The following is a 57,671-nucleotide window of genomic DNA, read 5'->3' as shown; positions in this document are numbered from 1 at the left end:
AAAGTTCATATTTTCTCGGCGTCAAGATTTGCATCGCTAAGCGGTCCCCTTCCATCCCATAAGCATACCAACTCGTAACACCGAACCCCTTTTCCCTAATTTGTTGGGTGAACTTAATGTCCGGATTGGAGGAGGTTACATTCACAACGATATATCCGAGCGCGAGCTTTTCTTCAATCATGGAACCGACAATTACACCAAGTCCAAACCCGAGCGCATAGGCAATCAGGTTCTGGATCTCATTCAAATTGTCAAGCACTAACCCTAACCCGATGACATAGATGACAATTTCGAACATACCTACTAAAGCCGCGATATAACGCTTGCCTTTTAATGTAAAAATCATCCGCACTGTAAACATTGATACATAGACGACATTGATTATAAAAATAATTGCCACCATAATTAACGCATTTTCAAGCATCGCAATCCCCCTCGAAAACATCATTCTTTCTTCTTACTTTTCAATTAGTTCCAACTTAAAATCCCCAACCGCATCTTGCACATATAAATCTGTAACGGAAGTCGAATAGTTATGAATCACTGCTTGGAACTCGAGATTTCTTTCCGGCACACGGACTAAAAAATCATTTTTATATAGTTCCGTCGTCACGTCATGATAGTCGTCACTATGAACTTTAAAGTCAAAAGCGATAAATTTCCGTATCTTTCCTTTATCTTCCCTAATTTCCTCTTTAACATTCTGCGCATCTAGTTTCAATTCATTCAGAACAACTTCCATGACTTATCCGCTCCTAACTTATTCTTTATTCGGACCAAATACACGTCGATCTATTCCTGACTCTTGACCGCGCAATCGCTTCCTCAAACGCTTGACCCAATTCTTAGCCAACAATTCACAGGAAGCTAGTTCGTCTGCGAGCCGTAAGTCATCTTTATAAAAATGCATCACTTCATTCGCAGCTTGAACAGTCCACTGTGGATAAGGGCGCTCCACTAAGTCAATTGGACTATCCGCTTTGACATTACCTTCTTCAAGTACACGGAAATACCAGCCTGTCCTTCCTGTATTCTGAATCTGGAGAGCGAGATCAAGAATCTGAAAACGGCGTGCCGGTCTCCAGCATGGCTGTCGGGGCTGTGAAACCTGAATCACCGCATCACCGACCTTGTACGTATCACCAATACATACACTGAATTCATCCATTTCCAGCACAGCAAAGTTCTCTCCCATACCTCCCATTACGAGATCTTCATGGTCATATTTCTCCTGCCAGTATGTATAATGCTTGATCGGATAGCAAAAAACAGCCTTCTCCATTCCGCCGTGATTCTTCTTATCGCCAACTTCATCGCCTATAAAACCAGTTTTATTAAGCCAGATCGGCCCTTTTGTTTCACCTTTAAAAATTCCTGTTTCCCATTGCCTTTCTAATGGATTTTCCGCATTTTCTTTACCTACCCGCTGCACTTTACCGATAAACAATTTATGTAGATGTGGCTCCTCCATTGTTTCACCTGCTTTTCCATGATATTATTAATTTTATTCTATATGAAAGAATGTTAGAAAGAAACCGAAAGACTTGGAGGTATAGATATGGCTGTAGAAAAGGCAATATTTGCAGGTGGCTGTTTCTGGTGCATGGTAAAGCCGTTTGATACATGGGAAGGCGTTCATAACGTAATCTCCGGTTATACGGGTGGCCAGGTGGAAAATCCAACCTATGAACAAGTGAAAACAGGGGAAACTGGCCATTACGAAGCAGTTGAAATCACGTTCGACCCTGAGATAATAAGCTATGATACAATTCTTGATTTATATTGGAAGCAAATCGATCCGACTGATGCTGGTGGTCAGTTCCATGATCGCGGCAGCCAATACCGGGCAGCAATTTTTCATACGACTCCAGAGCAAAAGGAGAAGGCTCAACAATCAAAGGAAAAGTTAGCAGAAAGTGGAATTTTTAAGAAACCGATTGTAACGGAAATCCTTCCAGCAACTCGTTTTTACCCGGCAGAAGAATACCATCAAGACTTCTATAAAAAAGAAAAAGAAGTATATGAGAAAGACCGGACAAAATCTGGGCGAGATGATTTTATCGAAACCCATTGGAACGTTATGACTGAAAACTAAAACAGAGGCTTGGGAAATTCAATCTTCTCAAGCCTTTTTCTTTTCTCTTTTTCCTTCTTCACACGCAGCAACAAATCCACGAAATATCTTTTTCGACACAGGATCTTTCATATGCTCCGGATGCCACTGGACTCCTAATGCAAAACGGTGAACTGTGCTTTCCACAACTTCAACAACGCCATCACGGGCTTTTCCGCTAATGATAAAATGCTTACCAGGCTTACGATTTGCCTGATGATGATAACTATTCACTCGAATCGTTTTCTCCTCGGCCAATCGATAGATCAAAGAACCCTTCATTAATTCGACTGCATGGATTGGTGCATAATTGGCAGCCTTTTGACTATGTTGGATCAGTTCACCCTTTAGCTGCCCGCAAATATCCTGATACATATCACCATCAGCCGCAAGATTCAACATTTGCGCCCCCTTACACACCCCAAATACCGGCTTATCCTTCGCTAATATTTCCCTTGTTATTTTCATTTCAAACGCATCCCGCTCTGGGATAAACGGACCAAGATTCAAATGGGGTTCTTCATTAAAGTAAATCGGATCAATATCATCTCCACCCGTTAGAAACAGTCCGTCAATCCGTTCAATCAGTTCATCGATCATATCTGAATTTGTTAAATAAGGCATCACAAGAGGAATTCCCCCCGCTTGTTCGATTGCGAGCATATTATTTTTCGTTATTTTATAATGCTTCTCATTTAATTCCATTCCCGGTACTACCCCAATTAAAGGTCTCACCATCAATCCCTCCCTACCCTATATTGTATCATCTGATACTTTTAATTATTACTTATACAAAAAAAGCCGAACCTAATAGAGGCCCGACTTTTTGCATTGCATAAAAAACGGTAAAGTGAAACTTCATTCAGCGGGGGGTTCCTCCCCTCCCAACTGAATGTTAGTTGAACAGAATCAGGGATTTACGGACTGTATTATCCCCCACCTTGACATTTTGGTTTTCCCTCTTGTTTAGAGGTGGGGGTATTACAGACGTTAATACGTGGCTAAATTCCGCGATACCTAAAATTGCCAGCACCTTCACCTTTGTTCTTTAGCTTAAGAAAATAAAATACAATATAAAGGTAACGAATAATCCGTACATGATCGGGTGGATCTCTTTCGCTTTCCCCATTACAATCATCGTAATCGGATAGAATATAAAGCCAATCGCAATTCCTGTTGCGATACTATAAGTAAGAGACATCATTAGCACGATAAAGAAGGAAGGAACGGCAACTTCGAAACGATCCCATTCAATATTCTTAAGCTGTGACGCCATCATGACCCCGACAATCACCAATGCTGGAGCTGTAACTGCACTTGTTACAATTGCAAGAAGTGGGGAGAAGAATAAGGCCAACAGGAAAAGTCCTGCTGTTACGACGGATGTAAAACCAGTTCGTCCACCCGCACCAACACCAGCAGTTGACTCCACATAAGATGTCGTTGTTGACGTACCGACAACCGCACCGACAACTGTTGCTGTTGAGTCTGCTAGTAATGCACGACCAGCCCGTGGAAGTTTATTGTCTTTCACAAGACCAGCTTGAGTTGCAACCGCAACTAATGTACCAGCTGTATCAAAGAAATCAACGAATAAAAACGTTAAAATAACAATAAGCATCTCAACAGTAAATATGTCACCAAAATTAATGAATGCTTGACCAAACGTAGGTGCTAAGCTCGGTACTGTACCAACGATATCGCCAATCCCTTGTGGAACAGGAATTAAACCAAAGATCATCCCGACAATTGCCGTCAAAATCATTCCGTAAAAAATTCCGGCTTTAACACCTCTTATTAGTAAAACAACGGCCGCAATCAGACCAAATACTGTCAGCAACACATTCGGATCCCGCAAATTTCCAAGCCCTACAAGTGTCGCTTCATTTGCAACGACAATTTCTGCACTCGATAAGCCGATAAAAGCAATATATAAGCCAATCCCTGCACCTACTGCAAGCTTCAAATTTCCAGGGATTGCATTAATGATAATTTCTCTTAAACCTGATAAAGATAAGAAGATAAAAATAACTCCGGATACAAGAACTCCGGATAGAGCAGTTTCCCAAGGTATTCCGTATTGTAAAACAACAGTATATGCGAAGAATGCGTTCAAGCCCATTCCCGGTGCGAGTGCGACAGGATATTTCCCGAGCACACCCATTGTTAGTGTACCTACTGCGGCGGCTACTGCTGTTGCTGTAAATACCGCCCCCTCAGGCATCCCCGCAGCTGAAAGTGTTGCCGGGTTAACAAAAAGAATGTATGCCATCGCTAGAAAGGTAGTCAGCCCTGCAATGGATTCTGTTTTGTAGTTTGTGCCGAGCTCTTCAAACTGAAAATACTTTTTCATTCCACTTTTCCTCCTAAAATTGGAAAATGCGTTGCGAACGGAAAAATTTGCTTCTAATTGTCCCCTTATCCTTTTAAAATTAAATATATATAAAAATAAAAAACGCTCAGATAAGGAGCGTCTACCAAAGCACAAGAGTTGAATAATGACAGCAAAAAAAAAGCTTCATTACTCATCCTGCGTAGTCAAACCGTTTACGGTGGTTTGGTAGAGACTTTGGGCCATATTCCCGAAATTATACGCAATTTCATTTAATTATAAACTTATTCTACTCTCCTCGACAATATTTGTCAATAAAACCCGAATGTTATTTAATATTCCGCAATTAACATCCGTATTTTTTGTAATTTGGAGTTAAATTAAAAAAGAACCAAGACATTAAATTACCTGTCCTGGTTCTTCCACTTCCATTTAATTATTAGGATTCAAATCCTCGATAGAATCAATGTCCATATATTCTGGTACGACTAAACCGATTTTAGCGCCGACTAAATTTGGCCCCATGTCTACGATATCATCTTGATAAGTCTCATAGAATTCTCTGTGCGTAATTGGTAACCATGCTGCTAAAGTAGCATCTGCATCACCTGTAGCAAGGGATTCAAACACAATAGCAACATCCACTTCTGTTACACTTACGTCAAATCCTTTCTGTTCCATAGCTGCTTTTAACACTCCTGAAGCTGCGCGTTCCGAGTCCCATGGTGTAGACACAAGCTCAACTTCAACACCGTCCACATCCTCGACACCTTCTGACCAAGCAGAAACTCTATCTTCATTATCTTCTACCCATTGGGCAGCGATTTGATTGATATCATCACCGGTTTCTTCCGCTTCATACATAATCTCTTCCATATCTTCCACGTTCCATTCAAACTGTTCAATCATCTTGTAAGCTTCCGGTTGTTCTTCTTCAAACCCGAGTCTGCTCATCGAATGAATACTTTCTTCTCCACCATAAATCTCAAGCGGATCATCCAAATACTTCATATCTGGATGTGCCGCAAACATCCAATGCGGGTTCCAGCCAGTAATAACAATAGGCTCTTCATTCCGGATTGCATTATCAAGCTCCGTCATCATAGCACCAGTGGACGATAGTTCAACATTCCATCCTTGTAAACTATCATACTCTTCAATCGCTGCCTCTGTCGTTACAGAAATTCCTGCTCCTGGTTCGATACCTATAATCGTGTAATCGACCGCCTCACTATAATCAACTTCCCCATTACTGTCTGTACTGCCACTCTCTGAATCCGTACCTTCTTCTTTGTCACCACATCCTGCAAGCAGCAATGTAATTAAAACTCCTAAAATCAAACTTACATACTTAAACTTCTTGAAATCCAAATTTACACCCCTTATGTTAGTTTCGTTTCTCCTATTTAAATTTGTTTACTTCGAGAAACAACGTATAGGTTAAAAGTTTACCCTTCCAAGCCAACATACTCAAACCGCATATTCTCCGCATATACGGAGGTTTCACGGGATGGTTTTTCTTAAAGACTGTCTCAGACGGTTTATTCATTAAATTCTGCCCTTTTACTAAATTACTCAATGTACTTTGATTTTTGGAATGGTTAACCATGGACGCTCATCATCCCAGCGAACATTGACAGGAATTTTAAATGTTTCCGATAATAAATCATCCGTAAGCACTTCTTGTTTTCGTCCAGCCGCAACAATTTCACCATCACGGACGAGCAAGACATGAGAAATTGCTTCCACTATTTCTTCAATATGATGAGTAACATAAAGTAAATGACAATTCCGCTTATTAATATCATTCATCAATCCAAGCACTTCTTCCCGCGACAATACATCAAGCCCGGAACATGGCTCGTCTAATATCAAAATCTCAGGATCAGCCATGAGGGCTCGAGCGATTAACACCCGTCTTTGTTCCCCTTGCGATAAATCTTGATAATGTTTTCCGCTAACGTAGCGTAAACGTAAAGTCGATAGTAACTCATCCGCTTTTTCCCAGTCCTCTTGCTGCACTTCTTCATATAAACCGATGGAAGCAAATTTTCCGCTTACGACAATATTTTCGACTTTTTCCCGGTTCAAGCTCTGGGAAAATTGTCCAAGGGAATTACTGACATAACCGATTCGCTTCCTTAAATCTGGGATATTCGTTTTACCAAATTCATTTCCAAGAACGGAAACCCTGCCCGCTGTCGGATAATTATATCCTGTTACTATATTTAATATCGAGGTTTTTCCCGATCCATTCAACCCTAAAATGCACCAATGTTCCCCCGATTTCACTTCCCAATTGATATTTTTCAAAATCTCTTGCCTGTTCCTCCTCCAGATTACGTCTTGCAAATGGATAATGCTTTCCATTCCTGATCCCCTCCTCTATTCCGGTAATTTTAATATAATACTCCACATTGTAGGATATTTCTGAAAACAACTCAATAAATATGATGAGCCTAAGCAAGTGTCTAAAAAGTTATAAATTCAACTTTTGCAGCTGAAACAGTAAACTATCCCCTGGTATAATTAGTGAAACCAGCAATTCATTATAGTTATGGACACGATTCCAAGACTTCAATTGAGTGATTAGAGGGTTCTAATGAAATGATTGATAGTCAGTGGGAATCAATCGTATAAAATTTGTAAATGAGTTGAGAGTCTATCATTAAATCATGGCTCACAACTCATTTTTTCTGGATAATTCATTATAACCTCTTAAATCCTTACTAAAAATGATACCATATAATTAAAACTGTTTTACAAATACCAAAATAAAAACAAGGGGGAAGTATAACAATGAAACTAGGTCATGTAATTAAAAACAACAAACGATTGCTCAGTCTTAAAACAGAAGATGGGCTTTATAATTTAAGTGAAGCGGCCACGCAAAATAACTTGCCACTCCCACAAACGATCGATGAATTAATTCGTTCCGGCAAAGAAGGAGAAGAACAACTATCCCATGTCATTGCCGCTCTTGAAGCAAGTAAACAATCTTATTCTTTACATGAAAATGATGTTTCCTTCGACTCTGTTGTTCTCCACCCTGAAAAAATCTTATGTGTCGGATTAAACTACATCCCTCACGCTGAAGAAGCAGATATGGCGATACCAGAATCTCCTGTACTCTTCAGTAAATTTAATAATGCATTAACTGGGCACAAGCAAACGATTCCCTTACCTAGGTCCGCTAAAAAATATGACTATGAAGCAGAGCTTGTTATTGTGATTGGGAAAGAAGCCCGTAACGTTGCTGAAGATGAGGCCCTGTCTTATGTTTATGGATATAGTGTTGGAAATGATGTATCTGCACGGGATCTGCAAATGAAGACTGGTCAATGGCTGCTCGGGAAAACACTTGATGGATTTGCTCCAATTGGACCGTACCTCGTTACAAGTGATGCGATTGATCCAGCAAACCTGAATATTGAGTGTAAGATTAATGGCGAGGTTAGGCAATCCAGCAACACGAAACACATGATTTTCAATTGTGCAACGCTTATTAGTTATATTTCCCAATATATGACATTAAAGCCAGGGGATGTGATCTTCTCCGGTACTCCGGAAGGCGTTATTTTAGGATATACACCAGAAAATCAAACATGGCTGCAAGCTGGAGATGAAATGGAAGTAACGATTGAAAACATTGGAAGATTAACAAATAAACTTGTCGAGAATGAAAGGAGAGAATTCTAATCTATACATTAGCTTTTGATTTAGACGACACGCTCTATGACCGGGCACAACCCCTCAAGAAAGCCTTTCGAGAATTTATCCAAGAAGACCGAATCGATTTTTGGAAGTTCCATGAGATATTTCAGATTAATGGTGAGATAGCTTTCGTTAAGGAGAAGAATCAAATTTGGACGTTAGAACAATCACATATTTTCCGGATCAAAGAAACACTTAAACAATTAGGTGTAGAGATTAACGATGAACAAGCTATTATGTTTCAAAAAACATATGAACAGTACCAACAAGAAATCGAAGTCTATCCACTAATTATCGAAATTTTGGATTTTCTAATGAAGAAAGAAGTTTTAAGTATCATCATAACGAATGGACCCAAATTCCATCAGCGTAAAAAAATAAGAAATCTTGGTTTGGAAAAGTATTTTTCACCAGAAAAGATTTTCGTCTCCGGGGAGGAAGGCATTGCTAAACCAGACAAAGGAATCTTTGAACTAGCGGAAAATAGATTCCAACTTAATAAAGCAACAACTTGGTATATTGGAGACAGTTATTCGAACGATATTATTGGTGCTCGAGAAGCAGGCTGGAATTCCATTTGGTTTAACCCAAGAAATGAAAAATGTGAGAAAAATATCGCAACGAGCACGGTCTCTTCTACCTCAGAGCTTTTCGTTTGGATTAAAAGAATGTTTGACTAAAAGACTTAACGATATAAGTCCAATGGTTGACGGACATAAAAATAATCCCTCATGCACTTTAGCTGATAATTGAGGGATTATTCACCTAAGCTAGCTAGCCCCTCTTGACGGGGTTCAGTTGATTGTTACCGTAAACGTAACAGCATCTGCGGTCTTCTTTATCATATGTCTTTCTATAAAACAGCATGAATATTAACCGTTCAAAAAATTAAATACCACCCTATAATAACTTTTCCCTTCCACTTTTATTTCTCCGTTTTCAATCCCAACACATAAGCAGGCCCTTTCGTCACAACATCAACAACGATTGCTGCAATTTCTTCAGGACTTTCTCTTTCTTCTGAAACAATCCACCAAGTGATAACTCCTAAAATAGCGGAAACGATTAACTGTATCATAACATCCACATGTTTATTCGATGGAATGCCAGAAAACATCTCCCCTAATTGAGGAAGGAATTTTGTTTGTACTAATCCTATGAAATAATCTTTAATCAATCCTTCACAGTTTGATTGGATCATAACTTGGAAAAACCGGTCGTTGTTCTCCACACTTTTTAAAATATCCATAACAATAGAACGAAATGCTTCCGTATAAACAACACCTTTTCTAATATGCCTGATTGGTGAAAGGTGCTTGAGCATAATCTCATCCAAATTATCCTTCACACATTCTTCAAGTAGCTCGTATTTATCAGCGTAGTGTAAATAAAAAGTGACGCGGTTAATCATTGCTTCATCCGCTAGTTCTTGAATAGTAATCGCTTGGAAGTTCTTTTCTTCCATTAATGTTATGAGCGCTTGATTCAATGATTTTCTCGTTCGCTGTATTCGTAGATCTTGCCTTTTAGTCATGATTTTCACACCTTTATTAAACAAAAAGACTTATTTTGTAAAATAACTGACAAAGTGCCAACTATTGAATATTGAATAGCCTATCAAGTCTGTGCTACTTTAATTATACAACGTTACGTAATATAAACAACAGTTGTAAATTAATTTGGAGGTGGCTATATGATTGATGTAAGGAATGTAAAACAAACTTACGGCAAAAAGGTTATTCTACAAGATGTTACCTTTTCGATGAATAAAGGGGAAATTGTTGGATTGCTTGGACCGAGCGGATCTGGGAAAACAACACTAATCAAAGCATTAATCGGCATGTCGCGACCAACGGAAGGGGAAATCCGAGTACTAGGTATTAAACAACCATCCTTAAAACCTATGAAACAGATTGGGTATATGGCTCAATCCGATGCGCTTTATGAAGAGCTGACTGCTAGGGCTAATTTAGCTTACTTTGGAAGACTCTATGGTCTGGGAGGCAAAAATTTAAAAAAGCGAATTCAAGAATCTCTTTCCTTTGTTAATCTTGATTCAGAAACCAAGAAGGCTGTACAACATTATTCTGGAGGAATGAAGCGGCGGCTTAGTCTCGCTATTAGTTTGATTCATAACCCGCAGCTTATCTTTTTAGATGAACCAACCGTCGGCATTGATCCCGCATTAAAACGTGTTTTCTGGAATGAATTTCAGCGTTTACGTGATCAGGGCAAAAGTTTCCTAGTCTCGACTCATGTAATGGATGAAGCAGAACGCTGTGACCGACTATTAATTGTTTCTGATGGTAGACTGATTGATGCTGGCACACCTGAAGCATTAAAACAAACATACGGGACGATTGAGGAAGCGTTTTTGAAAGCAGGTGAAAATTTATGCAAATCTTAACTGTTGCCATTCGGGTCATCCAACAGGTGATCAAAGATAAACGTACGCTTCTCTTCCTGCTTTTAGCTCCTGTATTTGTGCTTGGACTTCTATACGTTATCATGGGAAGCTCTAGTGATGAACCGAATATTGGCATCATCGATCTTGAGCGATCATTACAGGAATCACTGGAAGCCGAAGCGCATATTATCGAGTTTCCCTCAGAAGAAGAAGCGTTACAAGCAATGAAAACTCAAGATATCGATGCATATTTTTATATGGAAGCTAACACACCTTATATTGAAATTGAAGGCGGCGACATTACGAAAAAATCACCAGTGATGCAAGCGATTCAAAGCTCCTTACAAACGTTTCAAAAAGAACGTGCGGAAGAAATGAAAGAAGACTTTGAGGTTATGCAAGATGAGTTAGCAATTGTACTCAAGAATATGCAACAACAAACTGGTCAATCGATCCCGATTGATTTTCCAGAAGTCGATTTATTAATGGAAGAACCTGAAATTAATTATTTATACCTCGATGAGAATGCTGATTTATTTGATCAAGTCGCACCTGCTTTAATGGGCTTTTTCATTTTTCTATTTGTCTTCCTTATCGCTGGGATTAGTTTTCTCAGGGAACGCACTTCCGGTACGTTGGAACGGACGCTTGCAACCCCATTAAAACGATCATCTATTGTATTCGGTTATTTTTTAGGTTTCTTTTTATTCGTTACGATACAGACTGTAATCATCCAAATTATGATTGTCGATATTCTGCATGTGGATCGACTTGGCAGTTACTGGCTATTGCTATTTATGAATATCATCGTCGCTACCGTCGCCTTATCATTAGGTTTATTACTGTCTACTTTTGCACGTACAGAGTTTCAGTTACTCCAATTCATTCCAGTGGCAGTAATACCACAATTCTTTTTCAGTGGAATTTTTGATTTATCGAACGCTCCTGGATGGGTAATGTTCATCAGCAAAATCATGCCGCTTTCTTATGCGACAGATGCTCTGCAAAATGTCATGATTCGCGGATATGACTTTTCCGACATAGCAAAAGATTTTATCGTATTAATCGGCTTTACAATTGTATTTATTTTATTGAATATGCTCGTTTTAAAACGGCAGCGAGCGGCTTAATATGCAGAGAATTTTCCCACCGTTTCCCTTTACCGAACTGAATGAATAATGTATTTTGTTTGGTAGATAGAAATGATTCATGATAATAAGGGGGAAACAATAATGGCAAAACAATTAGATGGGAAAACAGCCATCGTTACAGGGGCAAGCAGTGGGATTGGAACAGCAATTGCAAAAGAACTCACTAAGGAAGGTGCAAATGTCGTTCTTGCTGCAAGAAATGAAGAGAAGCTTGTGGAAATAGCAAAGGAGATTAACAAGAAAGATAAAATATTATGTGTTCCCACCGATGTAACGAAGCAAGATGATGTTGACTCCCTCGCCAAGCGTGCGAAAAAAGCGTTTGGTAATATTGATATCTACGTGAATAATGCTGACATGATGGGATCAAGTAGAGTTACAGAAGGAGATGTGACTAACTGGGATCAGATGATTGATATTAATATTAAAGGTGTTCTGTATGGCATTCACTCCGTCCTGCCCGATATGAAAGTAAGAGGAAGTGGCCATATCGTTAATATTGCTTCGGATTCTGGGTTTGAAGTGACGGAACGACTCACTGTTTATTGTGCGACGAAATTTGCCGTACGCGCCATCTCAGCAGGCTTGGAAAAAGAGCTTGCTAATACAGGCGTACGCACCACTAGTATTTCACCAGGCATGGTCGAAACACCCCTAAGTTCGAAAAGTCCATTTGAAGAAGGCAGGAAAAAATTAGCTCCTGTTGACATTGCTCGTGCAGTCGTGTATGCAGTAGCACAGCCTGATTACGTTAATGTGAATGAAGTTTTAATTAGACCTATTTAACTCAGGAGGTAGCTATAACAAGGGGACTACGTATGCCCCTTGTTTATTCTACACATACATCCTATTAGTTGATAAGCTCAAACGAGCAATTAAAGATTAAAACATCTCTATTCACTCCATTAACTTGGAAACGTGTCCGTTACTATTATGAATTACTGGTTTCACTAATGATATCAGAGCATAGCTAATGTTTCTGACTAATAAAGTTATTCATTACATGACAAGCAATTATTATTCCAATGAAGTTCATAAGCCTTCCGCTCCCCTTCCGGAGTTGGGTCCACAAAGATTCTTCCGCGATATTCAAAGCCAAACTTCTCAATCAACCCTTGTGTCCGTAAATTCTTCTCATGCGTATCGATCCGGAAATTCCGAAATCCTTGACTATAAGCTAATGTGAGCAAGTTGGAAAAGAGATAATTCGCAAGACGCATTCCTCTGAATTTATTAGAAATAGCTAACCGGTGTATCGTTGCATAAGGATGCAAGTCATTATTCCATGAGCCATCATGGATAATCTCATAGTTTGGGTCAGGGTCTGTCAGTAATGCAGCAGTCCCTGCAATTTCACCATTAACAATTAGAAGGTGACCATAGCCTTTTTCAATATCTTGAAGGATTGTTTCCTCGCTCGGATTTCCATTTTGCCATTGCTCACTGCCATCCGCTTTTAGTAACGCTCTGGCATGATTAATAATCATCATAATTTCTGCTAAATCTTGTTCTGTTGCTTTTCTAACAAAAATCGTACCCATCCTTTTACCTCACTCATTAAAATTTTCATTTTAAGTTAAGAATAAAGGCTGGACAGTTTTTGTCAACAAAATAATATTAAGAAAAGAGGCCCGAGAAAATAAAAACCAGCTAGAAGTCTCATTTTTTACTAGAGACCTCTAGCTGATTTAGGAAATTCTATCTGATTCAATTATAGGAATAAACCTGCAATCGTTGCAGATAGGATAGAAACAAGAATGGAACCAAATAGGAGTTTCAAACCGAATCTAGAAACGATACTCGCCTTCTCCCCGTCAATCCCTTTCACTGTTCCAGCGATAATTCCAATAGAAGAGAAGTTAGCAAAGCTTGTTAGGAAAACGCTGACGATTCCAATTGTTTTCTCAGACATGGTCTCCATCAATGGCTGGAATTCAAGCATTGCAACGAACTCATTCGTTACAATCTTCGTTCCCATAATAGACCCTGCTTCAATAATTTCACTCGGCGCAATCCCCATTAAGAAAGAAAGCGGTGCAAGGATATATCCTAGGATTTGTTGCAATGTTACACCTGCTAGGACTGATTCAATTAACCAGTTGACTAGCTCCAATGATGCAATAAATGCAATCAAGTTAGCCGCAACGATTAAAGCAATTTTACCACCATCGAGTGCACCGTTCCCCATCGCTTCAAATACACTCTTTTCTGTGCTGACATCTTGAACATCCACGACGTCCTCTTCTTTCGGCACATTAATTGGAGCAAGAATCGATGCAATGATTAAACCACCAAACATGTTCAATGGTAAGGAAACAAGAATATACTCTGCCGGCAAAATTTGGATGTAAGCTCCTACAATGGAAGCTGATACCGAACTCATTGCCGAAGCACTAACCATGTACAAACGATTAGCTGTCAAGTGGTGAAACTGTGCCTTAATCGCAAGTAAAGCTTCCGATTGTCCAAAGAAGATACTATTTACCCCGTTAAAGGCTTCAATTTTTGGAATACCGGTAACCTTAGACACCAAGCCTCCAACCCATTTAATAATCGTTGGTAAGATTTTTAAATAGTTTAAAACGGAAAGAAGTGTGGCAAAGAATACAATAAGCAATAGTACGTTAAAGAAGAATACGCCACCCTCTTGGAGTTCAAACCCACCAACAACGAATCCAATTCCTTCTTGTCCAAATTCAATCAGTTTGTTAAATACAGCGGAAATGCCATTAATAATCTTCGCTCCAATTTCCGTCGCGAACATAAACCACGTAATAAGTAGCTGTAAGGCTAGCATAATTCCAATACTTTTAAAATTAATGTTCTTCTTGTCATTGGAAAATAGATATGCTAATCCAAGGATAACGGCAATCCCTACGATACCTAGGATAATATCCATTATTTTTTCCTCCTTTATTAGCCGCTTCAGTGAAACAGCTTACATTAAATAAGAAATAATTCTAACTCTTTCCATTTATCTGTGAATGATTGGACGTCCTACAAGTATAGTGCTGAATATTGCTTCCAGAGATTCTGGAAGCGTAAAATATGCTTCGGTTTGAAATGGTTCACTCGCCCAATTTATACTCTTTTCCGCAATACGTTAAATGTTATTTGATCCGAACGGAAATAATTAATCGAATAAAGTACAGGTCGATTCGACTCATCAAAATGGACCTGTCGCAACACAAGAAGCGGCGTATGCTGGTCACAGTTCATAATTTTTGATATTTCGTCGTGATAGGCAATTGTATTGATCTGTGACCTGGCATGGTTGATTACAATCCCAGCATCACCTAAGGAGTTGAAAATTGATTCCTCTCTTAGTTTATAACCCTTATGAAGAATACTATCCGGAACTTTATCAATACAATAAACTAAAGGGACTTCATCTGCCGTCCGAACACGTTTCACTAGGAAAACCTGCTCGTCCTCCTCCAATTCCAACTCTTCTATATCATCCCGATGCGGTCCGACAATACCTGTAAATAAGATTTCTGTTCCTGGTTTTTTTCCTTCTCTTTCAATCAATTCAGTAATACTGAATAGCTCTTCGATGCCACCCTGGAATACAGGTACTCGATTTACGAATGTGCCAATCCCATGTTTACGGATAATAATATTTTCTTCTTCTAGTATTCGTAATGCTTCCCGTAATGTGTTCCTTGATACGCCAAGTGCCTTTGCCAAAGCTGTTTCGGATGGCAATTGTTCTCCCGGTTCAAGTTCACCATTGTTTATCTTTTCTCTGATTTGTTCGATAACAATCAAGTAACGCGGTTTTTGATAGTGACTTTTCAATGAGCGCTCTCCTCTCCATTTTCATATTGTATAGCATGGTCAGAACGCTTTCAATAGAAATTTAGATATTAAACCCAAAGGAAAATGATGGAAAATGATGGATAACTAAAATTACCAGCACGAGCCACGTCCACTCTGCGCCCAGCAACTATCAAACTTCACACTCCTCCAATCGATAAGTCAACATCAACTCAAAGAGAAAAGGAAGGCCGACTAAGAACGGGCCAAGGCCCAACATCGGCATACCCCTAAAGGGGCATGTTTCCTTTATCTCATTCCGGAGTGCTCCAGTTTGTACGTTGCTAAACGGGCGCTTACGCCTTTGTTTCTTTATATCGCTTGTAATACGAAATTAATAAGGAATAACAGGGTAATGATATATAGTGGCATGGATACTTCTTTGCGTTTGCCTACTGCAAGTTTTGCTAGTGGGTAAGCAATAAAGCCAAATGCTATTCCATCCGCGATACTGTATGTGAATGGGATCATTATTATAATGATTAGTGCAGGAAAGGCATCTGACAGATCCTTAAAATTAATGTTTTTAATATTAAGCATCATAAGTCCGCCTATTATAATTAAAATTGGCGATATTGCTGTGCTTGGAATTAACTTAATGACTGGAATGAAAAGAGATGCTACAAGAAATAGGAACCCAGTCACAATCGAGGTAATTCCTGTCCTGCCACCTGCTGCAATTCCAGCAGCTCCTTCAACCGTAGATACCGTAGGGCTTGTACCAAACAATCCGCTTAACATCGCTGATATGGAAACAGAACGGATAGCTGGGGTATACTGTTCATCCCGCTGTGCTTGTTTTAGTTGGCCACCTATCAGACCAATATTTTCAAACACGAGAACCATCGTCAGGGAAAATACGGCAATCCAAAATGTAATGGACATGATCCCATCGAAAGACATCGCATTGAAAACACCCGCATAATCAGCCAAGGATAAGTTAGCCCCTCCAGCTTGGTTAAAATCAATCAGGCCAAACATCCAGGCAATCATCGTTCCAACTAAAATGGTGATGAGGAAATGTCCCGGTATGTTACGGAGGAATAATCCAAGCGCTATAATAAATGTAAGGAAAAATGCTAATACTTCAGGGCTCCCGATATCACCAAGCGCAATGATGGAATGTTCCCCTCTCACAATAATATGACTCTTCTCTAAACCAATAAGTGCAAGGAACATCCCTAAACCAACCGTAATGGCCTCTTTTAACGCATTTGGAATCGACTGAGCAAGAATCGTCGCTAATCGTGTAAATGATATGAGAACAAAAATAATCCCCGCTACAAATACAACCGCCAATGCTTCCTGCCAGGTTAGTCCCATGGCATGGACGAACGTATACGTGAACATCGCGTTCAATCCCATGCCCGGAACAAGAATCAAGGGCACATTCGCACCGAATCCGACAATGAAACAGCCGACCATCGACGTTATAATTGTTGCCCAGACGGCACCTTCAATCGGAATTCCAGCATCCGAAAGTATCGTCGCATTTACAACAATAATATATACAATTGCAAAGAATGAGATCAATCCTGCTAGGATCTCTTGCTTTACATTTGATCCTTTATCATAAACTCCAGTTATTCGATTTAATTTATCTTTCACTCTGTCTACTTCCTTCTAAAATTCCCTCGGCCCGCCCAGTCGTTTGATCGTTATTCGGTGACAATTTTAATCCCGGAACTTGCGCCGATTCGACTAGCACCGGCATCTATCATAGCATGTGCATCTTCCTTACCGCGCACACCGCCAGAAGCTTTTACACCAATATCCGGGCCAACTGTTTCGCGCATAAGTTTCACATCTTCCAGCGTGGCTCCTCCAGTAGAGAAGCCAGTTGAAGTCTTCACGTAATCTGCGCCTGCTTTTACAGAAAGTTCGCAAGCTCGAACCTTTTCTTCTTCTGTAAGTAAGCTCGTTTCGATAATTACTTTGACAAGCGCTTTACCTGCCGCAGCATTTACAACCGCACGAATATCATTTTCAACTGCTTCATCGTTTCCAGCTTTCAACTCGCCAATATTAATGACCATATCCACTTCGGTCGCACCATTTGCAATTGCATCCTTTGTTTCAAATGCTTTCGTTTCCGGTGTGTTGGCGCCTAGTGGAAAGCCGATAACGGTACAAACTTCTACGTCAGTACCTTTTAATTGTTCCGCTGCTTCTTTCACCCAAGTTGGATTTACACATACGGAATAAAAGTTATATTCCTTTGCTTCCTTACATAAAGTTATGATTTGCTCTTTCACTGAATCAGCTTTGAGCAACGTATGGTCAATCATTTTCGCGATATTCTCTGTCATTTTCTCACCTCATCTTATTTATGGGAACTTGGTAAACGGCGTACGATGCCTCTAACTAATTTGAGGAAATCCGCTTTTACTTTTTCTGTCGTTTCCATTACTTCTTCATGGGATAATGGCTGGTCTAAGATTCCTGCAGCCATATTCGAAATACAGGATATTCCAAGCACTTTCATTCCGCTATGCTTAGCGACAATCACTTCCGGAACGGTAGACATTCCGACCGCATCCCCGCCTACTTGTTGCAGCATCCGAACTTCCGCTGGTGTTTCATAACTTGGCCCACTATTCCAGACGTAAACACCTTTTTGTAACGGAATTTCTAGGGTTTCAGCAACCTCTTCCATTAGTTCCTGATATTTACGATCATAGGCAGTTGACATATCCGGGAAACGGACGCCAAGTTCCGCATCATTCGGACCGATTAACGGATTTATTCCGACATTATTAATATGGTCCGTAATCATCATTAAATCTCCTGCTTCAAACGCTGGGTTCACTCCTCCAGCCGCATTCGTGACCATTACCTTGTCAATCCCTAGCTGCCTCATCACTCGAACCGGGAAGGTCACTTCATCTAAACCGTAACCTTCATAGAAATGGAAACGCCCTTGCATAGCAAGTACCGTTTTTCCTTCAAGTTCACCAATAACAAGTCTGCCAGCATGCCCTTCCACCGTCGAAACCGGGAAATTGGGTATATCCTCATACGTTATCTGTACCGGATTTTCTATTTCCTCCGCGAGTACACCAAGACCTGAACCAAGAATAAGACCAATTTCAGGACGTGCTGTCAATTTATCGTTAATAAACGTTGCAGCTGTTTCAATTGCTGTTTTATTCATGTCTCTCCCCCTCACTTTATTTCATTTAAAAAGCTTTGCCCGAACTTCGGACTTGTAACTTGAAAGTTGTCGGCGACCGTCTCGCCAAGATCGGCAAATGTTTTCCGTAACGGCAGTTCTTTTCCTACTGCTATTCCCTTATGATGGACGAGTAACGGAACATATTCTCTCGTATGATCGGTTCCATGATGGACGGGGTCATTTCCGTGGTCAGCTGTAATGATGAGTAAATCATCTTCTCTTAACTTCTCAAACACTTCTGGAAGTCTTGCATCATATTCTTCCAGCGCTTCTCCGTAGCCTTGAGGATTACGGCGATGACCATACTTCGCGTCAAAGTCAACTAGGTTTAAGAAGCTCAAACCAGTAAAGTCCATATCCATCGTTTCCAGTAATTTATCCATACCATCCATATTAGATATGGTTCTTAGAGATTCTGTTACTCCTTCTCCGTCGAATATATCGGAAATCTTACCAATTGCAATCACGTCATAGTTTGCATCTTTCAATTCGCTCATCACTGTCCGCCCGAATGGTTTCAAAGCATAGTCATGACGATTTGCTGTCCGCTCGAAGCTGCCAGGTTCTCCGATAAACGGACGGGCAATGACACGACCAACCATATACTCCGGATCATTCAATACTTCACGGGCATACTCACAGATTTCATATAGTTCCTCAAGCGGAACAATGTCTTCGTGTGCAGCTATTTGTAATACGGAGTCGGCTGATGTATAAACAATTAGTGCACCTGTATCCATATGTTCTTTCCCAAGCTCTTCAATAATCTCCGTTCCCGATGCCGGTTTATTTGCAATCACTTTCCTACCGGATTTCTCTTCTAATTTTTGAATGACTTCATCAGGGAATCCGTCCGGGAATGTACGGAACGGTGTATCAATGTAAAGTCCCATGATTTCCCAGTGTCCTGTCATCGTATCTTTTCCAGCAGAAGCTTCCTGCATTTTTGTATAATGTGCAAGTGGTTTTTCTACAGGCTCAATACCTCTTAGCTCGTGAATATTGCCTAGCCCTAATTTCGCCATATTTGGCATATGAAGCCCATCCATATGCTCGGCAATAGACCTAAGCGTATTCGCTCCTACGTCATTATATTTCTCAGCATCTGGGGCCTCACCAATTCCAACAGAATCCATCACAACAACAAATACTCGCTTAAATGTATGACTCATTAATCTTCACTCCTTTAAAAAAGTTGTTCTTTTATTCATAAATGACATCATAGATTAGGGGGTTTTTCTCTATCTTTTCTTTGGAAACAGAATAGGATCCATAAATCTTATCGATCACATCTTTTACATCTTCCCGGTTACTATGAATTGTCACAAGAGATTCGCCTTTTTTCACTTCATCACCGATCTTTTTATTCAGCACGAGTCCAACTGCTAAATCAATTTCGGATTCCTTCGTTAGACGTCCCGCTCCAAGTAAGCTTGCTGCAATTCCTATTTCATTCGCAATGATTTCTGATACAAAACCATCTTCTTTCGCTTCCACTTCAAATGTGTAGGAGCTCTTAGGTAGTTTTTCCGGCGCATCAACAATCGATGCATCGCCGCCTTGCGCTGTGATCATTGTTTTGAATGTTTCAATCGCTTTTCCTGAGTTGATTACCTCTTCAAGCATTTCTTTCGCTTGTTCAATGGAATCTGCTTTCTTACCGAGATAAACCATCCGGCTGCCGAGCTCAAGACAGAGTTCATGTAAATCAACTGGTCCTTCTCCACGTAATGTGTCAATGGCTTCTTTTACTTCAAGCGCATTACCAACTGCAAATCCTAAAGGCTGGTTCATATCCGAAATGACCCCAATCGTTTCTCTTCCAGCACCATTACCAATTTGTACCATCGCATGGGCTAATCTCTTGGAATCTTCCAATGTCTTCATAAATGCCCCAGAGCCTGTCTTCACATCAAGCACAATTGCATCTGCCCCGGAAGCAATTTTCTTACTCATAATCGAACTTGCGATTAAGGGGATCGCATTTACCGTAGCCGTTACATCACGTAAGCTATAAATCTTTTTATCAGCAGGTGTTAAGTTTCCACTTTGGCCGACAACAGCGACTTTGTTTTTATTCGTAAGTTCAATGAATGTTTCCGGCTCGATTTCAACTTGAAAGCCCGCAATGGATTCCAACTTATCAACCGTACCACCTGTATGACCTAGACCACGGCCGGACATCTTTGGAACAGGAACACCTACAGCGGCTACGAGAGGTGCAAGGATTAATGTTGTTGTATCACCTACCCCGCCAGTAGAGTGCTTATCGACTTTCACACCGTCAATTTCCGATAGATCGACTTGGTCTCCAGATTCAACCATCGCTTTTGTTAAATTTACCCGTTCTTCCGTCGTCATATCTTGGAAATAAACAGCCATTAGGAATGCGGACATTTGATAATCAGGAACTTCACCATTTGTATACCCTTCAATTACAAATTCAATTTCCTCTTTTGTTAATTCCAACCCATCACGTTTCTTCTCAAGAACATCTACCATTCTCATGTGGAAAGCACCTTCCTTTTTATATTATGTTTTACGATTCCAAATACTTTTATCCAACAAAGCAGCTAACTTACTTATAGGACGTCCAACAACTAATAATTAGAAAGCCCTTTCAGTCGTTCTACAACTAGTATATGATTGGACGTCCTACAAGTCAACTATTAGTAAATAAGCTTAAAGAATTTGTCACATTTAACAGATTCGGAGAAGGAAATATGAATCAATAATAACTATCCTTATACCAAGAGAGTTATTCTAATAAATAGTATCCTCCCCTTTCAACGGCTTAAAGTATTTTCTAACTAGCGATACAAATTTCAATAAGATTTGTTCAAGAAACTAGTTTCCTATCGGACTTCTACAAATCCCCACTTGAGAGCCTTTCTGATTCAAGATTCTTTTCACATTTACAATTGCATTCCCTTGATAAACCTGCTCTAAAATCATGGCTCTTGCCTTTATTTCTTGTTCGTTCTCCTGTCGCCCTTCTAACAATCCGCGAAACCAATTATTAATTACTCGTGGCGCTATATTCCCTGCAATAGACGATAATCGGTCATAGCCATAAGCTATTTTCTCCTCTAAATCTACCTCTCCACCTGCATAAAAATAAAATTCATTGCGCATGAGATGCTTTTTAATTGCTTCAACTTTTTCTTTAGCCCCGGCATCCTTAATTCCCAAGACTAATTCACACTTGCTCAATTCGAGAATACTACCAACGGAAAGATCGAAACCAGTTCTTTTCGGATTGTTATATAAAATGGTAGGTTTCTTACTTCGTTCCATAATACTCTTTGCATAGCTTACAGCTTCTTCCTGTGTCGGTAAGATATAGGGCGGAAAGCCAAGCATAACTCCCGCGATTTTTGTCTCTTGAATCCTTTCCGCAAGTTCCTCCGCTTTTTTCTGCCTAACGGAAGAAACACCGAATATGATTTCCATCTCGTTAATGAGTTCTTCTTCCTCTTCTAAGCGGTTAAGGAGTTCCATTTTCTCTTGCAGGTTTAAACTATGCTGTTCTCCGGTTGTTCCTGAAACAAGTACAGACTTTATCCCTTGTTTATAAAGGTTTCGTATATGGTTGATCGTTCCATCTAGATCCAGTGATTCATCTTCTAAAAAAGCTGTCGGTATGGCAATATGAAACTGTTCTTTCAGCATCCTGTTACCTCCATTTTCTAGTTATCGATAACGACATCCCGACCAGCGAGCACTCCCGTTATCACGATGATTATTCCAATCGCTATTAATACGATAATCGGTGCCGTCCAGCTGCCCATTACATCATAAAATCCCCCAAATGCAATTGGTCCCGTTGCGGCGATAAGATAACCAATTGATTGGGCCATCCCGGATAAATCAGAAGCTTCATAACCATTTCTAGTTCGTAATGTAAAGAACATCATCGATAAGCTGTAACCACTGCCACATCCAATCCCAATTAAGATAGCGGAAATGATGAGTATACTAAGATTGCTGCTAAATAACCCCGCTGAACCAAGGATGAAAACAATACCCGTGAACGCTCCTAATAATTTTTGGTTTTTCATTCGGTCGGCGAGCACTGGAATGATAAAGTTTACTGGAATAATGCCTAATAACATCACCGAGATGATCAACCCTGCCTGACTAAGCGAATAACCATGAGACTGTAAAATATCAGGCAGCCAGGTTAGTGGGGTAAAGTACATCAATGATTGAAAACCCATAAAAATTGTTACGTTCCAAGCTGTAGCAGAAGTCCACATTTTTGTTTTTTTCTGTTCGACATGTAAGTCTGGTTGGGGCTGTGGATTTCTTACTTGCGGATACCAAACAATGAGCGCAATTAGGATTAATGCGACCCAGATTCCCAAGGAAACTCTCCAGCCAAATCCTTCAATATTCGATAATGGCACACTAACCCCAGAAGCTAGTGCACCAAATATATTCATAAATATCGTATACAGACCTGTCATTAAGCCGATTTTAAAGGGAAAACGCATTTTTATAAGACCTGGAAGCAATACATTTCCAAAAGCAATCGTAATCCCGATCAGAGCGGTCCCAATAAATAATGTGCTAATACCATTAGCAGACCGAACAACAACCCCAAGACCTAATATCATCATCGCTAAAAATATCGTCTTTTCCATACCGAACCGGTTTGCGATTTTCGGTACAAATGGGGAAACAAACGCAAATGCCAGTAGCGGTAAAGTTGAGATTGAGCCCATTACCGAACTGCTTACGTCTAAATTATCGCGAATAACCGGCACCAGTGAGCCAATTGATGTGATGGGAACACGTAAGTTAGAAGCAAATAACATAATTCCTGCAACTAATAGAAGGCTGATTGTCTCATTTTTCCTTCTCTGTTCTGTACCTAATACCATTTTATTGCTGCCTCCAAGCTTCCTTTCATGTATCACGAACTTACTCTAACGCCTGTGACAAATCCTCTTTCAAGTCTTCTATATTTTCAATTCCAACAGAAACACGTAATAAATTAGCTGGTGCCATCGTTTTATCTTTTTCAACGGAGGCGCGATGTTCAATGAGACTATGTGTCCCGCCTAGACTTGTTGCACGTGTAAATATTTTTACCTTTGCTGCAACTTCCATTGCTTCTTCCTCGCCGCCTTTTACTTGGAAAGATAACATCCCACCGAATGAACTCATTTGTTTCGCTGCAATCGCATGCCCTGCGTGACTAGCAAGGCCAGGGTAATGGACCGCTTCGACTTTTGGATGAGCCTCAAGAAATTGTGCAAGTTCTAATGCATTTTCACAATGGACCCTCATCCTTGGCGAAAGCGATTGGACACCCCGGAGAGCCAGCCAACAATCAAACGGTGAAGGGACTGCACCTTTTTCATGCTGCCAAGCACGCAAATTTTTCAAATAGATACTATCAGACTTAGCCACAATTGCCCCAAGCATTAAATCACTATGACCTCCAATATATTTCGTCACTGAATGAAGGGAAAAATCAACTCCATATGAAAGTGGACGTTGTAAAGCTGGGGTTGGCCATGTATTATCGACGACTGTATAAGCCTCTGCTTTTTGTGCAATCTTCGTAATTGCTTCGATATCGACTATTTTAACAAGCGGGTTAGATGGTGTCTCCATCCAGACAAGACCCGTCGGCGCATCTTGTATCACCTTTTCCACTTCAGCAAGATTCGTCATATCTGCGATGGCAATATCGAATCTCTTTCCAATATCCGTCTCGGATATAAGTGCACGGATACCGAAATACATATCATCCGGCATCAGGCGTGGTAAATCTTGCGGCAGTGCCTCGATTATAGAGGAAATCGCTGCCATCCCGGAAGCATAAGTCACACAGTCAAAACCGGATTCAAGCGATGTCAGACACGCTTCCAGTGCTCGACGATTCGGATTATCCCCGCGACCATACATGAAATCATTTGTATACGAGCCATCTGCAGCTCGTTCATATGTAGTAGATAAATGAAGTGGACTCGTCACTGCCCCAGTTAACGGGTCTATTCCTCGTCCAACATGAATTGCCTTTGTTTCAAAACGCATATCATTTCCTCACTTTCAAAATTTTTGTTGTCTATTCATATAATACTATAGTAAATGGTGATATTTTTAAAGTTTCTGTTATTAATTACCTATATCGTTTGTTGGATGAATAAATTTGTCAGTAACCGAACTTCTGCAGACTGAAACACAAAAACACCCCACCAGCTCATGAGGCGGGGTTCATTTTGATTATCCTATGTTCTTTAAGAGTGCCTGGCACTTCCTTATAGTGAAGACTTATTATTAAATAAGTAATCCATCAAACTATTATAAATAGGTACTTGATCCGTGACCAAAAATACCGGTAGCATTGCGATCACAACAATTACCGTAAGATTAGCCAAAAAAAACTTTATCACTCCGTTTCCCAATGTTTTCATATAATTTTCCCCTTTCGGAATTTAGGGATAGTATAACACTATACGTTATGCGAAACAATACCTTTGTTCACATTTCTGTCACAAATTTAATACGTTTATTTTAATATATTCAATTTTTACCCGATTTAATTAAGGTTAAACAGATTTTTCAAAAAAAATGCCCCTACCATTAAATCGGTAAGGACATGTTTTCATGTTTTATCCTTTTATATTTAATACTTCACCATCTGTTAGTTCAATTAATTGGACAGGTGTCATTTGAAACACAGCTTTCGGATGCCCTGCGGCGCCCCATATATCTTCGTATTGAAGTAAATCTTCATCAATGATAACTTTAATCGTCGCATCCTGAATGACTGGTGACACACCGCCTATCGCAAAGCCAGTTTTTTCTTTCACAAATTCCGCATCTGCTTTTCCTAATGTTTCACCAATCAACTCACCTAAATGCTTTTCATTAATCCGGTTGGAACCACTGGCTATAACGAGCAATGCGTTGTCGGATTCTTTCAATTTAAAGACAATCGATTTCGCGATTTGCGCAACTTTACACCCTAGTGCCTCAGCGGCTTCCTTTGCGGTTCGCGTGCTATCTGCAAGCTCAATTACTTCATTGTCATATCCCTTCGCAAGCAGAGAATCTTGTACAACTTGCGCGCTTTTCTTTAATTTCCCCATTGTCTGTAATCCCCTCTTTTTATCTTTTATTATAACTAAATATTTGAAAAATATACAGAGGAAAAACTTCACTGCTCATTCTGGAAACTTTTTCTTTGATTTCCATTTCCATTGTCTCGAACAAGATTAAGAAAGACCTCTAAGGCCCTCGTCCGGAATGGAGATTTTGTAATAATCGAGAATTCTCGTAAGAGCGGGAGACCATCAATCCCGATAATTTTTAACTCTCCATAGCTCACTTCTTTTTGAATCCCCCACTTGGATAGCAGGCTAATTCCAAGACCGGCCGCTACCGATTCTTTAATCGGCTGGGTACTGCTAAAATGCATGAACCGGCAAGGATTAATTCCATAAATTTGAAAAAGCTTCTCTGTTGCTTCTCTCGTTCCAGATCCCTTTTCCCGGACAATCCATGTTTCATTTTCAAGATCACGATGCGTTAAACCTTCTTTACTACACAGTTTGCTTGTCGGGGAAGCAACAATAAACATTTCATCTTCAGCAAACGGTTCTATATGAACATCTTTCCTGTTAAAATGCCCTTCGACAATGCCTGCATCAAGTTGGTAGCCCGCAACTAAATCTGCAATCGTGACCGTATTTCCAATTGTTACAGTCGGTTCAATATCCGGGTAATTCCTCTTTAGCTCAGCGATCATTCGCGGCAGAACATATTCCCCAAAGGTATAGCTCGCTCCAATGGCTAGGGGACCATTGGCTTTATTCGTTAAATCGTCTACCAGGTTCTGCATCATTGTATATAAACCTAAAATTTCCTTTCCATAATGATAGACAATCTCACCCGCTTTATTTAAATGAACGTATTTGTTCGTCCTTTCCATTAAACGCATGCCGATTTGATCTTCTAATGCACGAATATATTGACTCACAGCAGGTTGTGTCATGTAATGTTCTTCTGCCGCTTTAGAAAAGCTTTTCTTTTCAGCAACGGTTATAAATAGTTGTAAATGTTTATCCATCATCTCGCCTCCTTACCTATTCATTTTTCTTTATTATAACTAATTACTTATGATAATCATTACTATATTTTATTTTTCTTATGAACTTTTCTTAGCTATGCTAAGAAAAGGAGGGGTTCCATGACGAACAATGCAAAATCATTTCCTTATTGGTTAGCTGGTATCGCATTTACCTTTTTTATTGCTTTACTCGGCTATTTATTGGCACTCGTACCAGGATTTAAGCCCGTTGGCCAATTGGCTTGTGCAATCATTATCGCTGTTCTTTACCGGCAACTATTTGGTTATCCGGAAATATTGCGGGCAGGTATTACATTTTCGACGAAGAAGCTCCTACGTTTCGCTATCATTTTATATGGACTGAAATTAAATATTAATACTATATTCCAAGATGGCATTGGATTGCTCTTGCGTGACGCCATTGTTATAGCCTTTGCAATTGGTCTCATGATGTTGCTAGCGAAAGCGTGGAAGGCAGATCAAAATATTTCATTTTTACTTGGAGTGGGAACTGGGATTTGTGGAGCTGCTGCCATTGCTGCGGTCGCGCCAATAATAAAAACAAAGGAGGAAGACACGGCAATCAGCGTCGGTATTATTGCATTAATGGGAACGATTTTCGCAATTGGATATACATTAATTAAGCCATTATTACCACTCACTGCAATTGATTATGGAATCTGGTCGGGAATCAGCTTACATGAGCTTGCCCATGTTGCAATCGCGGCAGAGCCAGCTGGAGAAGAGGCATTAGCTATGGCACTACTGGCGAAATTGGGTCGAGTATTCCTACTGGTACCGTTCTGCTTTCTTCTTATCTATTTTCTTAAATTCAAACGTAATGGGGAGCGGACACGGGAAAAGATAGAATTCCCTTGGTTCTTGCTCGGATTTATTTTAATGAGTATGTTAGGTAGCTATGTACTCGGTAGCATCTTCCCTGTTCCTGTGAAGCTTTTAGAAGGCGTGAGTACTGCAACAACCTGGATCTTGACAGCAGCCATGGTTGGCCTTGGATTGAATGTAAGCCTGAGAGATTTACGGACAAAAGCATTAAAACCATTCATTGCAATAGGCATCACTTCTATTTGCCTATCCATTGTTGCCTATTTTATAATTTAGAACTACTAAAAGCCATACAACACAAAAGCTGTATGGCTCCTTTTTCTACTCACCATTTATCCTACCTGAACCTATTTGATCAGGCATCTTCTAGCGGCAATGTTAACCCGAATGTATTTGTATCTTTCCCTTCCTTCCAACCAATATCTCCATTATGTCGTTCAATAATTTCTTTTGTTTCAGCCTCTGACACCTCTATATATATTGTAAGGAAAAAACTGTTATTTCATCTTTTCGAACTCCTGTATCATCAATTCATAATTCAAAGCACCCAAGGCTTTATTATGAATCGTACCGTCCGAATTGATCAAATAAGAAGTTGGGATCGGCTGAACGCGATACACCTCCGCAGCAGCATTCCCTTCATCGGTATAAACAGAAAAGGTGAGTCCATAATCATCGATAAACTGATGAACATCGTCAAGGCTCGTCTCTGTTTCAATTAAATTAACTGCAATAATTTTTATATCTGTATTCTGATGGAACTTCTCCATATCCGGCATTTCCGCACGGCAAGGCGGGCACCAGGTTCCCCAGAAATTCAGCATGACACGTTCCCCGCGGAAATCAGATAACTGCACCTCTTCCCCGTCCATTGTCTTCAATTTCACGTCAGGTGCCATATCACCGAAATCTAGCCCTTCCTCACCCTCCCCAGCACTCCCATTTACTGCGATATCGCTAGACACACTCGCACCTTCTTCACCGCTTGTTTCTATTTCAGACTCATCCACATCATTCTCCTCTACAGTTGCCGTATCAGAATCTCCGATAAATTCATAGACCGTCCAGCCAAACATGAGAACAAATACAACAATAAGAATTAACTTTTTCATCCCAAAAGCCTCCTAATATTATCCTAGTCTTGATAACCATGTATCATCAACAATATCAAGTAAGAAACCAGTAATTTGCGGCATCAGTCCTAAGAACAATACGAGCCCCATGAGAATCATGACGACCGCACCGACCTTCATAATGATGCCACTATGGCGCACAATCCATCTTGTGGAACCGAGGTAAAAGCTTAAGACAAGAAACGGCAACGAAAAGCCGACAACGTACATCACCGTGTAGAAAATGCCTTGTCCGGGATTACTAGCTGCTAGTAGTAAAATAGATCCGAAAATCGGTCCAATACATGGCGTCCATCCAGCCGCAAATCCAAGACCTATTAAAAATGTTCCAATGTAATTCGCCCGCTTTTTCGTATATTGAAAACGCCTTTCCTTCATCAAGCTTGGAATTGTAATCCAACCTCCAACAAAGAGCCCCATGAACATGATTAGGATGCCCGCAATCCGCTGAATAAACAACCCTGAATCTCCTATCAGCAATCCCTGCACCCACTGTCCAAACAATGACGCACTTGCTCCAAGGCTAATGAAGACAAGCGATACGGCAATTAGAAAGATTAAAGAATGACTAAGGATTTCTTTTCTGATTTTTGTATTTTTACTTCTTTGTAACTCTTTCACACTGATCCCTGTTATGTAGGACAGGTACGCTGGAAAAATTGGAAGTACACAAGGAGATAAGAATGATAACGCCCCTGCACCAACCGCAAGAAATGTGCCCGCAATCAATAGCGTATCTGCTTCAATTCCGCCCACGACGATCCCTCTTTCTTAAAATAATAACGATATTTATTGTAAAAAATAACCAAACAAACCAAGGTGCTATTATATAACCGAACACGGTAACAAATGGTTGTATCGAATAAAGAATGAACACTCCAACAGACCAAACAACCAGTAACATGATGAACAGCAGCTTGTCAGGTAATTGATCATGTACGATGTAATATAAGATAAGAAGCAAGGTGATTAAAATAAAGTATCCAATTGTACCACCAGTTTGAAGCCAAACGAGGTAAATAAATTCATACGAAAAAGATGCGACTAAAATTACAGGAATAAATGATTTCATAAATGGGACAGCATTTATTTTTCCCCTCTTGACGTTTATAAACAGGATAATCCCACTGATTAGAATAGCGAGATAAAATGCTTGAGAATCACTTGGGTAAGCAAGCACTGCCAAAGGATCTTGGATGAACAGCTTCAGATTCGTTAAAATTTTCCCGATCCAAATAAAGATGACAACATTTATCAACTCTGAAACCATCTGTTCGATATGTATTTTTTTATTGTTTTTAGATAAATCACTCATTATATAAAAGAAAAGGATCCCCCCTGCAAAACTCAGAGCAAATACACCTATAGGTATTAATTTACTTATTAGCGCCAATAGTTTTTCTCCTTTATACCATTGTTCTCTAGTTAAGCATACACATTGATTATGAACGTTCGATGAAAATATTAAATTATTCAGTGGATTGATGAAGTAAAGTTTGTTTTAAAAGGAAGGTAGATAAGTCAGCGAGTATTCGATGATGCATTTAAATTGTCCTTAAGTTCCGTTCAGTAAAACATAAGAGCGAAAGAAAAAGCCCGTCTGAAGTTAATTTTCATCTTGGGCTTTAGATATTAGAGTGCTCAAGCCTTTCTTTTTTAATAGTTTATGATCTTACTATTATTATATTAATGCTTCTTAAAAAAACAATTTGCACTCGTCTGATAACCGCTCCCATTCTTCTCTTAATATTCCCATTCGGATAGAGTCATAATATATGCCATTGTATAACCGACATTTTCTCAGTCTTCCTTCCAAACGCATTCCCAATTTCTCACCTAACCGCATCATACGATCGTTCCCGGACCACGTAGCGAAGCCCACTCTAACTAGGGGTAAAGTGTTGAACAAATAATCGACCCACGCTTTAAAAAAGATCGTTCCGTATCCACCATTCCAATAATCGGGGTTATAAATAACAATACCCGTTTCAAGCCAATTTGAAGGCTTATGCTCCCAATAATAGGACACGGTTCCGATCAACTCTCCGTTAACAAACAAGCCCCAGCGATTATCCTGCTGTACTAGAGATGATTTCATTTCTTTCAAAAAAGCATCATATGTTACCGCCGCGTGGTCATAATAAGGGGCATCCCATTTTTTCCATTCCGGATTTGACTCTTTATATGCTAATACCCACAAGGGCTTTAAATCTGTTTCATTTAACGACCTCATTTCAAGTTCGTTATTTATTTTTATACTCAATTAATTCACCTATCTCGTTTTATGTTTGCTGCTATTTATTAAAAAACAGTCTGAACTTAATCCAGCTTAACCAATGATACTATTAGCTTTAACAATCATGATTGTTTGTAGGCAGTTTCCCATTCGTAATCTTCCGTAATAATTTGTGCAACACACTTACACATAAATATAGCGTTATACAAATGACTACTAGAAAAATTATATATTTAAAAAACAAATTCGGCATTTTCCCTGCAACCCAATTTCCACCGTAATATATAATAAATCCCCCTATACAAGCAACAGCAAGATAGGTAAATCCCGTTCCTAGAATTTGAAATTTTGTAAGTTCCTTTAATTTAATTCTGTTTTTATAAATAATATAAGTGACTACCACGATGGATAACACCACAATTAAACTATCTTTCACACGATCCCTCCAGAACTCTGAGCACGATAATATGCATACTAAGCTAAATTATTATTTAGCTTTTGTTGTAAAATACTTTGTAGTTTTTTTCGGTATCTATTCCGAAAAAATTTCTTATCAATTTTCTTATCATTGAACTTTCCAATAACTTTACGGACATCCTTATCGTGAATAATTAATTGTTTATATTCCACTCTTGAAACCATTTAGATTTCTTTAAACGGTTTGTATTTTTTCCTATGTCTTCCTCATCAACTGAAAGTAAGGATGGTAAATAAAGTCCTAAGTTTAAAAATAAAATGAAGCCAAGCAATAGAGCATAGGATAAAAGTTTCACGGTTATCCCTCCTCGTTTCATTACGAATGTACGCCTGCGAAGTTTCACATATGCCTCGTTTGCTGAACGATTTAGAATCTGCTTCTCATTAGGAATTTATTTTCTCTATCACCTTGTCTACATCATCCCATACATATATCAACTCACTCAACGTTTTTCCGGCAAGTTTTATCTGTTTCGTTTCGACTAGCTTCGCACCATAATGTTCATAAAAATACCGGGTTTTATTTTCCTCTAATACTTCGACAAAGACTTTCTCAATGCCTAATCGTTTAAAATGCAAAAACAATTCATGAAGTAATTTCCTCCCTATCCCTTTACCCTGAAATTCTTCAAGCAAATAAATACAAGTTAAGTCACTTGAGTTCTTCACTATATTGCTTTCTCTTTTCCAAGCATCCGCAAAACCTATAATTTGTCCTTCGTTATTCTCTGCAACAACAATATAGTTGTCTACTCTTGCAAGATTTTCCTTCCATAATTCTGTTCGTTGCTCGTAGGAAAGGTTATTCAAGAATTCGTCTGGAATAATACCTTTATAAGTCGTTCTCCAACTGTCTACATGTACTTTTGCGATACTGGTTGCATCAACTGAGTTAGCTTTTCTTATTTTCATTTAAACACCCTCGTACTCAGGTTTTTTTAAGCATCCTTACTAGATAACAGTATACAAAATAGAGCTATTGCTTTACACAATAACTCTGTCTCAGAGAACTTCATTCGTTCTTATGATATACTAAACTCATCAATAAACTGAGCTTCACATGAGGGGTTATGGTAGCACTTGTCGCCTTGTCGATTCGTTTTCGGCGGGAGACTTCCCCAGTTGGGAGGTGTTGCCTATGGCTTTTGAAAGCGTGTTAGCGCTAATGATATCCTTTGGGATGTTAGTAGCGTTCATCATGTCCGAAAGCAATAAAAAATAATCCCTCATGCTCTGTAGCAGGAAAGTGAGGGATTATTTTCCCAAGCTACCTACCCCTCTTGATGGGGTTTCAGTTTATTGTGACCGTAGATGTTACAGCATCTGCGGTCTTTTTATTATATGTCTTTCTATATAAAGTATACCCTAATTACAGCATGAATATCAACTGTTTCACGAGTTTCTCTATTCTTTTCAGACATAAAAAAATTAATTCAATCCAAGATAATCCCGCTTGAAAATATTCATCAAGACAGCATTATGATAAATTCCATTAACAAAGTACGCTTCTTCCAACGTAGCAACATATTTATAGCCACATTTTTTATAAACATGCACGGCTTTTTCATTAACTTCATCCACATATAAAAATAATTTGTGTAGATTCAACACTTTAAATGCGTAATCAGATGCTAAATTTGTTGCTTTAGCTGCATAACCATTTCCTTGAGCAGCTGGATCAATCATAATCGCATATTCAGCATGACGATGGATAAAATCAATATCAAATAATTGAACAAGACCAAGTGCTTGTTCACCATTTGTTAAAATAAAGCTGCGCGTATTGCTATCTTGCTGCTCTTTTTCAAATATTTCCTTTAGCCTAGACTTTGAATAATAAGCTTCTTCAAACCAATAGGACATAATTGCGGGATCATTCACTAACTTGTGTAGAAAATTAATATCATCTTCTTCATATGCTCTTAATCTTAGTTGCTCTGCCATTTTCTTACTCCTTCTTCCATACCTCTGGATTTACAAGATTTTCTGGTTTTTCACCGTTCAATCCTGCTCTTAAATTTTCAGCTGCTAATGCTGCCATTTTATTTTCTGTTTCAGCCGTAGCCGATCCAATATGCGGTAATGTCACGACATTTTTCATTTTTAATAACTCGTTATCTGGATTTACTGGTTCTTGTACGTATACATCTAGCCCCGCGGCTGCTATCTCTTTATTTTTCAGTGCTTCGATCAAATCTGCTTCCACAACCGTACTTCCCCGGGATACATTAATAAAAATTGCGGATCGCTTCATTAATTGAAATTCTTTTTTGCCAATCATCCCCCTTGTTTCATCTGTTAGAGGGGTAATAAGGCATATGTAATCAGAATTCCTAAGCAGACTTTCGGGATTCATGTATGTTGCATTAAACCGTTCCTCCGCATCTGGTTTCGGCGTGCGGCTATGATACAGTATATCCATATTAAACCCTAAATGAGCTCGTTGTGCAATAGCTTTACCAATCCGGCCCATCCCGATTATTCCGAGCTTTTTATGATGAACATCTGCGCCGAATAATTCTGTGGTAACAGCTTCTTTCCATTTTCCTTGTTTTACATATTGGTCGAGTTCGGGCATTCTTCTCGCGGTTGAAAGCATTAAGCCCATTGCTATATCAGCTACAGTGTCTGTTAATACATCTGGCGTGTTCGTTCCCATGATGTTCCGCTTTGTTAATTCTTCGGTATCTAAATTATTGTAACCGACAGACACGTTACTAATAATTTTTAAATTTGGTGCTTTATCAAGGATGTCACTCTGGCCAGGAAAACCCAGCCCAATAACCCCCTCTGCCTCTTGGAGGAATGATAAGAATTCAGGATTATCATGCGCATCACGTTCTTTAAATATTCGTACATCAAATTCTTCTTGTAATGCGCTAAGTACTGGTTCTTCAATTCGATCATAAACGATTACCTTTTTCTTCATATGCATTCACCCTCCCTTTTTACAACTGAAAATAAAAATCTGATTGAACAGGTGTATTTCTTATGCAGAAATACACCTGTTCTTCTACTTTTTCTATTTACTTCACTTACTTTCTTATCTAATTTTATACCATCCTTCTTGATTTGCAAGGAATGAAGTGGAAGTGGGGTTATAAAGTGAAACTCATTCAGTGGAGGTAAGACCGTTAATACGTGATAAAATAAATAAAATAATACTTCATAATTCATTTAAAAAATTTGGTTTAAAACGCTAGATTGCGGGTAGACTGATAACTAAGTAAATAGGACCATTTTTTATTCTAATCTTCCACACATTCCACTTGAAGGATTACCCAAATATAAGCAAGTCTTTAGTTTCATTTAGATTGTAGACATTAAAGTTAGAAAAGCGTATAATATTCAACTGTACTGCTTTTTTTAGTACATATATCTAATTTTAAGGAGGGACTATCTTGGCTAATGAAAACTCTAATAATAAAAAAACAATGAACCGCCGGATATTCATGAAAAATGCTGGGATATTTACTGGTGGTGTTGTAGGTGGATCTATCCTTGGGGGAATACTAACGAATCCGTTTCTAAAGGAGGAGTCAGAAACACCGCAAACTACAACAGAATCAGCAAGCGATTTCCAAGAAGCGCGCATGTTTTTTGATCGCTTTGAGGACTTTGTAATTCTGCGAGCAGCAGTAGAGCGTATCTACCCGGAAGATGACAATGGCCCAGGTGCGGTCGCGTTAGGCGTACCATATTTCATTGACAAGCAATTAGCAGGCTCATGGGGAACGAACGCGAAAGAGTATATGCAAAATCCATTTAAGGTCAATGGTGATACTGATGATGATGAAGTGATGCGTTATGAAACACCTCTAAACAGAGGTCAAATCATTATCGAAGGCCTAAGAAAATTGGATGTAGTAAGTGAAGATAAGTTCGATGATAAATTCAGTAACCTTGATGGCGAGCAACAAGACGAGATATTACAACTATTTGATAATGGAGAGGTTGAACTGACTGGTGTAGGTTCACAACATTTCTTTAGTTTACTCCGAAAAATGACAATCGAAGGTGTATTTGCGGATCCTCTCTATGGCGGAAATAAAAACATGGATGGCTGGAGAATGGTAGATTATCCAGGTCCACGTCCAGGCTTCATCGATATTATCGAGGAAGAAGAATTTGTCAAAATGGAACCAATGGGATTGAACGATTACCAACAATCATAAGTTTAAACACAACAGGAGGAAGATTTCATGGCAATAAAACTGGATAAAGTAGACGTAGTTGTAGTTGGTACAGGTTGGTCAGGTGGTATTGTATCCGCCGAGCTTGCCAAAGCTGGCTATAAAGTCGTTGGACTAGAACGAGGAAAAGAAAAAACAGTCAACGATTATCTTGGAAGTAAAGATGAACTCAGATTTACACAGCGTTATGATATGATGCAAGATTTATCAAAAGAAACCATTACTTCTCGTAGTGAAATGGATGAAGAAGCCCAGCCAGTCCGAACACAAGCTGAAATGATGGTTGGTAACGATGTAGGTGGAGGTAGTGCGCACTGGGCAGGCTGTACGTTCCGTAATAATCCATTTGACTTTGAAGTGTATACGAAAACCGTTGAGAAATTCGGTAAAGACAAAATACCAGAAGGAATGACTTTGCAAGACTGGGGCATCACTTATGATGAATTTGAAAAGTACTATGACCGGTTTGAAAAAACAGCAGGAACATCAGGAGAAGAGGATCCACTCGGACCACCCCGTTCGAACCCTTATCCAAACCCGCCACTTAAAAGTTCACCGGCAATCAATTTATTTAAAGAGGCAGCAGAGAATCTCGGGTACCATCCATATATGATTCCTGCAGGTAACATGAGTGAAGCTTATGAAAACCCAGATGGGGAAAAACTGAGCCAGTGCCAATTTTGTTCCTACTGCTCTCACTTCGGGTGTGATTTCGGGGCAAAATCGGATCCTGTTGTTACCGTTATTCCAACAGCACAAAAAACAGGTAACTACGAGCTTCGTCCTCATTCCTATGCCCGTCGTGTGCTACATAATGGTAAAAAGGCTACTGGGATCATGTATGTAGATATGAAAACAGGACTTGAATACGAACAGCCCGCGGATGTAGTTGTTTTAGGTGGATTTACCTTTACAAATACACGCTTACTACTACTTTCCGAAATCGGCAAGCCTTATAATCCAAAAAAACGAGAAGGTGTAATTGGAAGAAACTTTGTCGGCCAATTTAATAATACTTTCCTCGGTGTTCGGGGCTTTTTCAATGACAAGAAATTCAATATGTATGGTGGAGCAGGGGCTCTTGGCGCAACATTAAGAGACTTTACAGTAGAGCATATTGACCCTGAGGGTAAAAACTTCATACATGGTGGACACCCGGAAATTAGACAGTATGGATTGGGTCCAATCCAAAGTCTAGCCGTACCAAGTGATACTCCTAGCTGGGGTGCAGAATTCAAGGACAACTCTATCAAATATGCAAACAGTATGCTGCATGTTTGGTTTGTACCAGGAGTTATGCCATGGTGGCACAATTATACAGACTTAGATCCGACCTATAAAGATGCATTTGGTGATCCGTTACTACGTGTTACAAATAAATTAACAGATCAAGATATTAATATTGCGAAGTACGGTATCGAAGTAACTAGAAAGATCATGGAAGAAATGGGCGCAGATATCATCGATGAAGATGAAGTTCCGGAAGAGTTCGACCATATCTACAGCGGTGGACATTATGCTGGCGGAGTAGCAATGGGTGCCGATCCAGAAACATCTGCTGTTAATAATTACTTGCAAATGTGGGATATGGAAAACCTATTTGTCACAGGTGGATCTGCATTTCCGCACTTTTCCGATTATCACCCGACCGGAACAATCGGAGCTTTAGCTTATCGTGCCGCTGAAGGTGTAGAGAAATACCTCAAAAACGGAGGATTACTCGCTGAAAAGAAAACAAACACACACAAAATGGCATAGACGAAAAGTAGGTGAATTGCTATGGGGATAGCTAATATTGGAATTCCAGGTTTAATTCTTATTGTACTTCTAGCTTTGATTATTTTCGGTCCAAAAAAACTACCTGAAATCGGCAAGGCGGCCGGAGAAACACTCTCGGAGTTTAAAAATTCGGCTAATGAATTAGTTAGTGGGGACGAAAAGAAAGACGAAGCTACGGATAATGTAGAAGAACCGGGAGAAGTGTCTGATAAACAATCTTAAGTACTTGCATTAAAAAACACCTTCGAAATGGTATACTCCATTCGAAGGTGTTTTTCACAGTTTAAGATCAATTGACGTTCCCTTCTATAATACCGTCTTTAAATCGTTAACAAGTAGATCAAGTTCCGCATCGCTCATGCCATCATATTTTTTTACAATGTTCCCGTCAGGATCAATCAAGTAAAAGTAAATTCCATGTGCCCTTTGTCCCACTACTCCTTCTTCCAACACAGTTTTAAACGTATTCTCTGATATTTCTTGAATCGTTTCAAAATCATAGCCTGTTAAAAAGCTCCACGTTTCTAAATCTGCATCATACCCTTCGGCATATTCTTTCAATACCTCCGGGGTATCGTGTGCTGGATCAACACTAAACGAGACAAATTGTGGGCTCAGGCCATCCTCTTTCAATTTCTGTTGGACGGCCGCCATGTTAGCTGTTGTTCTTGGACAAACTATTCGACAATTCGTATACATGAAATTTGCTACCCACCACTCATCTTGAAGATCGTTCAAGTTTAATACTTCCTCATCTTGTGTTATAAATTCAAAATCAACCATCGGTTCAGACATATTTGTTTCTATCTTGTCTCCGCAAGCTGCCAGGAAAACAAGTAATACAAAAAGCAATAAAAATTTCTTGATTTTCATCCTTACCCTTCTTTCGCCAGTTCTATATATCAATGGTTTCTTAGCTAAAATTAGTTTTCGTTGTCCCTAGGATTTTTAAAACTTAGCTCTGAATACTTCCTATTCAATCGTAACAAACTTCGCATATCTTTACGAATTTAATTGAAACAGAAAAAAGTAAAAGACGAGAGAGAAAATGTTAATCTCACGTCTTTTGCCAGAAATTCTAACAACTTCTCTTATAAATTATTACCCAATTAACACTGCTCCATAAATAAGTGCTCCTAAAACAACTAACACAGGACTAATCCTAAATCGCTCAAGCGCAAAAAAACTTAAGACAGCAATAATAACAGTATGATAGATCCCCGATGTCTCATAAGCATTCATGAAAAAGTTAAAGGTCATTACACCTAACAAAACAGCAATTGTCGGGCGAATATATTGTGTCAACCGCTTTACTTTCGGGGAGTCTTTAAATTTTAACAACAAACCAAGCAATGCAATCATTAAAATCATCGAGGGTGCGACAGCTGCAAAGACACCAATAAAAGATCCTAACACACCACCCATTTCAAATCCGATGTAGCCTGAAAGCTTAGTCGCAATAGGACCTGGTAAACCATTCCCTAATGCCACCATTTCACTAAATTCGCTCACCGTAAACCATTCATATTTATGAACCACTTCATGTTCCAATAATGGTATGGTCGCTGGACCCCCACCATATCCTAATATATTCGCGATAAAGTTTGCTTTAAAAATTTCCCAGTATATCAATTCCCATCAACTCGCCTTTCTTTTTTTTCTCTGGAAAGCAATGCGGAAATAATGAGAATCAATATTAAAATGGCCGGATGAATACCGAGCATTTGCATGACGACTAAACTGATAATCGTTAGCATCACAGTCGGCAACCACCCCATCAGTTTCTTGGAAAGCCTGAGAAAATCCCAGGCCAACACACCAATCATCACACCGGCAACAGGAATAACACCTTTGGCCATTCCTTGTACCCATGGACGGTCCTTATAAGTATTTAAAACCATTAACAATAAGATCATTAAAACTAATGTCGGTAAAATTGTCGCAAGGAGTGCATTCAACATTCCGCGCCACCGATCGATCTTCCAGCCGATATACCCGGCAATTTTCGTATTAATGGGGCCTGGCAATGTATTGGCAAGTGCTAATACATCTGCAAATTCTTCATCTGTCATCCATTCAAATTTCGTAACCACTTCCCTTTGCATCAGTGGAATGGCCGACAATCCACCACCATATCCGAGCATGCCTGCCCGAAAAAAAGCCATAAAAAGATCCCTCTGCCTCACCAAAGTTACCACTATCCTTCTACCTTTTTTAACTTTTCAAGCCATCTAAACATAAAGCCACTCACAAGCATCCGTAGCGAACCATATAACTGAAAATATCACAAATACTTCCTATATGATCGTAACAAATATTGAACATTTTTACGAATAGATGGAGGTTCTAATTTCTAATTACACAGGTGCGAAAGGATAAAATAACAGGGATAATTTTAGCCAGGTTATCCTTCAGGGTGGCAGCTGGAGGACTTTTTTGCGGCAGAAAGTTAATTCATTTACAAGAGAGTGCTGATATGCCTAGCTTTAACACTTAATCCGGATTTTTAATTTATTCCTTTTTCCAAAGTACTATTCCAGTTACAGTCATCCATAACCAGACGGAACCATAGAGAAATCTTTGCAACAGCCCGCCCGGTAGATCATTAAATAGGGGCTGAAAGAATATCAGGATAAGACTGACGGTTGACAGAAACACACAGAAGAAGGTCCATTTTGATAATGTCGGCATAACCGTTTTGATTGCAACCCCGATTAAAATCAAAGCAGGTATTTGAACAAACATTCCCGGTAATGAAGCAAATGTATGAATCAGAAAATTTAAGTCGGCGGGAAAAATACCTGAGATCGCATAACTAAGCCCGAATATGACGAGTAAGACTGTTGCTGCTCTTATACCTCGTTTATTTGGCCAACATTGCTGCAAGAAAATAGCACCGGCAAATGTAACAATTCCGGTAAGCGTAAAAGTCCAATTCATTAACGAATGATAAGGGGAACAAATTTCATAAGTTGCAAGTTCATATGTCCCTGTTCCACAAGAAGTGACACCTAGATCACTCATCGGCTGTCTCAACAAATTATACGGTGCTTCAGCAGCTCGGATAACAATGTATTCCATAAAGAAATATGCACTTAATGATACCCAGGATACCATGCCGATTCTTTTTGTAATTTCATGATACTTTCGTAACAAAAGAGCTGCACTTAAACCGATAACAGTCAACAATCCCATGAATACATATGAAATCATGTTTCATCTCCTTAACATTTGCTTCTTTGTTGAGACGATTATACTGCTTTATTCAGGAGTCGAGAAGCAAAATTTAATTTAATCTTCATCAGCGCTAATTCCAATCCAGAGACAATGCGAAGAAATTCTATTTTTACTTGCACACACGTTATAGCCTCCTTGCTTTCATACTATTACAGATGATTTTTCCTCTTGCTAAAATGAAGAGGAAAACAGCGCTATCCCCTTAGCTCACCTTGGAGTGCCGCTATGGAAATTTCCATTAAAATAGGGAACTCCCTCAACCGAAAGTTCCCCTCGTTATTTCATGGAATAAAAGTACATCAAAACAAAGTTGGCTGCGTTTTGGTATGCTTAGTTTCAAGTTGAATTTTTCCACATGGTTATAGTGAATGAATATTATTGGCTACCAGTACCTTTTTCTTAAAAATTGTGTGTTGGTACTAAACAGCAACAAACTTCAATCAAAGCCCGCAAACTCCTAACCCATATAAACACTATCACATGTTCCAGCCTCTGGTTCATAAAAACAATGCAGTTTGAATTGACCAGTAAAAGGCTGACCGTACCATGTTGGTGGACACGGACCAAATGGATTAAAGTACCACAGAGCAAATTGCGCGGGATGATCCCTCCATGATTCCAAATTCCGTCTTGCTAATCTTTTTTCTTTTTCCCTCGCCCTTTGATAAAATACATTGCCTTTTTGAACCGCTTCAAAAGAGAAATTTCCCCCTTGTACTTGAAATATGACATCTTCAATCGTTCTCAAATCACTAAAATCTAAACAATCTGCTACAGCACGGTTAACAATTACGTTTCCGACATATAGCATTCCTTGAACACCTTCACCTTCAGCTTCTGCTCTCATCATCCTTGCCATTAAATCAACGTCCGCTTCCCGGTAAGCTACTCTCGCCATTTCTTCACCTCCAGGATATAGTATGAAGGAGTATGTATATTATGTTTCTTTTTTAGAAATAAAAGTGTCCAGCATTAATTGAAGGGATTCTTAGGAAAGTGTTTTTTACCTTCTTAAGAATCCCTCTATATTTTCTTTTATTAAAGGAACAATATCATTTTTCATTAATAAAGTGATACTTCATTCAGTGGGGGATCCTTACAAGCTCTCTTTGTCCGGCATATCTGATGACTCCAAACATAGGAGCGAGCACCATTTCTTTATTGCTTTACAACTGCTTTAGCTGGGTATAGTTCTATCCCGTCTGTAACTTGTCCTTCTCTCCCTGATGCGATGCCAACAATTAGTAAAACAACAGATAGGAGAATAAGTAAGAAAAGGGGGATTGTCCATCCGCCAGTTATATCTTGCAACGCACCAACTAATACAGGGCCAACTGCCGCTAAAAGATAACCGAAAGACTGCGCCATCCCTGATAATTCTGCTGCTTCTTTTCCATCTTTTGTTCTTAGTGTAAAAAACATCATTGACAAACTAAAAGCACTTCCGCCAGCAATTCCGAGAAGAATGACCCATACTGGAACAAGTGCAGGGCTTCCTTGCAGTAACCCTGCAAAACCAATCATAAATAGTAAAGCTGTTGCCACACTTAAACCAACTTGATTCTTCATTTTCTCTGCAATAACAGGAATAATAAAAGTAAAAGGGATAAGAGCAAACTGCATAAGAAATACCATCCATCCGGCACTGTTTAAATTATAACCGTTTGAATGCAATATATCCGGCAACCATGTGATTAATGTATAGAAAGTTAACGATTGCCCACCCATAAATATTGTAATCTTCCATGCGAGCGGAGAACGCCATAGATTGCTTTTTTCTTTCTTCTCTGTTTTTATATTCGTTTTCTGATTCCGTCGCTTGCTGAGCTGCGGTAGCCAAATTAACAAGGATACTATTGTCAAGACTCCCCATACCCCAAGCGCACCTTGCCATCCTAAGTTACCGATTGAAGCAATGGGAACACTAAGACCGGAACCGAGTGCGCCGAAAATGTTCATGAATATAGCATATATACCAGTCATCAGACCTATTTTAAGCGGAAAATTCATCTTCACAATTCCCGGAATGAGCACATTTCCAATTGCAATAGCTAGCCCTATGAAAAGTGTACCAGTAAATAAAAATCCGATTCCTGAAAGTGATCGAATTACAATACCAATTATGAGTACGACGAGTGATAACATAATTGTCCATTCCATACCGATACGATTTGCTATTTTCGGAGCAAATGGAGATATAAGTGCAAATGCAAGTAACGGTAATGTCGTAATAAACCCAGCGAGGGCATTACTTATAGCAAGGTCATCTCGTATAAAGGAAATAAGCGCTCCAACAGAAGTTAAAGGAACCCTTAAATTGGCGCCAACTAAAATCACGCCAATTAGTAACAACCAACTATTTTTTGTACTATTGTTTAAGGTAGATGATATTCCATCATTATTCATTTAGTTAATCCTCCATCAATTTCATTATATTCTCTCTCAGTATTTTCATATAATCTTCCATATATGACGCTGCTTCCACCTTATCCTGGTCACGGATAGCCCTAAATAACTCAAGATGAAGTTCTTCTTCATACTTAAAAGGAGCGTCCATCGCCATTAAATCCTGAACAAAAGAATATACAACTTCCACCATCGGTTCGTATAAATCAATCAGTAACTGATTAGCTGAGGCCTGTACAATCGTCTGATGAAAGCGAATGTCTGAGGCAATAAATTGTTCATAGTCACCATTTTCAGCTGCCTCCCGACTAGATTGAATACATGCTTCAAGTGTTGATAAATCGGTTGCGTTTCTATGTTCAGCAGCCAATTGTGCCGCTTGTTTTTCTAATGCCAAGCGCACATCAAGTGTTTCGAGTAAAGCAGATCTTTTTATGTAGCGTTTCAACGTTGCACCAAGAGGATTGGCAGAGCGAACAATCGTCCCACTACCTTGTTTCGTTTCAAGTAACCCAGCATGAACGAGGGCACGGATTGCTTCCCTAAGTGTATTACGACTAACATCAAACAAATTCATCAGTTCCATCTCAGGTGGAATCTTTTCCCCAACTGTCCAATGTCCAGACTCAATTAATTGCTCTATTTGTGAAGCAACCTGTTCAACTAAATACATGCGGTTCGTTTTATGAATCATAGTATTCTCCTTTTAAAAGTTGTAGGATGATTGGCATATTGTATATGTTAACATGTGGGAGTGCCTTGTCAATAGAATCGATTCAGCTTCACCTGAGTCGTTTATGGAAAGTGAAGAAATGAATGGCAAAAATAATTCATCATCAATTGTTTCTGATATTTGAGCAATATGTTGATTTTGAAACATACTTTTTTCTTGAACTGGGAAGAGGAACAATGATAAGCAAAGACATGGAAAGGGTATTCGAATGAACTTAAAAGAAAAGCAGTTGAATTTTTATCTAAATGGTGAAGGTAATTGGAGAACAACTTGTAAGAGTTTTATATCTTATCCCTATCTGTTTTAGATAGGTGGATAAACCTATACTAGTGGAGAGAAGACAAAATCAAATAGTAAGGAAAAGGTATCCCCGTCCCAACTACTTTTTGAATTACTCGTCAAAGCTTGAAGTAAAAGGAAGCAATTAATTGATACTTATATCTTGCATCTTAATTGAGCAACATAGTTATGATGTGCTAATTTATTTTGAACCTCTCAAATTTAAAATTTTGCACTGGATATAGAAGCGTGCGAAATTTATATGCTTTATGTCTTAACCTAAATCTAAAGAATCGGAGAATGATATATGGGAAATATTGTTTTAATTAGTATCACAGTTATCATTGTCGTTGGTATTTCCTCACAATGGCTAGCTTGGAGGATTCAATGGCCATCCATTGTCATCATGTCAATTGCCGGTTTATTGCTGGGACCTGTATTTGGCCTGTTTAATCCACAAGAAGCTTTGGGAAGCCTGTACAGTCCATTGATCTCGCTTTCGGTCGCGATCATTTTATTTGAAGGCAGCTCAAGTCTTGATATTCGGGAAATCAAAGGCGTATCCAAATCCGTCTTTCGGATTGTCACAATAGGTGCATTCATCGCCTGGATCGGCGGAGCAATTGCTGCACATTTTATAGCCGGCTTGAGTCTTGAAATTTCATTCATAATCGGTGGTCTATTTATCGTAACAGGGCCAACTGTTATTCTTCCTTTGCTAAGAAACGCAAAGTTAAAACCGCGTACGGCAGCGGTACTTAAATGGGAAGGTATTATTGTAGATCCCTTTGGTCCGCTACTTGCACTATTTGCTTATGAAATCATCAAAGTATTAACGACTGATAGCCTGCACGCAAATTATATATTGAATTTCCTTTTGAGTGCAGTTATTGCTATTATTCTCGGTTATGTAATCGGAATGATTGTTAGTTTTATGATTTACAAAGGATTATTCCCGGAATATTTAAAGTCCCCTATCATCATTTCCTTTGTACTGCTCTGTTTCACCTTGGCGGAAGTTGTGATGCATGAAACAGGAATGCTCGCTGTAACGGTAATGGGATTAACGATAGGTCGTACGAAACATTATATATCATCGATTGGGCAAGACGTGAGCCATTTTGTGGAAAATATTTCTGTTTTATTAACGTCAACCATTTTTATTTTACTTACCGCTTCTTTAACACGTGAAACAATTGCTGAAATGTTTACATGGCCAATTATCGGGTTCGTTCTTGTGATGTTATTTGTCGTACGCCCTTTATCCATCTGGCTTTCCACTGCCGGCACAGAGCTTTCCAATGCTGAAAAAGTCCTGATTGGCTGGATAGCGCCACGAGGAATTGTCGCACTATCTGTTTCCGGATATTTTGCGACCATTCTCTTGAATGATGGTTATGAAGGTGCTGCAATGCTTACAGCCCTAACCTTTGCACTTGTATTTATTACGGTTTGCGCACATGGTTTTTCCCTCAGACCAATTGCTAAGGCTCTTGGGCTCGCTAACGACGCTGCACCCGGTATTCTTTTAGTTGGGGCCAATAGTTTTTCAATTGCACTCGCGGATTATTTACAGAAGATAAATATACCTGTGTTAATTAGTGATTCTTCGGCCACATTGCTTCAACCTGCCGTGAAAAAGAAAATTCCTGTTTACCACGGTCAAATTCTTGCAGAGCACAGCGAATACGAGGTAGACCTGACACCATATGAAACCATCCTTTGCTTAACTGGAGATGCTGCATTTAATGTGCTAGTCAGCCAAACCTATGCACCAAAATTCGGACATAATCACACCTTTACGCTTACCAGCGAGAGCTATAAGCAGCAGGATTCGAAAAAAATTCCTTTTGCAGGGAAGGCTAACCTTTTATTTCGTGAAGATGCTGTATTCACTGAACTAAATAAGAAAATCAATACGGGATATAAAATACAAGCATTGCCAATGAACCACCAAGATAAAATAGATTTAGATTTGCTTCCTGAGGACGCTATTCCGCTGTTAATCAGAAAGAAGAATACCATTCAGCTAATTACGCTTAGAAGCGAAATAATGCTTGATGAAGGAGATCAACTCGTCGTTTTACAAAAAGGTAAGTCAGAATAACAGAAAACCACCACTTATTCTTCTTTTATAGAACAAGTGGTGGTTTCCTAATTCATTGCCCTCTACTTTCTTTGCAGAGGTGATTATTTTATAATCCCGTCCGTTGTATAGTAAACCATCGCCTTTAAATTGAACAATCTTTAAACGGTTGTCATGTTTGATGAAAATACTTTTATATTCTGAATGCCCTTTTTCATCTTCAAATAAAATGATACGGTTTCCTTTGTTATCCGTTTCAACAACGCCTTGATAAGCATCTAAATCAATATACTCTGCTTTCGTATCAAACTCTGGAAACTCTTCCAAATCACCATTATTCATTACTGTATCATTTGTATATTCAGCATCAGAATCATCTTCAACGTTTTCTTCAGGGTCAACGATAGATACATCTTGATCCTGTTGTTCAAGTTCATCCGTGTTGTTACTTGAACAACCTGCTACTAATATAATACCAAGAAGATTATCTTTAACAGACAAATGCATGGTTATTGGATGCTTTAATCGATTTGCGGATACCTGTTATACGGAAAAATCATTTACAGACGATACCAAAAGCTGGCAAAAGAATCTGCCAGCCTTTTAAAAACTTAAACTCTTACTGTTTTTTTACAATAACATACAAAATAATCTCCACCGGGAACTACAACGGTGCGTATGACTAACATTTCCCATAGTTTGGCTCAAGATAGTTTGCTAATTTCCCTTCATACAATAATTCTAAACGGTCACTTTTCCTAAAATCTTCTGGGGTGACCATCGTTGAAAGTTTATTCCAAAGGTGGATCCCAGAACGATCCAGAATATCTGCTACAAACTGCGAACAAAAGTAGGAATTACTGAATTCAATTGGTTCCTTTAGAGAAACCCCTATGACACCAAGAATATTATAATGAAACTTGTTATGATTTTTGATAAACACGTCCAATATCCGCTTCATTTTTTCCTTCTCACGTTCAGACACCTCTAATCGATATATGACACAAGTAGTTTCTGGATATCTGCTGTACGTGCCAGTATGAATGTCCTCTTTCACAAAACCGCCATTTAATGGGTTTTTTGGATTTCTGCGACCAAAACTGTACATCGCTTTTAACTCCTCGTCAAAAGCAAGCGATACATGATTATAGGGAGCTTTTGTATAAGCTTTTATCATCGTTGTAAATAAGGTTCCTGTATCAGATAACATGATGTAAACATATTGTTTTTCTTCCAAATCATTCACCTAAATTCTAAATCAAATAAGTTATTTTGACATCAACAACATAATGAACAAAATCTCACTTCACCTTTATATTATAACGTATTTGCAGTACAATGAATAAATGATATTTTACGAGCTATTGAGGTGATATTACCGTGCAGAATACAGTCTGGCTGCTATTAATTGTTTTTTCCATTATTGCATTAGCAACAATTAGTTTTTTTATCGTGAAAAAGTTGCAGCCTGAAAAAGATTTCTCTGTTATTCAATACCGTGTTAACACATGGTGGGGAATGTTTGTTATCTTTTGTTTTGCTACATTATTCAACACAACTGTTTCATTGATTGCAGTTATGATTCTATCAGCAGTTACCTTGAAAGAATACTTCTCGATGATAAAAACGAGAAAATCTGACAGACGAATATTCTTATGGTCCTATCTAATGATTCCACTGCATTTTTATTGGATTTATATCGGTTGGTATGGCATGTTTATTGTATTCATCCCTATATATGTCTTCTTATTTTTGCCACTTCCGAGAATTATTGGCAAAGGTACGGTCGGTTTTCTGAAGTCTGTCAGCTTTACCCAATGGGGACTTATGTTAATGGTATTCGGTTTAAGTCATATTGCTTACTTTCCAATTGCAACTCCAGTATACGGCGGTAATTTAGTGTTGTATCTGATTACTTTGACACAGCTTAATGATGTCATCCAATACCTAGCTACTATGTATATCGGCAAACGAAAAATTGTTCCCACTGCAAATGCCTATATCTCATGGGAAGGGTTCATCGCAGGCTTAATCATAACTACTTGTATCTCTTATTTGATTTTTCCATACTTGACTCCGCTGACACCTATATTTGGTATTTTTTCAGGTGTACTCATTAGTGTTGCAGGCTTTATTGGAAGTTTAACGTTTTCTGTATTAAAAAGAGATTTGCTGATAGATGATCAGGAGAAATGGGAGAAATTAAAAGGTCGTTATTTGAGCCGTATTGATAGTCTTACTTATACAGCTCCAATATTTTTCCATGTGATTCGGTATTTTTTCGATTTTATGTAGAATATAATGCGGCAAAAGGAAATAGAATCGAGGGGCAGCGCCAGATATGTATCTGCCCTTTTTCACTAAGTTGGCAGTTTGCTTTATCTATGCTTTAATCATTTAATATGGAAATGCTGTTTAACTGGATACAACTTGAATTAATCTTGTAAGCTCGGAAAAATCCATTTTCTCAAAAGGAGCGTTAAAGGCTTATTGCATGAACGAATTCCAATCTAGTTTATTCGAATGATTAAAGCACCTCTTATTGCACGAACAAACTAAAATCTTGCTCATTCGAGAGATAAAAACCACTTAATTGCACGAACGAACTCTAAGTTTTGCTTATTCGAGGGATTAAAACTATTTAAAGCCTGGTCGGTATTCTCCATTTCTTAATAAAATCATAAAGCGAATCCAAGTGAAAATGAACAATAATATGCCAAACGAAAATAACAAGATGCTAATCGTGATTAACGTACTTTCCTCGAACCAAAAACACGGTTTCATTGAAAATATCCATATCGCCCCTTTGATATTCCAGCATTAAAGACCATAACTCTCTTTCATAACCCTGATTGTTTCCCGTCTGCTTATAGATATTTTTTAACTCCAAACTATAATTTCTTACAAGTCCGGGTGAATCTCTATCGACTTTTTTCCCCTCTTCAAGCAGGTAAATTGCTTTATCGTACGCTTTTCTATTCATATGACGTTCAATGAGGTATTTCCTAACTGGACTAAATTCTTGATGCCTTTCACAATATGCATCAATTGCGGAGTCTGCTGCATTTTGTTCTTCCATAATAGCTATATGTCTGATCGCCCATTTTCCAGCAGCATATCCTATTGACCAGGAATCTTCTTCTTGTTTAAATTTACGCACCTGTTCATCAGTAAATGCAAGCTTCTCTGCAAGAAATGCTTCTTCATTAAAATTTTCAAACAGCGTCTCCTCTAGATATTCTTCCATATAATCAATAACAGATCCGTTTAAATGCTCCATAAACCATTGGAACATCTTTTTCTTTAACAGCTCACCACTATGAGCCAATATGTCTTGCCAAATTCCCATACACGCATCGGCAAGCATGCCAATTTCACCATCTGAATCATCGATATCCAGGTTACCTAGTTTGATAAATATGTCATTCGTTAATTCAAATGCTTCTTGGTATAGTTCATTCTCCACCATCCCGGTTATTTCTTCGTCAAGAAATTCTTCCAATTCAGTGGCAAACTGACCCGCATTATAATAATCAATAAACCCGTGTAATCCTGCATGTTTATTAAAAATCTTGTTTATCTGTTTTTTATATCGCTTCATATCTTCTGAGGAGAGTTCACACTTTAAAATACTCTTGAAACGATTTAAAAGCTTTTCGTCACTTGATAGAATACTTGTTAAAAAGTCACGGACTACTGCCTCATCTGCTTCTTTCACCAGATTGGCAAGACTTTTCTCATCCTTCTTCGCTTGTTCCTCGTTAATCGGTTCTGTATCATCTGCACAAAATAATACAGTCGCCATATGTTTGCAGTGATTTCCATCAAAAGCATATGGACAATCACATTTCATGTTCGTAATCTCTCCATCTTTCAACTTTATTTTCACATCGTATACACGACTTCCATATACAGACGCTTCTATAAAGTCTTCACGAATATCTATATTCTTTACAAACCCACTGTGATAGTAGTCTATCCCTCTGTGTAGTTTTTGTCCTGAAAATGCTTGATACCAATTCATACGTTTCACTTCCCCTCTTGTCACTTGTTCTTAGGAAAATAACAAACTCTAATAATTGCTTTGTATCGGAATTATATCACGTTGGTTTTTGACGGTTATAAACTCCAGCATAGAGGGTGTTATCGGCTGCATATGTAAATCTCCTTAAGACATGCCCTTTTGCGGAAAATCGAACCTAACGTTTCCCTTTGATCTCCAACTTACACGAAAAAGAGGGTTAGTACTACTTGATAAGCTAATCCTCTTTTTGACGTTTTGATGAATGCAGTTCTAATTTATCTAAATCAATAACGAACTTATACTCTTTTAAAATATCTAATCCGAGCAATGCACTATGCCCTGCAGGCAACATTCCTACATCATACTTGAACGTCTTTTACAGTGAATGAACCTATCTGTAATTTTTTTATATTTTTTGTTTGAAATACAACGTTACCACCAATTTCATCATAAATTATGTCACCGCTTTCATATTTTACTCCAATTTGTTTTAGGATACCTGGTGAAATAACAGTGTGGGATAATCCGGTGTCGACAACGACCTCATCTTTTTCAGTTTAAATCATGAGTTTCTTTTGATTGCAGATAATGTAAGAGTTATAGCCTTGAATACAAATTCCCCGATAACTTTGACATTTAATTACCTTAACACGTTTTCAGAAACAGGATGAAGCTTGCCTTGACAACGTTTACAAATAATTAAGTAAAAGTATTGAATGATATATATATGCCTAAAAAAATCAGTTACATGAATCCAGAATAGCCAATAATATTACATGAGTCTTTTATGTTTCTTTTGTGTCAATCTCATATATTCGTTAATCAACTTATCCAATTCTTGACTAATCTGAATGGTTAACGGATTATTCATACCCTTTTCTTCACTGATCCTAATCATTTTTATTTTTAAAACTTCAATTTTTTTACTTAATTCCGTTTTTGATCCCAAAGCTTTTTTAACTCCTGTTCCTGATCTAGAATAAACACACAAATTATAGACTATTATTGTTCGTCACTTATTGCAATGAATATGACCTAAAAGATTTTATGATTACATCCGTCCGATTGACCCGGGTGTGGATCTTTTTGGTCCGATGCGAAGAGGATTTTTTGTAATTAATTCAACTTTCGCAGCTGAAACAGTAAACTACCCTCTGTTATAATTAGTGAAACCAGCAATTCATTATAGTTATGGACACGATCCCAAGACTTCAATTGAGTGATTAGAGAGTTAATGACTCGTTTGAAGGTGATTCCAGATCATTCGAGTGAATAGCGGGGCTCTAATCGATCGGATGAAGCAGATTCCAGTCTGTTCGAGTGAATAGAAAGGTTCTAATCGATCGAATGAAGCTGACTCCAGTTCATTCGAGTGAATAGTGAGGCTCTAATCGATCGAATGAAGCTGACTCCAGTCCGTTCGGGTAAATAGAGGACTCTCATTCCCGTTTGAACAAGATCCTAGTTCACTTGGGCTGAAAAATCTTAACAACTTCTGAAAACACTCACTTACCTTGCTTGAATTCGCTACTGAAACTGTCCGTTTATTATATTGAGCTAGTCAACTTTACTATTTAAAGTCTTCTCGGTACAGTGATGTAGAGCAATTTTATGAAGCTTATCAGTGCGAAAGTTGAATAATTAAGTATCGTGAAATTTTAAAGCTTTATACGCAGGAAGTCAAAGTGGGTAGCATCAAACAGTGGTCAAAATGGACAAAAAATCTATTGTTATGTCTTCAGGGGAAAAATAATTACTCCATAAAAAGGGATTTAATTAAAGTTATATCTATGTGTGTTGTAGGCTCACTTCTTGTAATGGCAATTCCTTTTTTCTTTAGGATTTTAGTTGAGAATTGTTCAATAATCGGAGGCGATTGTGGAAAAAAGGGCATTTGTATTAAGTCAGCTGTATAAGTGATGCCCTTTTATTGTCTAACCTTTTCATCTCTTTTCTACATTATCACATTATTTTCCGATTACTTTATTTTTTTAATAGAAAAAAAGTAAAAAATACCACCAACCATCCAAAACGGTTCCCAAAAAGTAGTCTCCACAATACTGCATATAATTCTAAATCAAAATCCAATATATGAAACAGACTTAATGTGATAGTGGTGAAATTAAGGAAGCCATAAAAGAACAAGATAATCCCCATTATTTTAGTCACATAAAAGAGTATGCTGCTTATTATTGGCTTCTTCCATTGAAGAAGTAGCAATGACAATAATAGCAAACTAAATAACTTCATTAAACCCGTGAGCCATAAAATGATGACAATTTATCCCTTATTGTTAAATAGAGTCTTGAAAAATTGTACCGATCGATTTTTATAGAAGAATAACTAGCTTCAATACATTAATTATTAGGGAATATTATTTTCAGATGATTAAGATGCAGAACGTTTTCCGTCTATTTTATTTGTATAGTAGGTAGTGAATCCAATAATAAGCGGAACAAAAACAAGGATAGGGATCACCCACACAACCAGACTTACGGATTCAATCTGAAGGAGTCTCGGCGCACCAAATACAGTAAATGCAGTAACGGTAGCGATACAGCATGATAGCATACCTATAATATGTTCTACTATCCAATGCGATCTTCTAGTCGGAGCTGACAACCAGTATTGTAGTTGAGCTCCTCCCAAAAACACACCTACAATAGGGAAAAACTTTAATAATGGAAAATCAATTTTCCAGCCATATATGCTAATCGCAATACCAGAGACAAGTAATAGCGCCGGCAGCAATGGATCAATCACTTTTCTATGTGCGATTCTGCGTGTTTTATAACGAAGGACTCGTAAGCCATACCACACCGCCCCACCACTTAAAATAGCAATGAAAATAAGAAACCAAGAAAATGGAACTTCCTCTGCATTAAATGATGAATCCCACGCAAGACGATAAATTCCCATATATAACGCTGAAACGGATACAATGCTCATAGCAACCACATATACCCAGCCACTGCGTCGATGAATCTTACTACCTTTTCTCGTAGCGATTGGAATCCAAAACACGAATAAAGCCAAGAATCCCCCGATAATATGAGACCACCGAGCAGCTATAAAAATAAATTCCACCAGTCTCTCCCCCTTGCACCATAGTTTTTTCAAATCTAAACGGTTTCAATTTGTGATAAGAACTTTCCCCCATTTTGTAGATGTTCTTCATTTTCTTTAATGAAATCTTATTCAGAACGAAGATGCAGTATCATTTTAAAAAATTCATGCTCTCCAGAATTGCTTTATTTGTTTTAGTGTATCATAATCTATGCCAGAAATATGTTAGGTTTATAATAATTTTTCCAATAGAAAGATAAAATCACGAAATCGTTCACTTTCTACTTACTCCGATTGGTCTCTCACCAACTTGCTGGGCGCGCATAAAAAAAGACTGCCATCTAAGGCAATCTTTTTAAACTAATATGGTTATCAATCTTCAAGGATAATTGTAAATTCATTAACCTCTACTGTCTTTAAAGAGATGATTATTTTATAATCTCGTTGTATAGTAAACCATCATTATTAAATTCAACAATCTTTAAACGGTTATCATGTTTGATGAAAATACTTTTGTATTCTGAATGCCCATTTTCATCTTCAAATAAAATAATACGGTTTCCTTTGTTATCCGTTTCAACAACGCCTTGATACTTATCTAAGTCAATATGCTCTGCTATTATGTCAAACTCTGGATATGTTTCCAAATCACCATTATTTGCTACTGTATCGCTTGTATCCCGATCGTCAGAATTGTCCTCTTGGTTTTCTATATCTTCAGTAGCACCGTCGGAGTTTTCATCGTTTTCTTCATCTTCAGTAACACCGTCGACCTCATCTTCAAGGTTTTCGTCAGAGTCAACGATTTCATTAGATTCTTCCTGTTCCTGCGGTTCAAGTTCATCAGTATCGTTACTTGAACAACCGGCTACTAATATAATACCAAGAAGAATGGCAAGTCCTTTCTTCAAAAAATCCCTTCTTTCCTAACTGTTTTACTACGCACTTTAAAAGCACAAGTATTACCATACATTATTCAAGAAGAAATGACAACAAAAAAGTTTTCATAAAAAGAGGACTTTGCTTCTTTCGTTTGGATGATATGTATTTAATTCTTTTGTTCACTTCATATAAGAAATGATAATCTTGTTTATTGGGTTTATCTTAAAACAATCGCATCCAATTGCTAAAGACCTTAATTTTGCAAGAAATTGCTCAGCTATTGAAATGAGACTCTATTTTTTCCCTTATATGATTGACTAACGGCATGACTTCAGCTTCCATTCCATCCCAATTATCATTATACTCTCCAAGGTAAGCTTTTCTAGCGATATCGATCACTTTCGCCTGCTGCTTTGGTAATCTAGGGATTGCCCATTGTGCAGCTACGTCTTTTGGAGAAATTATACTTTCAGACATAGTGTGCCACATGCGAGCAAGAGTTAATAGCACATTACGTTCGTCACCTTTCATACCATCAATTAACTCTGGTAAAGTCTCCTTTATTGCCTTTTGAATATCTGTTATCGGAATGGGATCAAGTATCGTTGACAGCTCAGGTCCAAATAGTGAAATGCTATACTCCCGCGCCTGTGCTAAAACTATAGCTAGGTCAGGATCAAACGTTGGCTTCGGAATTTGACCCTTTTCAAACTCGGATCTAAGCCATTCACCATAGACTAATTCATTCCTCGGTGGATATTGTCGGGGTACGTTATCTTTTTCATTAATAACGATGAATTCAAGGTAGCGCATCCCCTCTTCATTTCCTATTTTTCCTGAAATCGTCATTAACCGTTCTGTCAGTTTTTTTCGAGTAGTTTTAGATAATCGCTGATTTACGACAGCAAGAACATCGACATCACTATTGATACGCAAGCCACCGTTTACTGACGAGCCATAAAGGTAAACACCGATTAATTTGCTTCCGAGTACATTCTTTGCAATTCTTAATGCGTTCCATGCTTCCTTTGGTATTTGTTCATTAGTCATATTGCTCATCGGCTACATACTCCCCTATTCAAATCCTACTAAAAGTCCACATACATTACTCCATAATTCTGGCCCGATTAGTGAACTACTCACCACTTAGCTAAACCTAACGGTTCTTAACGCTTGAGGTGGGAGCTTCTTGAGAAAAGAGCATACTTGATTGTTGATGGCATACACCAAAATCAGCGGTTTCTCTTATTTATCAAGCTATCCCCGGAGTTCCTACGGTTCTTGATTGTATCTAAGCTAATACTTGTATTCGTATACCTTCTATCAGAATGTTTTTACTAGCATTGATGTCTCTATCATGGCATGTATGACAATTAGGACATGTCCAATCTCGGATATGGAGTGGTTTCTTACCGTCCTTATGTCCACATTCTGAACAGATTTGACTAGACGGAAACCATTTGTCTACTTTGATAATTTCACGTCCGTACCAGTTAGCCTTGTACTGTAATTTCGTCACAAAGCTAGACCAAGAGACATCGGAAATACTTTTCGCTAGTTTACGATTACGCAACATACCTTTTGTGTTTAAGTCTTCAATACAGATAGTATCGTGATTTTTGATAATTTCTGTACTTAACTTATTCAGAAAATCAGTACGTTGGTTCTTTACTTTTTCGTGCAATCGTGCAACTTTGCGTCTCTGTTTTTGATAATTTTTAGCTTCAAAAAGCGAGATGCCATTCTTTTTAGCAATCAACGCACGTCTTGATAACTTACGCTGTTCACGTTTGAGTTTCTTTTTCATTTTGGAAGTGAATTTATTGTTATCAATCTTTTGCCCATCAGAAAGAATCGCAAAATCTGTAATTCCAAGGTCAATCCCAATAGCCGAATTGACTTTAGGTAATTCCGTAATTTCTTCTTTACACAACAAAGAAACATAATATTTACCACTTGAATGGCGAGATATTGTTGCTGATTTGATAATCCCTTTCGGTTGTCTATGAAGCTTTATTCGGATAGGTAATTTTAGCTTAGGTAACTTAAGAAATTTATTTTCAATCAGTGATATGGTGCCGTTTTGGTTATTTGTTGTGTAGCTTTGAACGGGGTTCTTTTTACTCTTGAATCTAGGGAATCCAACAGATTTATCCCGAAAAAATTTTTATATGCCGCATCTAAATGGAGTTGAGCATTCGCTAAAGCAAGACTATCCACTTCTTTCAAAAATGGGAACTCTTTTTTGTATCTTGCAGGTGTTGGAAAATTCATTTTTTTAGAAGCGTCATTTTTAGTTTCTTCGTAAGCTTTCATTCGGTCAACAAGCATTAAGTTATAAACCTTACGAACACAACCAAAAGACTTAGCAAAGAAAACTCCTTGTTCCTTTGTTGGGTATATTCTGAATTTATAAGCTTTTAGTCGTTCCATAAAGTTCACCTACTTTCTATTTGTGGTTGTTTCCTTGATTCTGAATATACTTTTTGATGACATCAATTGGTGCACCGCCAGTTGTCAAAAGGCAGAAGTTTTTAGACCTAAAAATTTCTTTCCAAAGGGACTGCTTTACTCTGGGAAAATTACGCTTTATCAAACGAGAACTAGCGCTTTTATACGTATTGATAAATATTTTGTAAGTTCTGTTTTCGGCTGAGCTTTGAACATGGTCTTCATCATGATTCCACTCAACTAAGGTGATATGATAAGACTCTGAAATTCGCTCAAAAGTGGATTTAGCATAATCAGATATTTCATTATCAATCACTCACCTACGATATTTCGTTACTAAAACAAGTTGGTAATAAAGAAAAGATACTGAATGGTTATTTGTATCTAATTCCATTGTTATATCAACTCATCTCTTATATAAACTGACCATAACATAGAACAAAATAAAAAGGAATTATTCCTTATCTGTCGGTCTTCATCACCCACCTATAGAGGATAGGCGACTTCTCCCTGAATTAAGTTAAAATATTGATTTTCTTAAATTGTCCAAAGACTATGGTTAAAAATACCACGTTTAAAATCAAGGACGCAATTAAACCCCAGTTCATATTCTAAAACCTCCTGTCTTACTTTAAATTTTAACATACATCTATATTAATTTTTATTCCACACGATAATCCGGATACCAAAAAATCAATCCCTACCTAATTTTATTTTGGTAAATCTAAAAAAACGAAATTACGGACTGTTGGAATACGTAAAAAATCAGTGTTTGTTCACAAATTATTGAACCAGTTCAATAGAATTATAGGTGCTTAGATGATACATTTTATAGAGATTGCTATATATGTAAGGGTTCATAACAACATTTATTCAACCGTTGAGCCAGTTAATTGAATAAGGTTATTGGACTTAGAAGGATTAAGTGTAAGCGTTGTGTTATTATAAAATATAGTTTAAAAAGAAATTAATGAGGTGAAAAGGATGGTCAGAAGGAGACGTATAGCCTCCTAAAATAGATGTAATGTTAATTTTAGGAGGCTATC

The 57,671-nt window shown here is 38.5% G+C and carries 57 protein-coding genes, 2 pseudogenes and 1 riboswitch (1 of these 60 running past the window's edge); of the genes and pseudogenes, 12 read left to right on the top strand and 47 right to left on the bottom strand.

Going from position 1 to position 57,671, the window contains the following annotated elements; translation table 11 throughout:
* The 3 genes in view from WKU33_RS11075 to WKU33_RS11065 are tightly spaced (at most 33 nt apart) and all read right to left on the bottom strand, a layout consistent with a single transcriptional unit that may run on beyond the window.
* Nucleotides 1–424, bottom strand: partial view of a DUF2179 domain-containing protein gene (locus WKU33_RS11075; RefSeq protein ID WP_188858359.1) — the 5' portion only. Its footprint begins 170 nt before the window's first position; only the first 424 of its 594 coding nucleotides appear in the window; the start codon lies at nucleotides 422–424; the stop codon falls past the left edge of the window.
* 33 nt (nucleotides 425–457) lie between these two features.
* On the bottom strand, nucleotides 458–742 hold the full coding sequence (locus WKU33_RS11070) for a DUF3219 family protein (protein ID WP_188858361.1): 285 nt from the start codon (nucleotides 740–742) through the stop codon (nucleotides 458–460).
* A gap of 18 nt (nucleotides 743–760) precedes the next feature.
* Nucleotides 761–1,471: an MOSC domain-containing protein gene (locus WKU33_RS11065; RefSeq protein ID WP_340454556.1), complete on the bottom strand. Its 711-nt coding sequence runs from the start codon at nucleotides 1,469–1,471 to the stop codon at nucleotides 761–763.
* 87 nt (nucleotides 1,472–1,558) lie between these two features.
* On the opposite strand from WKU33_RS11065, the gene msrA reads away from it, so the two are divergent.
* Nucleotides 1,559–2,095 (top strand): peptide-methionine (S)-S-oxide reductase MsrA, encoded by a 537-nt coding sequence (msrA, locus tag WKU33_RS11060; RefSeq protein ID WP_188858365.1) that lies wholly within the window; start codon nucleotides 1,559–1,561, stop codon nucleotides 2,093–2,095.
* A 27-nt stretch (nucleotides 2,096–2,122) separates the two neighbouring features.
* Here msrA and WKU33_RS11055 read toward each other — a convergent pair whose 3' ends face one another.
* From WKU33_RS11055 to WKU33_RS11040, 4 genes are all read right to left on the bottom strand, one after another.
* Nucleotides 2,123–2,848 (bottom strand): gamma-glutamyl-gamma-aminobutyrate hydrolase family protein, encoded by a 726-nt coding sequence (locus tag WKU33_RS11055; protein ID WP_188858367.1) that lies wholly within the window; start codon nucleotides 2,846–2,848, stop codon nucleotides 2,123–2,125.
* 313 nt (nucleotides 2,849–3,161) lie between these two features.
* Nucleotides 3,162–4,466 carry an NCS2 family permease gene (locus tag WKU33_RS11050; protein WP_188858370.1) on the bottom strand — a complete coding sequence of 435 codons (1,305 nt, stop codon included), beginning with the start codon at nucleotides 4,464–4,466 and terminating at the stop codon, nucleotides 3,162–3,164.
* A 162-nt stretch (nucleotides 4,467–4,628) separates the two neighbouring features.
* Nucleotides 4,629–4,729, bottom strand: a riboswitch (purine riboswitch).
* Nucleotides 4,730–4,877: 148 nt separating this feature from the next.
* Entirely contained in the window at nucleotides 4,878–5,816 is a 939-nt protein-coding gene (locus WKU33_RS11045; protein WP_340454553.1) for a glycine betaine ABC transporter substrate-binding protein, read from the bottom strand.
* Nucleotides 5,817–6,020: 204 nt separating this feature from the next.
* Nucleotides 6,021–6,815: an ABC transporter ATP-binding protein gene (locus WKU33_RS11040; protein ID WP_188858374.1), complete on the bottom strand. Its 795-nt coding sequence runs from the start codon at nucleotides 6,813–6,815 to the stop codon at nucleotides 6,021–6,023.
* Nucleotides 6,816–7,244: 429 nt separating this feature from the next.
* Here WKU33_RS11040 and WKU33_RS11035 point away from each other — a divergent pair, with 429 nt between their 5' ends.
* Together WKU33_RS11035 and WKU33_RS11030 are read left to right on the top strand one after the other, a co-directional pair.
* Nucleotides 7,245–8,144 (top strand): fumarylacetoacetate hydrolase family protein, encoded by a 900-nt coding sequence (locus tag WKU33_RS11035; RefSeq protein ID WP_188858376.1) that lies wholly within the window; start codon nucleotides 7,245–7,247, stop codon nucleotides 8,142–8,144.
* On the top strand, nucleotides 8,138–8,839 hold the full coding sequence (locus WKU33_RS11030) for an HAD-IA family hydrolase (protein WP_188858444.1): 702 nt from the start codon (nucleotides 8,138–8,140) through the stop codon (nucleotides 8,837–8,839). The genes WKU33_RS11035 and WKU33_RS11030 overlap by 7 nt, the downstream gene beginning before the upstream one ends.
* A 245-nt stretch (nucleotides 8,840–9,084) precedes the next feature.
* Here the strand turns inward: WKU33_RS11030 and WKU33_RS11025 are convergent, their stop codons facing one another.
* A complete protein-coding gene (locus tag WKU33_RS11025) occupies nucleotides 9,085–9,693 on the bottom strand; it encodes a TetR/AcrR family transcriptional regulator (RefSeq protein ID WP_188858378.1) in 609 nt (202 codons plus the stop codon).
* Nucleotides 9,694–9,852: 159 nt separating this feature from the next.
* Here WKU33_RS11025 and WKU33_RS11020 point away from each other — a divergent pair, with 159 nt between their 5' ends.
* The 3 genes from WKU33_RS11020 (at nucleotide 9,853) to WKU33_RS11010 (ending at nucleotide 12,503) form a co-directional block, all read left to right on the top strand.
* The gene (locus WKU33_RS11020; protein ID WP_188858380.1) at nucleotides 9,853–10,566 is read left to right on the top strand and encodes an ABC transporter ATP-binding protein; all 714 of its coding nucleotides are present in this window, start codon (nucleotides 9,853–9,855) and stop codon (nucleotides 10,564–10,566) included.
* Nucleotides 10,554–11,696 (top strand): ABC transporter permease, encoded by a 1,143-nt coding sequence (locus WKU33_RS11015; RefSeq protein WP_340454548.1) that lies wholly within the window; start codon nucleotides 10,554–10,556, stop codon nucleotides 11,694–11,696. The genes WKU33_RS11020 and WKU33_RS11015 overlap by 13 nt, the downstream gene beginning before the upstream one ends.
* Nucleotides 11,697–11,798: 102 nt before the next feature.
* Entirely contained in the window at nucleotides 11,799–12,503 is a 705-nt protein-coding gene (locus WKU33_RS11010; RefSeq protein ID WP_340454546.1) for an SDR family oxidoreductase, read from the top strand.
* Nucleotides 12,504–12,709: 206 nt separating this feature from the next.
* On the opposite strand, the gene WKU33_RS11005 is transcribed toward WKU33_RS11010, so the two are convergent.
* The 13 genes from WKU33_RS11005 to WKU33_RS10945 all read right to left on the bottom strand — a co-directional run bounded on the left by WKU33_RS11005 (nucleotide 12,710) and on the right by WKU33_RS10945 (nucleotide 26,797).
* Nucleotides 12,710–13,258, bottom strand: a complete 549-nt coding sequence (locus tag WKU33_RS11005) for a GNAT family N-acetyltransferase (RefSeq protein ID WP_188858387.1) — start codon at nucleotides 13,256–13,258, stop codon at nucleotides 12,710–12,712.
* 170 nt (nucleotides 13,259–13,428) lie between these two features.
* Entirely contained in the window at nucleotides 13,429–14,616 is a 1,188-nt protein-coding gene (locus WKU33_RS11000) for a NupC/NupG family nucleoside CNT transporter (RefSeq protein ID WP_188858388.1), read from the bottom strand.
* Nucleotides 14,617–14,798: 182 nt separating this feature from the next.
* Entirely contained in the window at nucleotides 14,799–15,518 is a 720-nt protein-coding gene (locus tag WKU33_RS10995) for a GntR family transcriptional regulator (protein ID WP_340454543.1), read from the bottom strand.
* Between the two features lie 330 nt (nucleotides 15,519–15,848).
* Entirely contained in the window at nucleotides 15,849–17,144 is a 1,296-nt protein-coding gene (locus tag WKU33_RS10990) for an NCS2 family permease (RefSeq protein WP_188858391.1), read from the bottom strand.
* A gap of 50 nt (nucleotides 17,145–17,194) precedes the next feature.
* On the bottom strand, nucleotides 17,195–17,845 hold the full coding sequence (deoC, locus tag WKU33_RS10985; protein WP_188858393.1) for a deoxyribose-phosphate aldolase: 651 nt from the start codon (nucleotides 17,843–17,845) through the stop codon (nucleotides 17,195–17,197).
* A gap of 14 nt (nucleotides 17,846–17,859) precedes the next feature.
* Entirely contained in the window at nucleotides 17,860–18,690 is an 831-nt protein-coding gene (locus WKU33_RS10980; protein WP_340454540.1) for a purine-nucleoside phosphorylase, read from the bottom strand.
* Nucleotides 18,691–18,701: 11 nt separating this feature from the next.
* The gene (deoB, locus tag WKU33_RS10975) at nucleotides 18,702–19,883 is read right to left on the bottom strand and encodes a phosphopentomutase (RefSeq protein WP_340454538.1); all 1,182 of its coding nucleotides are present in this window, start codon (nucleotides 19,881–19,883) and stop codon (nucleotides 18,702–18,704) included.
* 31 nt (nucleotides 19,884–19,914) lie between these two features.
* Nucleotides 19,915–21,219: a pyrimidine-nucleoside phosphorylase gene (locus WKU33_RS10970; RefSeq protein ID WP_340454536.1), complete on the bottom strand. Its 1,305-nt coding sequence runs from the start codon at nucleotides 21,217–21,219 to the stop codon at nucleotides 19,915–19,917.
* Nucleotides 21,220–21,558: 339 nt separating this feature from the next.
* Nucleotides 21,559–22,383: a dihydrodipicolinate synthase family protein gene (locus tag WKU33_RS10965; RefSeq protein WP_340454534.1), complete on the bottom strand. Its 825-nt coding sequence runs from the start codon at nucleotides 22,381–22,383 to the stop codon at nucleotides 21,559–21,561.
* A 17-nt stretch (nucleotides 22,384–22,400) separates the two neighbouring features.
* Nucleotides 22,401–23,597, bottom strand: a complete 1,197-nt coding sequence (locus WKU33_RS10960; protein ID WP_340454532.1) for a CynX/NimT family MFS transporter — start codon at nucleotides 23,595–23,597, stop codon at nucleotides 22,401–22,403.
* A gap of 40 nt (nucleotides 23,598–23,637) precedes the next feature.
* Nucleotides 23,638–24,759 (bottom strand): trans-sulfuration enzyme family protein, encoded by a 1,122-nt coding sequence (locus WKU33_RS10955; RefSeq protein ID WP_340454530.1) that lies wholly within the window; start codon nucleotides 24,757–24,759, stop codon nucleotides 23,638–23,640.
* A 578-nt stretch (nucleotides 24,760–25,337) separates the two neighbouring features.
* Nucleotides 25,338–25,817 carry a YbaK/EbsC family protein gene (locus WKU33_RS10950; RefSeq protein ID WP_340454528.1) on the bottom strand — a complete coding sequence of 160 codons (480 nt, stop codon included), beginning with the start codon at nucleotides 25,815–25,817 and terminating at the stop codon, nucleotides 25,338–25,340.
* Between the two features lie 68 nt (nucleotides 25,818–25,885).
* On the bottom strand, nucleotides 25,886–26,797 hold the full coding sequence (locus tag WKU33_RS10945) for a LysR family transcriptional regulator (RefSeq protein ID WP_340454526.1): 912 nt from the start codon (nucleotides 26,795–26,797) through the stop codon (nucleotides 25,886–25,888).
* Between the two features lie 120 nt (nucleotides 26,798–26,917).
* Here WKU33_RS10945 and WKU33_RS10940 point away from each other — a divergent pair, with 120 nt between their 5' ends.
* The gene (locus WKU33_RS10940; RefSeq protein ID WP_340454524.1) at nucleotides 26,918–27,919 is read left to right on the top strand and encodes a YeiH family protein; all 1,002 of its coding nucleotides are present in this window, start codon (nucleotides 26,918–26,920) and stop codon (nucleotides 27,917–27,919) included.
* A 221-nt stretch (nucleotides 27,920–28,140) separates the two neighbouring features.
* On the opposite strand, the gene WKU33_RS10935 is transcribed toward WKU33_RS10940, so the two are convergent.
* The 9 genes from WKU33_RS10935 to WKU33_RS10895 form a co-directional block, all read right to left on the bottom strand.
* Nucleotides 28,141–28,755 carry a TlpA family protein disulfide reductase gene (locus WKU33_RS10935; protein WP_336252460.1) on the bottom strand — a complete coding sequence of 205 codons (615 nt, stop codon included), beginning with the start codon at nucleotides 28,753–28,755 and terminating at the stop codon, nucleotides 28,141–28,143.
* Nucleotides 28,756–28,773: 18 nt separating this feature from the next.
* Nucleotides 28,774–29,532: a cytochrome c biogenesis CcdA family protein gene (locus WKU33_RS10930; RefSeq protein WP_336252459.1), complete on the bottom strand. Its 759-nt coding sequence runs from the start codon at nucleotides 29,530–29,532 to the stop codon at nucleotides 28,774–28,776.
* The gene (locus WKU33_RS10925; protein WP_340454521.1) at nucleotides 29,519–30,091 is read right to left on the bottom strand and encodes a hypothetical protein; all 573 of its coding nucleotides are present in this window, start codon (nucleotides 30,089–30,091) and stop codon (nucleotides 29,519–29,521) included. The genes WKU33_RS10930 and WKU33_RS10925 overlap by 14 nt, the downstream gene beginning before the upstream one ends.
* Nucleotides 30,092–30,472: 381 nt before the next feature.
* Nucleotides 30,473–31,033 carry a GNAT family N-acetyltransferase gene (locus WKU33_RS10920; protein WP_340454575.1) on the bottom strand — a complete coding sequence of 187 codons (561 nt, stop codon included), beginning with the start codon at nucleotides 31,031–31,033 and terminating at the stop codon, nucleotides 30,473–30,475.
* 94 nt (nucleotides 31,034–31,127) lie between these two features.
* A complete protein-coding gene (locus WKU33_RS10915) occupies nucleotides 31,128–31,448 on the bottom strand; it encodes a hypothetical protein (RefSeq protein ID WP_156857351.1) in 321 nt (106 codons plus the stop codon).
* Between the two features lie 175 nt (nucleotides 31,449–31,623).
* The gene (locus tag WKU33_RS10910) at nucleotides 31,624–31,785 is read right to left on the bottom strand and encodes a hypothetical protein (RefSeq protein WP_229782730.1); all 162 of its coding nucleotides are present in this window, start codon (nucleotides 31,783–31,785) and stop codon (nucleotides 31,624–31,626) included.
* Nucleotides 31,786–31,873: 88 nt separating this feature from the next.
* Nucleotides 31,874–32,401, bottom strand: a complete 528-nt coding sequence (locus WKU33_RS10905; RefSeq protein WP_340454518.1) for a GNAT family N-acetyltransferase — start codon at nucleotides 32,399–32,401, stop codon at nucleotides 31,874–31,876.
* Between the two features lie 516 nt (nucleotides 32,402–32,917).
* On the bottom strand, nucleotides 32,918–33,433 hold the full coding sequence (locus WKU33_RS10900; protein ID WP_156857352.1) for a GNAT family N-acetyltransferase: 516 nt from the start codon (nucleotides 33,431–33,433) through the stop codon (nucleotides 32,918–32,920).
* Nucleotides 33,434–33,437: 4 nt separating this feature from the next.
* Nucleotides 33,438–34,418: a 2-hydroxyacid dehydrogenase gene (locus tag WKU33_RS10895; protein WP_340454515.1), complete on the bottom strand. Its 981-nt coding sequence runs from the start codon at nucleotides 34,416–34,418 to the stop codon at nucleotides 33,438–33,440.
* A gap of 472 nt (nucleotides 34,419–34,890) precedes the next feature.
* On the opposite strand from WKU33_RS10895, the gene WKU33_RS10890 reads away from it, so the two are divergent.
* From WKU33_RS10890 to tatA, 3 genes are read left to right on the top strand one after another with little or no spacing between them, the layout of a single operon-like run.
* Nucleotides 34,891–35,664: a gluconate 2-dehydrogenase subunit 3 family protein gene (locus tag WKU33_RS10890; protein ID WP_232334452.1), complete on the top strand. Its 774-nt coding sequence runs from the start codon at nucleotides 34,891–34,893 to the stop codon at nucleotides 35,662–35,664.
* Nucleotides 35,665–35,691: 27 nt separating this feature from the next.
* The gene (locus tag WKU33_RS10885) at nucleotides 35,692–37,440 is read left to right on the top strand and encodes a GMC family oxidoreductase (protein WP_340454513.1); all 1,749 of its coding nucleotides are present in this window, start codon (nucleotides 35,692–35,694) and stop codon (nucleotides 37,438–37,440) included.
* A 21-nt stretch (nucleotides 37,441–37,461) separates the two neighbouring features.
* Nucleotides 37,462–37,683, top strand: coding sequence for a twin-arginine translocase TatA/TatE family subunit (tatA, locus tag WKU33_RS10880; RefSeq protein ID WP_156857355.1), 222 nt, complete (start codon nucleotides 37,462–37,464; stop codon nucleotides 37,681–37,683).
* 84 nt (nucleotides 37,684–37,767) lie between these two features.
* On the opposite strand, the gene WKU33_RS10875 is transcribed toward tatA, so the two are convergent.
* The 7 genes from WKU33_RS10875 to WKU33_RS10845 all read right to left on the bottom strand — a co-directional run bounded on the left by WKU33_RS10875 (nucleotide 37,768) and on the right by WKU33_RS10845 (nucleotide 43,798).
* On the bottom strand, nucleotides 37,768–38,334 hold the full coding sequence (locus tag WKU33_RS10875) for an SCO family protein (RefSeq protein ID WP_340454510.1): 567 nt from the start codon (nucleotides 38,332–38,334) through the stop codon (nucleotides 37,768–37,770).
* Nucleotides 38,335–38,562: 228 nt separating this feature from the next.
* Nucleotides 38,563–39,093, bottom strand: a complete 531-nt coding sequence (locus WKU33_RS10870) for a chromate transporter (protein ID WP_156857356.1) — start codon at nucleotides 39,091–39,093, stop codon at nucleotides 38,563–38,565.
* Nucleotides 39,090–39,626, bottom strand: a complete 537-nt coding sequence (locus tag WKU33_RS10865; RefSeq protein ID WP_340454507.1) for a chromate transporter — start codon at nucleotides 39,624–39,626, stop codon at nucleotides 39,090–39,092. Before WKU33_RS10865 ends, WKU33_RS10870 begins: the two co-directional genes overlap by 4 nt.
* 346 nt (nucleotides 39,627–39,972) lie before the next feature.
* The gene (locus WKU33_RS10860; RefSeq protein WP_188858434.1) at nucleotides 39,973–40,674 is read right to left on the bottom strand and encodes a DUF998 domain-containing protein; all 702 of its coding nucleotides are present in this window, start codon (nucleotides 40,672–40,674) and stop codon (nucleotides 39,973–39,975) included.
* 481 nt (nucleotides 40,675–41,155) lie between these two features.
* A complete protein-coding gene (locus WKU33_RS10855) occupies nucleotides 41,156–41,596 on the bottom strand; it encodes a cell wall hydrolase (RefSeq protein ID WP_188858436.1) in 441 nt (146 codons plus the stop codon).
* A gap of 260 nt (nucleotides 41,597–41,856) precedes the next feature.
* The gene (locus tag WKU33_RS10850; RefSeq protein WP_156857360.1) at nucleotides 41,857–43,104 is read right to left on the bottom strand and encodes a CynX/NimT family MFS transporter; all 1,248 of its coding nucleotides are present in this window, start codon (nucleotides 43,102–43,104) and stop codon (nucleotides 41,857–41,859) included.
* A 4-nt stretch (nucleotides 43,105–43,108) separates the two neighbouring features.
* The gene (locus WKU33_RS10845; RefSeq protein WP_340454504.1) at nucleotides 43,109–43,798 is read right to left on the bottom strand and encodes a FadR/GntR family transcriptional regulator; all 690 of its coding nucleotides are present in this window, start codon (nucleotides 43,796–43,798) and stop codon (nucleotides 43,109–43,111) included.
* A 625-nt stretch (nucleotides 43,799–44,423) separates the two neighbouring features.
* Between WKU33_RS10845 and WKU33_RS10840 the strand changes: the two genes are divergently transcribed.
* A complete protein-coding gene (locus tag WKU33_RS10840) occupies nucleotides 44,424–46,223 on the top strand; it encodes a cation:proton antiporter (protein WP_340454502.1) in 1,800 nt (599 codons plus the stop codon).
* On the opposite strand, the gene WKU33_RS10835 is transcribed toward WKU33_RS10840, so the two are convergent.
* Together WKU33_RS10835 and WKU33_RS10830 are read right to left on the bottom strand one after the other, a co-directional pair.
* On the bottom strand, nucleotides 46,215–46,709 hold the full coding sequence (locus WKU33_RS10835; RefSeq protein WP_340454501.1) for a hypothetical protein: 495 nt from the start codon (nucleotides 46,707–46,709) through the stop codon (nucleotides 46,215–46,217). The genes WKU33_RS10840 and WKU33_RS10835 overlap by 9 nt on opposite strands.
* A gap of 175 nt (nucleotides 46,710–46,884) precedes the next feature.
* Nucleotides 46,885–47,412 carry a hypothetical protein gene (locus WKU33_RS10830; RefSeq protein ID WP_445321697.1) on the bottom strand — a complete coding sequence of 176 codons (528 nt, stop codon included), beginning with the start codon at nucleotides 47,410–47,412 and terminating at the stop codon, nucleotides 46,885–46,887.
* 188 nt (nucleotides 47,413–47,600) lie between these two features.
* Here WKU33_RS10830 and WKU33_RS10825 point away from each other — a divergent pair, with 188 nt between their 5' ends.
* Nucleotides 47,601–48,497 carry a phosphatidate cytidylyltransferase gene (locus WKU33_RS10825; RefSeq protein ID WP_445321698.1) on the top strand — a complete coding sequence of 299 codons (897 nt, stop codon included), beginning with the start codon at nucleotides 47,601–47,603 and terminating at the stop codon, nucleotides 48,495–48,497.
* A gap of 442 nt (nucleotides 48,498–48,939) precedes the next feature.
* On the opposite strand, the gene WKU33_RS10820 is transcribed toward WKU33_RS10825, so the two are convergent.
* From WKU33_RS10820 to tnpA, 8 genes and pseudogenes are all read right to left on the bottom strand, one after another.
* Entirely contained in the window at nucleotides 48,940–50,226 is a 1,287-nt protein-coding gene (locus tag WKU33_RS10820; RefSeq protein WP_340454495.1) for an SWIM zinc finger family protein, read from the bottom strand.
* A 359-nt stretch (nucleotides 50,227–50,585) separates the two neighbouring features.
* Nucleotides 50,586–50,711: a hypothetical protein gene (locus WKU33_RS10815; protein WP_340454574.1), complete on the bottom strand. Its 126-nt coding sequence runs from the start codon at nucleotides 50,709–50,711 to the stop codon at nucleotides 50,586–50,588.
* Between the two features lie 287 nt (nucleotides 50,712–50,998).
* Nucleotides 50,999–51,175 carry an aspartyl-phosphate phosphatase Spo0E family protein gene (locus WKU33_RS10810; protein WP_340454493.1) on the bottom strand — a complete coding sequence of 59 codons (177 nt, stop codon included), beginning with the start codon at nucleotides 51,173–51,175 and terminating at the stop codon, nucleotides 50,999–51,001.
* A gap of 1,439 nt (nucleotides 51,176–52,614) precedes the next feature.
* Nucleotides 52,615–53,313, bottom strand: coding sequence for a DUF2306 domain-containing protein (locus tag WKU33_RS10805; RefSeq protein WP_340454491.1), 699 nt, complete (start codon nucleotides 53,311–53,313; stop codon nucleotides 52,615–52,617).
* Between the two features lie 407 nt (nucleotides 53,314–53,720).
* Nucleotides 53,721–54,203 carry a hypothetical protein gene (locus WKU33_RS10800; RefSeq protein ID WP_336253524.1) on the bottom strand — a complete coding sequence of 161 codons (483 nt, stop codon included), beginning with the start codon at nucleotides 54,201–54,203 and terminating at the stop codon, nucleotides 53,721–53,723.
* A 244-nt stretch (nucleotides 54,204–54,447) separates the two neighbouring features.
* The gene (gene ant(9), locus WKU33_RS10795; protein WP_336253523.1) at nucleotides 54,448–55,233 is read right to left on the bottom strand and encodes an aminoglycoside nucleotidyltransferase ANT(9); all 786 of its coding nucleotides are present in this window, start codon (nucleotides 55,231–55,233) and stop codon (nucleotides 54,448–54,450) included.
* A 232-nt stretch (nucleotides 55,234–55,465) separates the two neighbouring features.
* Nucleotides 55,466–56,607 (bottom strand): annotated as a pseudogene (gene tnpB, locus WKU33_RS10790) (IS200/IS605 family element RNA-guided endonuclease TnpB).
* A 16-nt stretch (nucleotides 56,608–56,623) separates the two neighbouring features.
* Nucleotides 56,624–57,019, bottom strand: a pseudogene (gene tnpA / locus WKU33_RS10785) (IS200/IS605 family transposase).
* Nucleotides 57,020–57,671: the final 652 nt, after the last annotated feature.

The sequence above is a fragment of the Oceanobacillus sp. HCA-5259 genome (genome assembly GCF_037892815.1).
Classification (GTDB): Bacteria; Bacillota; Bacilli; order Bacillales; family Amphibacillaceae; genus Oceanobacillus; species Oceanobacillus indicireducens.
Note: the sequence above shows the minus strand (reverse complement) of the source record. Positions and strands in the feature narration are given on the sequence as shown.

Bases quoted from the DNA above. Each gene is read 5' to 3' on its own strand.
- WKU33_RS11070 (WP_188858361.1), bottom strand. From the start codon at position 742: ATGGAAGTTGTTCTGAATGAATTGAAACTAGATGCGCAGAATGTTAAA.
- WKU33_RS11065 (WP_340454556.1), bottom strand. From the start codon at position 1,471: ATGGAGGAGCCACATCTACATAAATTGTTTATCGGTAAAGTGCAGCGG.
- msrA (WP_188858365.1), top strand. From the start codon at position 1,559: ATGGCTGTAGAAAAGGCAATATTTGCAGGTGGCTGTTTCTGGTGCATG.
- WKU33_RS11050 (WP_188858370.1), bottom strand. From the start codon at position 4,466: ATGAAAAAGTATTTTCAGTTTGAAGAGCTCGGCACAAACTACAAAACA.
- WKU33_RS11040 (WP_188858374.1), bottom strand. From the start codon at position 6,815: ATGGAAAGCATTATCCATTTGCAAGACGTAATCTGGAGGAGGAACAGG.
- WKU33_RS11035 (WP_188858376.1), top strand. From the start codon at position 7,245: ATGAAACTAGGTCATGTAATTAAAAACAACAAACGATTGCTCAGTCTT.
- WKU33_RS11025 (WP_188858378.1), bottom strand. From the start codon at position 9,693: ATGACTAAAAGGCAAGATCTACGAATACAGCGAACGAGAAAATCATTG.
- WKU33_RS11020 (WP_188858380.1), top strand. From the start codon at position 9,853: ATGATTGATGTAAGGAATGTAAAACAAACTTACGGCAAAAAGGTTATT.
- WKU33_RS11015 (WP_340454548.1), top strand. From the start codon at position 10,554: ATGCAAATCTTAACTGTTGCCATTCGGGTCATCCAACAGGTGATCAAA.
- WKU33_RS11010 (WP_340454546.1), top strand. From the start codon at position 11,799: ATGGCAAAACAATTAGATGGGAAAACAGCCATCGTTACAGGGGCAAGC.
- WKU33_RS11005 (WP_188858387.1), bottom strand. From the start codon at position 13,258: ATGGGTACGATTTTTGTTAGAAAAGCAACAGAACAAGATTTAGCAGAA.
- WKU33_RS11000 (WP_188858388.1), bottom strand. From the start codon at position 14,616: ATGGATATTATCCTAGGTATCGTAGGGATTGCCGTTATCCTTGGATTA.
- deoC (WP_188858393.1), bottom strand. From the start codon at position 17,845: ATGACAGAGAATATCGCGAAAATGATTGACCATACGTTGCTCAAAGCT.
- WKU33_RS10980 (WP_340454540.1), bottom strand. From the start codon at position 18,690: ATGAATAAAACAGCAATTGAAACAGCTGCAACGTTTATTAACGATAAA.
- deoB (WP_340454538.1), bottom strand. From the start codon at position 19,883: ATGAGTCATACATTTAAGCGAGTATTTGTTGTTGTGATGGATTCTGTT.
- WKU33_RS10970 (WP_340454536.1), bottom strand. From the start codon at position 21,219: ATGAGAATGGTAGATGTTCTTGAGAAGAAACGTGATGGGTTGGAATTA.
- WKU33_RS10965 (WP_340454534.1), bottom strand. From the start codon at position 22,383: ATGCTGAAAGAACAGTTTCATATTGCCATACCGACAGCTTTTTTAGAA.
- WKU33_RS10960 (WP_340454532.1), bottom strand. From the start codon at position 23,597: ATGGTATTAGGTACAGAACAGAGAAGGAAAAATGAGACAATCAGCCTT.
- WKU33_RS10955 (WP_340454530.1), bottom strand. From the start codon at position 24,759: ATGCGTTTTGAAACAAAGGCAATTCATGTTGGACGAGGAATAGACCCG.
- WKU33_RS10950 (WP_340454528.1), bottom strand. From the start codon at position 25,817: ATGGGGAAATTAAAGAAAAGCGCGCAAGTTGTACAAGATTCTCTGCTT.
- WKU33_RS10945 (WP_340454526.1), bottom strand. From the start codon at position 26,797: ATGGATAAACATTTACAACTATTTATAACCGTTGCTGAAAAGAAAAGC.
- WKU33_RS10940 (WP_340454524.1), top strand. From the start codon at position 26,918: ATGACGAACAATGCAAAATCATTTCCTTATTGGTTAGCTGGTATCGCA.
- WKU33_RS10935 (WP_336252460.1), bottom strand. From the start codon at position 28,755: ATGAAAAAGTTAATTCTTATTGTTGTATTTGTTCTCATGTTTGGCTGG.
- WKU33_RS10925 (WP_340454521.1), bottom strand. From the start codon at position 30,091: ATGAGTGATTTATCTAAAAACAATAAAAAAATACATATCGAACAGATG.
- WKU33_RS10905 (WP_340454518.1), bottom strand. From the start codon at position 32,401: ATGAAAATAAGAAAAGCTAACTCAGTTGATGCAACCAGTATCGCAAAA.
- WKU33_RS10900 (WP_156857352.1), bottom strand. From the start codon at position 33,433: ATGGCAGAGCAACTAAGATTAAGAGCATATGAAGAAGATGATATTAAT.
- WKU33_RS10895 (WP_340454515.1), bottom strand. From the start codon at position 34,418: ATGAAGAAAAAGGTAATCGTTTATGATCGAATTGAAGAACCAGTACTT.
- WKU33_RS10885 (WP_340454513.1), top strand. From the start codon at position 35,692: ATGGCAATAAAACTGGATAAAGTAGACGTAGTTGTAGTTGGTACAGGT.
- tatA (WP_156857355.1), top strand. From the start codon at position 37,462: ATGGGGATAGCTAATATTGGAATTCCAGGTTTAATTCTTATTGTACTT.
- WKU33_RS10875 (WP_340454510.1), bottom strand. From the start codon at position 38,334: ATGAAAATCAAGAAATTTTTATTGCTTTTTGTATTACTTGTTTTCCTG.
- WKU33_RS10865 (WP_340454507.1), bottom strand. From the start codon at position 39,626: ATGGCTTTTTTTCGGGCAGGCATGCTCGGATATGGTGGTGGATTGTCG.
- WKU33_RS10860 (WP_188858434.1), bottom strand. From the start codon at position 40,674: ATGATTTCATATGTATTCATGGGATTGTTGACTGTTATCGGTTTAAGT.
- WKU33_RS10855 (WP_188858436.1), bottom strand. From the start codon at position 41,596: ATGGCGAGAGTAGCTTACCGGGAAGCGGACGTTGATTTAATGGCAAGG.
- WKU33_RS10850 (WP_156857360.1), bottom strand. From the start codon at position 43,104: ATGAATAATGATGGAATATCATCTACCTTAAACAATAGTACAAAAAAT.
- WKU33_RS10845 (WP_340454504.1), bottom strand. From the start codon at position 43,798: ATGATTCATAAAACGAACCGCATGTATTTAGTTGAACAGGTTGCTTCA.
- WKU33_RS10840 (WP_340454502.1), top strand. From the start codon at position 44,424: ATGGGAAATATTGTTTTAATTAGTATCACAGTTATCATTGTCGTTGGT.
- WKU33_RS10835 (WP_340454501.1), bottom strand. From the start codon at position 46,709: ATGCATTTGTCTGTTAAAGATAATCTTCTTGGTATTATATTAGTAGCA.
- WKU33_RS10830 (WP_445321697.1), bottom strand. From the start codon at position 47,412: ATGTTATCTGATACAGGAACCTTATTTACAACGATGATAAAAGCTTAT.
- WKU33_RS10820 (WP_340454495.1), bottom strand. From the start codon at position 50,226: ATGAATTGGTATCAAGCATTTTCAGGACAAAAACTACACAGAGGGATA.